The sequence below is a fragment of the Prevotella intermedia ATCC 25611 = DSM 20706 genome (assembly GCF_001953955.1).
Classification (GTDB): domain Bacteria; phylum Bacteroidota; class Bacteroidia; order Bacteroidales; family Bacteroidaceae; genus Prevotella; species Prevotella intermedia.
Map to the genome: position 1 here is coordinate 230,686 of NZ_CP019300.1, position 57,671 is coordinate 288,356.

The 57,671-nt window shown below is 43.1% G+C and carries 49 protein-coding genes, 1 tRNA gene and 1 pseudogene (2 of these 51 only partly in view); 29 read left to right on the plus strand and 22 right to left on the minus strand.

Annotated features, from left to right (window positions below):
• The 3 genes in view from BWX39_RS01020 to BWX39_RS01030 are tightly spaced (at most 16 nt apart) and all read left to right on the plus strand, a layout consistent with a single transcriptional unit that may run on beyond the window.
• Nucleotides 1-356 carry the end of a threonine/serine exporter family protein gene (locus tag BWX39_RS01020; RefSeq protein ID WP_028905514.1) on the plus strand. The gene continues 430 nt to the left of window position 1, outside the view, so only the last 356 of its 786 coding nucleotides appear in the window; its start codon lies beyond the left edge, outside the window; it ends in the stop codon at nt 354-356.
• Nucleotides 357-365: 9 nt separating this feature from the next.
• On the plus strand, nt 366-863 hold the full coding sequence (locus tag BWX39_RS01025) for a threonine/serine exporter family protein (RefSeq protein ID WP_028905515.1): 498 nt from the start codon (nt 366-368) through the stop codon (nt 861-863).
• A gap of 16 nt (nt 864-879) precedes the next feature.
• Entirely contained in the window at nt 880-1,788 is a 909-nt protein-coding gene (locus tag BWX39_RS01030; protein WP_028905516.1) for a LysR family transcriptional regulator, read from the plus strand.
• Between the two features lie 362 nt (nt 1,789-2,150).
• Here the strand turns inward: BWX39_RS01030 and BWX39_RS01040 are convergent, their stop codons facing one another.
• Nucleotides 2,151-2,765, minus strand: coding sequence for a glutathione peroxidase (locus BWX39_RS01040; protein ID WP_028905517.1), 615 nt, complete (start codon nt 2,763-2,765; stop codon nt 2,151-2,153).
• Between the two features lie 32 nt (nt 2,766-2,797).
• Entirely contained in the window at nt 2,798-3,490 is a 693-nt protein-coding gene (locus BWX39_RS01045; protein WP_028905518.1) for an SIR2 family NAD-dependent protein deacylase, read from the minus strand.
• 119 nt (nt 3,491-3,609) lie between these two features.
• On the opposite strand from BWX39_RS01045, the gene BWX39_RS01050 reads away from it, so the two are divergent.
• The 7 genes from BWX39_RS01050 to BWX39_RS01080 all read left to right on the plus strand — a co-directional run bounded on the left by BWX39_RS01050 (nt 3,610) and on the right by BWX39_RS01080 (nt 10,899).
• Nucleotides 3,610-4,215 (plus strand): FKBP-type peptidyl-prolyl cis-trans isomerase, encoded by a 606-nt coding sequence (locus tag BWX39_RS01050; protein WP_028905519.1) that lies wholly within the window; start codon nt 3,610-3,612, stop codon nt 4,213-4,215.
• 42 nt (nt 4,216-4,257) lie between these two features.
• Nucleotides 4,258-5,151 (plus strand): FKBP-type peptidyl-prolyl cis-trans isomerase, encoded by an 894-nt coding sequence (locus BWX39_RS01055; protein ID WP_028905520.1) that lies wholly within the window; start codon nt 4,258-4,260, stop codon nt 5,149-5,151.
• 142 nt (nt 5,152-5,293) lie between these two features.
• Nucleotides 5,294-6,244 (plus strand): FKBP-type peptidyl-prolyl cis-trans isomerase, encoded by a 951-nt coding sequence (locus BWX39_RS01060; RefSeq protein ID WP_028905521.1) that lies wholly within the window; start codon nt 5,294-5,296, stop codon nt 6,242-6,244.
• 148 nt (nt 6,245-6,392) lie between these two features.
• Nucleotides 6,393-6,857 (plus strand): Lrp/AsnC family transcriptional regulator, encoded by a 465-nt coding sequence (locus tag BWX39_RS01065; protein WP_028905522.1) that lies wholly within the window; start codon nt 6,393-6,395, stop codon nt 6,855-6,857.
• A gap of 47 nt (nt 6,858-6,904) precedes the next feature.
• Nucleotides 6,905-8,773: a gamma-glutamyl-gamma-aminobutyrate hydrolase family protein gene (locus tag BWX39_RS01070; RefSeq protein WP_028905523.1), complete on the plus strand. Its 1,869-nt coding sequence runs from the start codon at nt 6,905-6,907 to the stop codon at nt 8,771-8,773.
• An 11-nt stretch (nt 8,774-8,784) separates the two neighbouring features.
• A complete protein-coding gene (locus tag BWX39_RS01075; protein WP_028905524.1) occupies nt 8,785-9,807 on the plus strand; it encodes a M28 family peptidase in 1,023 nt (340 codons plus the stop codon).
• 45 nt (nt 9,808-9,852) lie between these two features.
• On the plus strand, nt 9,853-10,899 hold the full coding sequence (locus tag BWX39_RS01080; protein ID WP_028905525.1) for a C1 family peptidase: 1,047 nt from the start codon (nt 9,853-9,855) through the stop codon (nt 10,897-10,899).
• 4 nt (nt 10,900-10,903) lie between these two features.
• Here BWX39_RS01080 and BWX39_RS01085 read toward each other — a convergent pair whose 3' ends face one another.
• The 3 genes from BWX39_RS01085 to BWX39_RS01095 all read right to left on the minus strand — a co-directional run bounded on the left by BWX39_RS01085 (nt 10,904) and on the right by BWX39_RS01095 (nt 15,462).
• Complete coding sequence (locus BWX39_RS01085; RefSeq protein ID WP_028905526.1) at nt 10,904-11,608, minus strand: LytR/AlgR family response regulator transcription factor; 705 nt, start codon at nt 11,606-11,608, stop codon at nt 10,904-10,906.
• Nucleotides 11,609-11,617: 9 nt separating this feature from the next.
• Nucleotides 11,618-12,682, minus strand: a complete 1,065-nt coding sequence (locus BWX39_RS01090; RefSeq protein ID WP_028905527.1) for a sensor histidine kinase — start codon at nt 12,680-12,682, stop codon at nt 11,618-11,620.
• Nucleotides 12,683-13,368: 686 nt separating this feature from the next.
• The gene (locus BWX39_RS01095; RefSeq protein ID WP_244271486.1) at nt 13,369-15,462 is read right to left on the minus strand and encodes a leucine-rich repeat domain-containing protein; all 2,094 of its coding nucleotides are present in this window, start codon (nt 15,460-15,462) and stop codon (nt 13,369-13,371) included.
• Between the two features lie 331 nt (nt 15,463-15,793).
• Here BWX39_RS01095 and pyrE point away from each other — a divergent pair, with 331 nt between their 5' ends.
• Nucleotides 15,794-16,426: an orotate phosphoribosyltransferase gene (gene pyrE, locus BWX39_RS01100; protein ID WP_014709203.1), complete on the plus strand. Its 633-nt coding sequence runs from the start codon at nt 15,794-15,796 to the stop codon at nt 16,424-16,426.
• Nucleotides 16,427-16,840, plus strand: coding sequence for an SRPBCC family protein (locus BWX39_RS01105; RefSeq protein WP_028905529.1), 414 nt, complete (start codon nt 16,427-16,429; stop codon nt 16,838-16,840).
• A 145-nt stretch (nt 16,841-16,985) separates the two neighbouring features.
• Here BWX39_RS01105 and BWX39_RS01110 read toward each other — a convergent pair whose 3' ends face one another.
• Nucleotides 16,986-17,621, minus strand: coding sequence for a DUF4294 domain-containing protein (locus BWX39_RS01110; RefSeq protein ID WP_028905530.1), 636 nt, complete (start codon nt 17,619-17,621; stop codon nt 16,986-16,988).
• Between the two features lie 132 nt (nt 17,622-17,753).
• Here BWX39_RS01110 and BWX39_RS01115 point away from each other — a divergent pair, with 132 nt between their 5' ends.
• From BWX39_RS01115 to BWX39_RS01135, 5 genes are all read left to right on the plus strand, one after another.
• A complete protein-coding gene (locus BWX39_RS01115; RefSeq protein WP_028905531.1) occupies nt 17,754-18,344 on the plus strand; it encodes a hypothetical protein in 591 nt (196 codons plus the stop codon).
• A gap of 104 nt (nt 18,345-18,448) precedes the next feature.
• Nucleotides 18,449-18,534: transfer RNA gene (locus BWX39_RS01120), tRNA-Leu, on the plus strand.
• A 106-nt stretch (nt 18,535-18,640) separates the two neighbouring features.
• Nucleotides 18,641-19,633 carry a DUF4369 domain-containing protein gene (locus tag BWX39_RS01125; RefSeq protein WP_028905532.1) on the plus strand — a complete coding sequence of 331 codons (993 nt, stop codon included), beginning with the start codon at nt 18,641-18,643 and terminating at the stop codon, nt 19,631-19,633.
• Entirely contained in the window at nt 19,634-21,175 is a 1,542-nt protein-coding gene (locus BWX39_RS01130) for a YifB family Mg chelatase-like AAA ATPase (protein WP_028905533.1), read from the plus strand.
• 117 nt (nt 21,176-21,292) lie between these two features.
• On the plus strand, nt 21,293-22,954 hold the full coding sequence (locus BWX39_RS01135; protein WP_028905534.1) for a putative transporter: 1,662 nt from the start codon (nt 21,293-21,295) through the stop codon (nt 22,952-22,954).
• Between the two features lie 225 nt (nt 22,955-23,179).
• Here the strand turns inward: BWX39_RS01135 and BWX39_RS01140 are convergent, their stop codons facing one another.
• Together BWX39_RS01140 and BWX39_RS01145 are read right to left on the minus strand one after the other, a co-directional pair.
• Nucleotides 23,180-26,077 (minus strand): choice-of-anchor J domain-containing protein, encoded by a 2,898-nt coding sequence (locus tag BWX39_RS01140; RefSeq protein ID WP_028905535.1) that lies wholly within the window; start codon nt 26,075-26,077, stop codon nt 23,180-23,182.
• Between the two features lie 1,065 nt (nt 26,078-27,142).
• The gene (locus tag BWX39_RS01145; RefSeq protein ID WP_028905536.1) at nt 27,143-27,742 is read right to left on the minus strand and encodes a hypothetical protein; all 600 of its coding nucleotides are present in this window, start codon (nt 27,740-27,742) and stop codon (nt 27,143-27,145) included.
• Between the two features lie 214 nt (nt 27,743-27,956).
• Here BWX39_RS01145 and BWX39_RS01150 point away from each other — a divergent pair, with 214 nt between their 5' ends.
• Together BWX39_RS01150 and BWX39_RS01155 are read left to right on the plus strand one after the other, a co-directional pair.
• The gene (locus tag BWX39_RS01150) at nt 27,957-29,480 is read left to right on the plus strand and encodes a GH3 auxin-responsive promoter family protein (RefSeq protein ID WP_028905537.1); all 1,524 of its coding nucleotides are present in this window, start codon (nt 27,957-27,959) and stop codon (nt 29,478-29,480) included.
• A 75-nt stretch (nt 29,481-29,555) separates the two neighbouring features.
• Nucleotides 29,556-31,580 carry an Ig-like domain-containing protein gene (locus BWX39_RS01155; protein WP_028905538.1) on the plus strand — a complete coding sequence of 675 codons (2,025 nt, stop codon included), beginning with the start codon at nt 29,556-29,558 and terminating at the stop codon, nt 31,578-31,580.
• Nucleotides 31,581-31,731: 151 nt separating this feature from the next.
• On the opposite strand, the gene BWX39_RS01160 is transcribed toward BWX39_RS01155, so the two are convergent.
• The 3 genes from BWX39_RS01160 to BWX39_RS01170 all read right to left on the minus strand — a co-directional run bounded on the left by BWX39_RS01160 (nt 31,732) and on the right by BWX39_RS01170 (nt 35,395).
• Nucleotides 31,732-32,865: an AAA family ATPase gene (locus BWX39_RS01160; protein WP_028905539.1), complete on the minus strand. Its 1,134-nt coding sequence runs from the start codon at nt 32,863-32,865 to the stop codon at nt 31,732-31,734.
• Nucleotides 32,866-33,379: 514 nt separating this feature from the next.
• Entirely contained in the window at nt 33,380-34,354 is a 975-nt protein-coding gene (locus BWX39_RS01165; RefSeq protein WP_028905540.1) for a phosphatase PAP2 family protein, read from the minus strand.
• 30 nt (nt 34,355-34,384) lie between these two features.
• On the minus strand, nt 34,385-35,395 hold the full coding sequence (locus BWX39_RS01170; RefSeq protein ID WP_028905541.1) for an NAD-dependent epimerase/dehydratase family protein: 1,011 nt from the start codon (nt 35,393-35,395) through the stop codon (nt 34,385-34,387).
• Between the two features lie 75 nt (nt 35,396-35,470).
• Between BWX39_RS01170 and rnr the strand changes: the two are divergent.
• The 6 genes and pseudogenes from rnr (at nt 35,471) to BWX39_RS12315 (ending at nt 45,065) form a co-directional block, all read left to right on the plus strand.
• A pseudogene (gene rnr / locus BWX39_RS01175) lies at nt 35,471-37,746 on the plus strand (ribonuclease R).
• 8 nt (nt 37,747-37,754) lie between these two features.
• Nucleotides 37,755-38,567, plus strand: a complete 813-nt coding sequence (locus tag BWX39_RS01180) for a hypothetical protein (protein ID WP_028905543.1) — start codon at nt 37,755-37,757, stop codon at nt 38,565-38,567.
• A gap of 449 nt (nt 38,568-39,016) precedes the next feature.
• Nucleotides 39,017-40,714 (plus strand): RluA family pseudouridine synthase, encoded by a 1,698-nt coding sequence (locus tag BWX39_RS01185; RefSeq protein WP_028905544.1) that lies wholly within the window; start codon nt 39,017-39,019, stop codon nt 40,712-40,714.
• Nucleotides 40,715-41,202: 488 nt separating this feature from the next.
• On the plus strand, nt 41,203-42,012 hold the full coding sequence (locus tag BWX39_RS01190; RefSeq protein WP_028905545.1) for a DUF3108 domain-containing protein: 810 nt from the start codon (nt 41,203-41,205) through the stop codon (nt 42,010-42,012).
• 101 nt (nt 42,013-42,113) lie between these two features.
• The gene (locus BWX39_RS01195) at nt 42,114-44,585 is read left to right on the plus strand and encodes an outer membrane beta-barrel family protein (protein WP_028905546.1); all 2,472 of its coding nucleotides are present in this window, start codon (nt 42,114-42,116) and stop codon (nt 44,583-44,585) included.
• A gap of 279 nt (nt 44,586-44,864) precedes the next feature.
• Complete coding sequence (locus BWX39_RS12315; RefSeq protein WP_076123162.1) at nt 44,865-45,065, plus strand: hypothetical protein; 201 nt, start codon at nt 44,865-44,867, stop codon at nt 45,063-45,065.
• Between the two features lie 53 nt (nt 45,066-45,118).
• On the opposite strand, the gene BWX39_RS01210 is transcribed toward BWX39_RS12315, so the two are convergent.
• The 5 genes from BWX39_RS01210 to BWX39_RS01230 form a co-directional block, all read right to left on the minus strand.
• Nucleotides 45,119-47,020, minus strand: a complete 1,902-nt coding sequence (locus tag BWX39_RS01210) for a 4-hydroxy-3-methylbut-2-en-1-yl diphosphate synthase (protein WP_028905548.1) — start codon at nt 47,018-47,020, stop codon at nt 45,119-45,121.
• A gap of 118 nt (nt 47,021-47,138) precedes the next feature.
• Nucleotides 47,139-47,645, minus strand: a complete 507-nt coding sequence (purE, locus tag BWX39_RS01215) for a 5-(carboxyamino)imidazole ribonucleotide mutase (RefSeq protein WP_028905549.1) — start codon at nt 47,643-47,645, stop codon at nt 47,139-47,141.
• A 26-nt stretch (nt 47,646-47,671) separates the two neighbouring features.
• Nucleotides 47,672-48,289, minus strand: coding sequence for a phosphatase PAP2 family protein (locus BWX39_RS01220; protein ID WP_014709183.1), 618 nt, complete (start codon nt 48,287-48,289; stop codon nt 47,672-47,674).
• Nucleotides 48,290-48,323: 34 nt separating this feature from the next.
• Nucleotides 48,324-49,835 carry an RNA polymerase factor sigma-54 gene (gene rpoN, locus BWX39_RS01225; protein ID WP_028905550.1) on the minus strand — a complete coding sequence of 504 codons (1,512 nt, stop codon included), beginning with the start codon at nt 49,833-49,835 and terminating at the stop codon, nt 48,324-48,326.
• Between the two features lie 45 nt (nt 49,836-49,880).
• The gene (locus BWX39_RS01230; RefSeq protein WP_028905551.1) at nt 49,881-50,528 is read right to left on the minus strand and encodes a hypothetical protein; all 648 of its coding nucleotides are present in this window, start codon (nt 50,526-50,528) and stop codon (nt 49,881-49,883) included.
• 576 nt (nt 50,529-51,104) lie between these two features.
• Between BWX39_RS01230 and BWX39_RS01240 the strand changes: the two genes are divergently transcribed.
• From BWX39_RS01240 to BWX39_RS01255, 4 genes are read left to right on the plus strand one after another with little or no spacing between them, the layout of a single operon-like run.
• Complete coding sequence (locus tag BWX39_RS01240; protein ID WP_244271487.1) at nt 51,105-52,040, plus strand: GIN domain-containing protein; 936 nt, start codon at nt 51,105-51,107, stop codon at nt 52,038-52,040.
• Nucleotides 52,041-52,063: 23 nt separating this feature from the next.
• Nucleotides 52,064-52,537: an RNA polymerase sigma factor gene (locus BWX39_RS01245; RefSeq protein WP_028905553.1), complete on the plus strand. Its 474-nt coding sequence runs from the start codon at nt 52,064-52,066 to the stop codon at nt 52,535-52,537.
• Complete coding sequence (locus BWX39_RS01250; protein WP_028905554.1) at nt 52,527-53,069, plus strand: hypothetical protein; 543 nt, start codon at nt 52,527-52,529, stop codon at nt 53,067-53,069. The genes BWX39_RS01245 and BWX39_RS01250 overlap by 11 nt, the downstream gene beginning before the upstream one ends.
• A 36-nt stretch (nt 53,070-53,105) precedes the next feature.
• Nucleotides 53,106-53,489, plus strand: coding sequence for a DUF5024 domain-containing protein (locus tag BWX39_RS01255; RefSeq protein ID WP_028905555.1), 384 nt, complete (start codon nt 53,106-53,108; stop codon nt 53,487-53,489).
• Nucleotides 53,490-53,687: 198 nt separating this feature from the next.
• Here BWX39_RS01255 and BWX39_RS01260 read toward each other — a convergent pair whose 3' ends face one another.
• The 6 genes from BWX39_RS01260 to porZ all read right to left on the minus strand — a co-directional run.
• Nucleotides 53,688-54,221 (minus strand): HXXEE domain-containing protein, encoded by a 534-nt coding sequence (locus tag BWX39_RS01260; protein ID WP_028905556.1) that lies wholly within the window; start codon nt 54,219-54,221, stop codon nt 53,688-53,690.
• Nucleotides 54,222-54,236: 15 nt separating this feature from the next.
• Nucleotides 54,237-54,797, minus strand: a complete 561-nt coding sequence (locus tag BWX39_RS01265; protein WP_028905557.1) for a GNAT family N-acetyltransferase — start codon at nt 54,795-54,797, stop codon at nt 54,237-54,239.
• 60 nt (nt 54,798-54,857) lie between these two features.
• Nucleotides 54,858-55,391 carry a ClbS/DfsB family four-helix bundle protein gene (locus tag BWX39_RS01270; protein WP_004363257.1) on the minus strand — a complete coding sequence of 178 codons (534 nt, stop codon included), beginning with the start codon at nt 55,389-55,391 and terminating at the stop codon, nt 54,858-54,860.
• Nucleotides 55,392-55,399: 8 nt separating this feature from the next.
• A complete protein-coding gene (locus BWX39_RS01275; protein WP_028905558.1) occupies nt 55,400-56,200 on the minus strand; it encodes a DUF3781 domain-containing protein in 801 nt (266 codons plus the stop codon).
• 335 nt (nt 56,201-56,535) lie between these two features.
• Entirely contained in the window at nt 56,536-57,546 is a 1,011-nt protein-coding gene (locus BWX39_RS01280; protein ID WP_028905559.1) for an acyltransferase family protein, read from the minus strand.
• On the minus strand, nt 57,522-57,671 hold the 3' portion of the coding sequence (gene porZ / locus BWX39_RS01285) for a type IX secretion system anionic LPS delivery protein PorZ (protein WP_028905560.1). The gene runs 1,878 nt beyond the window's last position; only the last 150 of its 2,028 coding nucleotides appear in the window; its start codon lies beyond the right edge, outside the window; it ends in the stop codon at nt 57,522-57,524. Before porZ ends, BWX39_RS01280 begins: the two co-directional genes overlap by 25 nt.

The following is a 57,671-nucleotide window of genomic DNA, read 5'->3' on the forward strand; positions in this document are numbered from 1 at the left end:
TCATGGCTATGGCAATTGTCTTTGTTGCCACCTTTGTGGGTTTCCGACTGAAACAGGTATTGCTCGAAGACGGTGTGAACGTAAAGTTTGTTTTCCTGATTTGTGCTTTCTTCTCCTCTGTAATTGCCACCTCAGGCTATATTTTCGGCTTAGGAAACAAACCCGAAGTCGCACTTGGAACGTGTGTGTTGTACCTTATTCCAGGCATACCCTACATTAACAGCATCAGCGACCTGATGGCAGGCGAATACCTTGTGTCTTTCAGTCGCTTTATGGACGCCATTATACTCACATTCTGCTTGTCGGTAGGTTTGTCGGTAGGCATACTTCTTATGAATCTTCAATTAATATCGTAGCCCTTGATTATGGATTTTCTCTTTTCAATACTGCAAGATGCGTTTTTCGGTGGCTTGGCAGGCATCGGATTTGCCAGCATCAGCAACCCTCCGAAAAATGCCTATAAATATTGTTTCATCATATCTGCCGTAGGCCATGCCATTCGTTTCATTCTTATGAACAACGACTATCACCACTTCGGACTTATTGCTGCCAGCTTCATAGCAGCGTTAGCCATTGGTTTTATGACGGTGTTCATGGCACGGAAGGCGAAGTGTCCGCCCGAAACATTCTCGTTTCCGTCGCTTCTGCCTATGATTCCGGGAATGTATGCCTACCGCACTGTGGAAGGATTGGTTATGTGTTTGTTTACCGAAAATGAAGATTTATTCGAGCATTATTTGTATCTTTGCACATCGAACGGCTTCACTTGTGTCTTCGATATATTAGGAATGGTATTGGGTGCAACTATGCCTATCTTTATTTTAAACAAGATTTCCTATAAGGTAACAAGGTACACGAATTAACAAAAATCAAAGGATAATGGAGCTAAGACAACTACGATACTTCTTAAAGGTAGCAGAACTTTTGAACTTCTCGGAGGCTTCAAAGGCATTGTTCGTAACGCAAAGCACGCTGTCGCAACAAATAAAACAACTCGAAACAGAACTCGACACCACGCTCTTTGAACGCAACAGCCACGAAGTTACGCTTACCGAAGCTGGTCAGAAACTTGTGAGATATGCACAGAAGGTAGTCGTAGATGCTGATATATGCCAGCAAAAAATGACCGATTTGAAGAGTTTGCTGACAGGCGAACTCAACATTGGGGTTACGTTTACTTTCAGTCCGCTGCTCACCGAAACCGTGCTTGAGTTTATGGAACGCTATCCCGACGTCCGCCTTAACATCATTTACAAAACAATGGCAGAACTTATGGATATGCTGCAACGCCACGAAGTAGACTTTGTTTTGGCATTCAAACCTACTGAAAAGAACGAAAGGGTAGAAAGCTACCTATTGTTCAACAATAATCTTGTAGCCGTAATGAGTTCCACCCACCCATTTGCCAAACGCAAAAGCATATCACTCGAAGACTTGAAAGCCTGCCAGATAGCTATGCCTGCGTGCGGTTTGCAGGCTCGAAACGCATTCGACGATATGATAGAATCGTCGGCAAATAATATAAAAACACGTTTAGAGATAAACGACATCAACATTCTGCTGAAGTTGATACGCCAAAGCAAACTCGTAACAGTGCTTGCCGAAGCCACCATTCACAACGAAGAAGGGCTTGTGGGAATACCGCTCGAAATGCACAACGACGATATGGAAGGCTGCATTCACATGCTAAAGAATGCTTATATAAAAAACTCTGCACGCGAGTTCTACCGCTTGTTAAGCCAGTCGCGCACCATTATGAAATACTCTTCGCTCTCTCGTCTGCTGTAAAAAGCATACGGTTTCAGGCATACATCTATCTTATGCTATAAGTTTGACAAGCGCGAAAAAGCGCCGAAAGAGTGTAAATATTTTTCACAAGCACACCTCTCACTTAACTTGCTTATTATCAATGCTTTGCAAAACCTATTGTTTTGCATTCCAAAAGCGTAGGTTTTGCACGGTAAAAGCGGCTCTTTTGCCGTCCAAAAGAGCCGCTTTCGCAATGCCAAATCGAAATTATCGTTTTCTCAACGAATTATCTTTACAAAACAAGGGCTATGCTTTACTATTTCAAAGCAAAAATTCTACCAACCACAACGGCTGCACACCAACCGTGAAGATGTGGCTGCGGTGGCTTTTTCCCGTTCTTCTTACTGCACTTTCAGCGCAGCACGAACGCCCGCCTCAACATCTTTCATATCGGCAGTAGGCTCAAAGCGGTCTACAACGTGGCCTTCGCGGTCGATTAAGAACTTGGTGAAGTTCCACTTGATGCTCGGGTTTTTCGCATAGTTAGGGTCTTGCTTGCTGAACTTTTCGTCAAGAAACTTGCCTATCTTGGTGCTCGTATCGAACCCCTTAAAGCCTTGTTGGGCTTTCAGATAGGTGTAAAGGGGCAGTTCTTTCTTGCCATTCACCTCTATCTTGTCGAACTGTGGGAAAGTAACGCCGTAGTTTCCTGTGCAAAAAGCCTTTATCTCGTTGAGTGTTCCGGGTGCTTGCTCGCCGAATTGGTTGCACGGGAAGTCGAGAATTACGAGTCCTTGCGCCTTGTAAGTGTCGTAAAGCTTCTGCAAGGCTTCGTATTGTGGCGTGAAACCGCACTTTGTGGCTGTGTTTACAATGAGCAACACCTTGCCTTTGTAGTCTTTCAGCTTTACTGTACGCGCGTTGGCGTCCTTCACTTTAAAGTTGTACACATTCTTTTGCGCCATGGCTGGAAACGCCAAAAGCGTGCAGAAAAGGGCTAATATTATTTTCTTCATAATTTGTTTTTTAATTTATTATATAGTGTGTTTTAAATTCTTTCCATAAATTCGCGCATTCCTTCGCTCGCCCCTTTGCGAATAACTGTGATGTTGGGAGTGCGTCCCGATTCCACATCGTTGGGGTCTATCAGGTAAATGGGTACGCCTGCGCGGACGTAACGCACCAAACCTGCAGCGGGATAAACGTTGAGCGAGGTGCCGACAATAACGAAAATATCGGCATCGCCCACTGCTCTTGCAGCAGGTTCTATCATCGGAACGCTTTCGCCGAAGAACACGATGAAGGGGCGAAGCAGACTTCCGTCGGCTGCTTTCTCGCCTGGCAGCACGTCGGGAGCATCTTCTGTAAGCACCTTTATATATTCGGGGTTGTAGGCATCGTCGCTCGAGCAAGCCTTTTTCAGCTCGCCGTGCAGGTGGATAACATTGGTAGAGCCTGCCGACTCGTGCAAATCGTCCACGTTCTGCGTAATCACGGTTACATCGTATTTGTCCTCCAGCTTCTTTATGAGTTTATGCCCCTCGTTAGGCTTTGCCATAAACAGTTTTTTCCGCAATCGATTGTAGAAGTTATTCACCAACACAGGGTCGCTTTCCCACGCCTCGTGGGTGGCAACTTGCTCCACTGGATAATCCTCCCACAAGCCGTCGCTGCCACGGAAAGTTTTAAAACCACTTTCCACAGACATACCCGCACCTGTCAGGAATACTATTTTCTTCATACTGCTATTTTATTTGTTGATTTTACAAATTTAGTAATTTTAATTAGATAAATGCCAAACTATATTCTAAAAATAGTATCTTTGCACATTAATAATATTTAAACAAGAAAAGAAAATCAATGGACAAATTAAGCTACGCTTTGGGTATCGGCATCGGTACACAGCTCAGTGAAATGGGTGCAAGCAACTTGAATATCGACGACTTTGCACTAGCGATTAAGGACGTAATAGCAGGCAACAAGTTACAGGTAAGCAACGAAGAGGCACAAACACTCGTAAACAACTTCTTTGCTGAACAACAGGCAAAGCAAGAGGCTGCCGCTGCCGAAGCAGGCAAAGTGGCTAAAGCTGTAGGCGAGGACTTCTTGGCTGAGAATGCGAAAAAAGAGGGCGTTGTAGTGTTGCCTTCAGGTCTTCAATACGAAGTTATCGCAGAAGGAAACGACAAGAAACCAAGTGCAACAAGCAAGGTGAAGTGCCACTACGAAGGTACGCTCATAGACGGAACCAAGTTCGATAGCTCGTACGACCGCGGCGAACCTGCAACATTTGGCTTGAACCAAGTAATAGCAGGCTGGACAGAAGGTGTGCAACTGATGGGCGAAGGTGCGAAATACCGCTTCTTCATTCCTTACAACCTTGCTTATGGAGAGCGTGGCGCAGGAGCATCAATTCCTCCATACGCAGCTTTGGTATTCGTAGTAGAACTCATTGAGGTGCTTTAAGCGAAAGAATAATAACTTAAAAATAATAACACAATAAAGAAAATGAAGAAACTTACAGTTGTAGCCGCATTGGCTATCGCCGCAGCCAGCTTTACTGCATGTGGCAATCAGGCTCCAAAAGAAGACTTGAAATCAGACATCGATTCATTGAGCTACGCCTTTGGTATCGACCAAGGACAGGGTGTTAAGCAATACTTGCAGCAGATGAACATCGACACAGCTTACATTGACGAGTTCATTAAAGGTTTGAACGATGGTGCAACGAACATGGACGACAAGAAGAAAGCAGCTTACAACGCTGGTATCGGTGTCGGCATGAACATGAATATGGTAATTAAAAACCAAATCAACAAGAGCATCTTCGGCGAAGATTCTACTCAGTCTATCTCGTTGAGCAACTTCCTTGCAGGTTTTGCAGCAAGCGCAAAGGGCAACAACAAGAATATGACCATAGAGAAAGCTCGCCAAATTGAGCAAAAAGTACCACAAGCCATTCAGGCAAAAACTGCTGAAAAGAAGTTCGGCGACAACAAGAAAAAGAACGATGCCTATATGGCAAAGGTGGCAAAGAACCCTGAAATGAAGGCTTTGAAGCAAGGCGTTTACTACAAGGAAATAAAGGCAGGAACAGGCGCGAAGCCTACTGCGTCGCAGGTAGTAAAGATTAGCTACGAAGGAAAGACCATCGATGGCAAGGTATTCGATAAGAACGACGGCGTAACAATGCAAATCGGACAAGCTGTTCCTGGTTTCAACGAAGCACTGCTGAATATGCCTGTGGGTGCGAAGTGGGAAGTTTACATTCCTTACGCAGCTGGTTACAACGCACAGCAGCCAAGTCCTGACATCAAGCCTTTCTCTACTTTGATATTCACTATCGAAATGTTGTCTATCGAAAAGACAGAGAACGCAGGGGCAGAAATGCCAATGAACTAATCGGAAATAAATTTCATAGTATATATAATAAGGTGGGTTGGGACACGATTTAGCCCAATCCACCTTTTCATTACTACACTATTTTATGGAAAACAACAAGGGATTGCAACTTGTAAGCATTCCCGTTTAATCAAAAAGAACTATGAAGAAAATAGCATTTATAGCATTGCTCGTTATGGCAAGTGCAGGTTTCAACACTGCAAATGCACAGAGCAAGAAAGGGAAAAAACAGAAAAAGCAAGAACCAAGAGAAGCAATAGCTATCACAGCACCTGTTAGCGATGAGACCGCAATAATCACAACGAAGTTCGATTCGTTAAGTTACGCAGCAGGTATAAGTATGACACGTGGGTTGGAAGAATATCTTGCCAACCAGTTAGGAGTATTGAAAGGAGATATGCCCGACTTTATACGCGGACTGAAAGAGGGCATATCAAAACGTAAGGACACTTCTTTCTCTGCTTACACAGCAGGTTTGCAAATCGCAGCACAGGTAGAAAGAGCCATGCTTCCCAATATAAAGAAGCAGTTTAAAGGTACATCTGCAGAAATCAACGACAAGTTCTTCTTCAAAGGTCTCATTGCTGCTATGGAAAAAGACACTACCTTCTTCAAACAAGAAGAAGCGCAAGAATACATTTCTAAAAAGCAAAAAGCATTGGCAGAGCAACGCAATGCACAAACAAAAGCTATAGGAGAGAAGTTCCTTGCAGAGAATAAGAAGAAGGCTGGAGTAATTACTTTGCCAAGCGGATTGCAGTATAAGGTACTCGTTAAGGGCAATGGACCGAAGCCAACAAAGGACGACCAGGTCGCAGTTGTATATGAAGGGCGCACCATCGACGGCAAAGTGTTCGATGCGACAGCACGCCACGGAAAGCCAAACGACACTTTCGGAGTAAGCAATCTGATTAAAGGGTGGACAGAAGCCCTCACGCTTATGCCGGTAGGGTCTAAGTGGGAGATTTACATTCCGCAAGAACTGGCTTATGGTGCTCGCGGTGCTGGCGACGACATCGCACCTTATTCAACGCTTATCTTTACCCTTGAACTGCAAGATATAGTAAAGACAGCAAAAGGTTCTAATAAGTAATCATCTTTAGGAATATCTGACAAAATGTGCCTTCGGGCACATTTTTTTATTTATTTTTGTTGTCTAATCCATTTAAAATGCCTACTTTTGCTTTCAAATTGTAAACTAACTATCTTGCTTACCACAGGCAAGTAAAACCTAAAAATTTATGGATAAGATTGATAAATTAGACAGAAAGATATTGAGTATCTTGTCGCAAAACGCTCGTATCCCGTTTAAAGATGTAGCAGCAGAGTGTGGCGTATCGCGCGCTGCAATCCATCAAAGAGTCCAACACCTTATCGAAAATGGCGTAATTATAGGCAGCGGCTTCCACGTAAACCCCAAAAGTCTTGGTTATACCACATGTACTTACGTTGGCTTGAACCTCGAACGCGGTTCAATGTATCGCGATGTAGTGGAGCGTATCAGCACCATTCCTGAAGTTATAGAGTGCCATTTCACCACAGGTTCGTACACTATGCTCGTCAAACTCTTCGCAAAGGACAACGAACAACTGATGGATTTGCTCAACAACAAGATTCAAAGCATTCCTGGTGTAGTATCTACCGAAACGCTTATCTCGCTCGAACAGAGTATCAAACGCGAAATCCCAATCGCCGAGGAACTATAAATAAAGCAAACAACAGACTGCTGCTATCACCTATTTAAATAAAGATTATGACACTAAACTATAATTTGGACGCCCATTTGGCAGAACTTTACGAAAGCTATCCAGAGGGAAACAACAAGCCTATTATTGGTATTACCACCAACTTTTCGGGGCAAGATGTTACCATTCGTGAGGTTTTCCACAAACAGGTGATAGATGCTGGAGGCACACCGCTACTTATTCCGCCCACCACCGACAAGCAAATACTTGCCAATATACTCGACCGCATCGACGGACTTCTGCTTTCAGGCGGTGCCGATGTGAACCCTTTGTGGGCTGGCGAAGAGCCAACGCTCAACGTAGGCAACATAAACGATAAGCGAGACCTATCCGAACTGCTCACTACACGGTTGGCTTACAATCGCCAAATACCCATATTCGCCGTGTGCAGAGGTATGCAGGTCTTGGCCATTGCGTTAGATGGAAAGGTGCAACAGCACATTTACGACCCTTATATCGTTGAGGAAACAGGGGAAAAGAAGCTCGCACGCTTGAAAAATGCTACTACCTTGCGCCCTGCAAAGCTAAAGCACGACCAGAGTGCAGCCTTCACCGAGCCTACGCACAGCATTGCAATAGAACCCGATTCCATACTTCATTCCATCTACAAGCAAGACCAAATCTTTGTAAACTCCTTCCATCACCAAGCTGTTTCTGTGCCCGGAAAGCGGTTTAAAGCAACGGCTTACGCTCCCGACGGCGTTATAGAGTGCATGGAAAGTGCCGAATTCAAACCTATCTTAGGTGTTCAGTGGCACCCGGAATGGTTGGAAGAAGAAGGTCAGAAGCTGTTCAAATGGTTTGTAAACGAAGCCGACAACTTCCGCACAGCCAAGCAACTGCACACACGCATACTCACACTCGACACCCATTGCGACACTCCTATGTTCTTCCCACAAGGCGTAGACTTTGCCAAACGCGACCCACGCATTCTTTACGACCTGCATAAGATGACAGAAGGACACCAAGATGCCGTTACAATGGCAGCCTATTTGCCTCAACCACGCATAGGCGAAACATTCTCATCGAAGATAGACGTGGAGGGATTAAAGCGTTTTAACCCTGAACTGACCGACGTTTTAGACAACCTTACGCCCATTTCCTACGCCGATTTAATCTTCAACAAGATAGAGAAAATAGTAAAAGAAAACAGCCGCTACCTCAGTATTGCGCGCACACCGTCCGACCTTTACGAAGACAAACGAAAGGGACGCAAGAGCATTATGTTTGCTATTGAAAACGGTTTGGCGTTGGAAGGCGACCTTGCCAACGTGAAATACTTCGCACAACGTGGTGTTACGTACATCACACTGTGCCATAACGGCGACAACGACATCTGCGATTCGGCACGAGGGAGCAGCCTTCACGGCGGCGTGAGCAAGTTTGGCATTGAAGTAATCAAGGAAATGAACCGCAACGGCATTATGGTAGACCTCAGCCACGGCGGCGAAAAGAGTTTCTACGATGCACTTGAAATAAGCAGTCAGCCCATTGTGTGCAGCCATTCCAACAGCAAAGCCCTCTGCGACGTACCTCGCAACCTTACCGACGACCAGCTGAAAGCATTGGCAAAGAAAGGCGGCGTGGCACACATTACCCTCTATGGAGGCTTCTTGTGCAAAGGCGGAACGGCTTCAATTCTCGATGCCATTGCGCATTTAGAGCACGCAATAGATGTTATGGGTATCGACCACGTAGGTATCGGAACCGACTTCGATGGCGACGGAACAGTGCGTGGAATGGCAGATGCAAGCGAAATGATAAACTTCACCCGCCATTTGCTTGCTCACAAATATAGCGAACGCGACATAGAAAAGATATGGGGAGGCAACTGGCTGCGCGTAATGGCACAGGTACAGGCTGCCAAACAAAAATAAAAAGAACAACGATGAACGGAAAAATAAAGTTTTTATGCAGTGGTATGGCAGTGCTTTTACTTGCTGCCTTCGCCTTTAGTTGCAAAGGAAAATCGTCTAACAACAGCACCGAAGACGGCGACACAGTGGCAACAGCAAAGCCCGTTGGCCCTACATTCAACCCCGATTCGGCATTCGCCTATACGGCAGCGCAGTGCGATTTCGGTCCTCGCACAATGAATTCGTCGGCTCACGACAAGTGCGAACAATGGATTATCAGCAAGTTTAAGCAATACGGCTGCGAGGTTCAGACGCAGAAAGCCGACCTGAAAGCTTACGACGGCACGATATTAAAATCGACAAACATCATCGCCCGTACCAATCCCAACGCACAACGGCGCATCTTGCTCTGTGCACACTGGGACAGTAGACCGTGGGCAGACAACGACCCTGACTCTACCAACCACAAGAAACCCGTTATGGCAGCCAACGACGGAGCTTCTGGTGTTGGTGTTATGATAGAATTAGCACGCCAGTTACAAGCCGACAGCACGCTGAACGTAGGTGTCGATTTCGTTTGTTTCGACGCTGAAGACTGGGGTGTGCCGCAGTGGGAAACCAACTATCAAGAACAGTCGGGCGACAGTTGGGCTTTGGGTTCCAACTATTTTGCAAAGAACCTGCCCCTCACCGTTCGTCCCGAATTTGGCATTTTGCTCGATATGGTAGGTGGCGAAGGTGCCCAATTCTACAAGGAAGGCATTTCCCTGCAATATGCGCCAGACATCGTAAACCGAGTTTGGGAAGCTGCAAAGAGTGCTGGCTTCGAGGCATATTTCCCTACAACGAGAGGCGGAATGGTAACAGACGACCATTATCCGCTCAACAAAATAGCAGCCATTCCTACGATTGACATCATTCCGCACTATCCCGATTGCGCACAAAGCACGTTCGGTCCTACGTGGCACACCGTAAGCGACACGATGGAACACATAGACCGTGCAACACTGCAGGCGGTTGGACAAACACTCATTCAGCTTATTTACACCCTGTAAGAGCAGTGCCAATTAAGAGCGTTCCTCTATTGGTACAAGCTAAAAATGAAGAAAATAGTTTTCACAACACTTGCTTTGTTCCTTCTTGTAGGGTGTGCAAAGCAAGCCGAACAGAAGTTTCCTACTCACCGTTTTACCGATGAAGTGCGGTTGCGGACCACTCCCGTGAAAGACCAAGGACAGAGTTCGCTGTGCTGGGCGTATGCCATGCTGGCTACAATAGAGACCGAACACCTGATGCAAGGCGACTCCGTGAACCTCAGTCCCGACTATGTTGCGCGTATGTATTTGGCAGAACAGGCTACGAAAAGCCTATTGACAAGAACCCGAAATGCGGTTTTGCCCAATCAGGGTACGACTATTACCACTCGAGGAATGGCTGGAATGCTGATAGACCTTATTCAAACCTACGGCTTATACCACTTCGATGCCTACCATAAGCGAGGAGACGCAAGCTATAAGGTTATTGAACGCAAACTCAGTCAGGCAGTTTTAGCACCTAAGACAAGCAATGTAGCCGAACAGATTGGTTATATTAACACTATGTTGGACGATGAAATAGGTGCTGTTCCAAGGCAAGTGTTTCTTTATCGAGCCATTTACACACCGCAAGAGTTTGCCCACAGCGTATGTAAAAGCGACGAATACTTAGCTTTAACGAGCTTTACACACCACCCCTTCGGCACGTACTTCCCCTTGGAAGTGCCCGACAACTATTTTCACGACACCTTTTTAAATGTTCCCATCGACACTTTGATGCACCGCATAGAGCAGTCTGTGCGCTCGGGACACCCTGTTTGCTGGGAGGGCGACACGTCCGAAGATGGCTTCTCGTTCGCAGAAGGCATAGCAAAGTTAGACAACGACAACCAATTGCCTACACAAGCGCAACGCCAAAAGGCTTTTGAAACCTACCAAACTACCGACGACCATTGCATGGAGATAATGGGAATAGCCCACGACGAGGCGGGTAACAAATACTTTATTTGTAAGAATAGCTGGGGAAAACACAACCGTTTTGGTGGTTTTATGTATCTAAGCTACAACTATGTGCGGCTGAAAACCATTGCCGTATATGTTGTGAGAAACTGAAAACCTACCGCTTGCGCTCTTCCAAATATTCCTTGAAGGGTGCAAGAAAAGCATCGGTAACGTGTATTATCTCGTTGCCAATGTAGATGCAATCGTTCCTATCTACCTTTCTTATTTTATCCAATGCCACGATATACGAACGGCTTACACGCATGAAATGGGCAGAAGGGAGCAGCTCTTCCACTGCTTTCATGGTCATGTGTGTAACCAGTCGGCGGTCGGAAAGGTGGAAGATGACATAATCTTTCATTCCTTCCACATAAACGACATCGGTGAGCAGTACTTGCTGCAACTCTCCGTCAGCCTTCAGAAACACCGTCGTTCTTTGGTTGTTTATGGGTTGCGTCAGCCTTTCGAACCAGTCCCTGGCTTTTTCTGCAGCCGTTAAGAACTTGTCGTAGCGTATTGGCTTCAGCAAGAAGTCGAGTGCATTCACCTCGTAGCTGTCGAAAGCATATTCCTTGAACGCTGTTGTAAAGATGATGCGAGTGCGTGATGGCACCATACGCGAAAGCTCCATACCATTCAGGTCGGGCATTTGAATATCGAGAAACAATAGGTCTACAACATCGTTTTTGATGGTCTGCAAAGCCGAAATAGAGTCGGTGAACGATGCCTTGAGCACCAAAAAAGGTGTACGTTCCACAAAATTCTCTAATAGCCGTATGGCTAAAGGTTCGTCGTCTACGATAATACACGTTAGATTCATAGGTATATATTAACTTCTTGTTCTTATTTTTATCTGCAACTTGTAGACTCCTTGCTCTACCGTTAGGCTCATTTCGTAGCGTTTGGCATACATCAGCTCCAAGCGTTTGCGCATATTCTCTATGCCAATACCGCTGCCGCTGTGGTCGCAACCGTCTTTCGGGTGGTTGCTGTTCTGGCAAGAGAACACCAAGAAACCGTTCTCTTCGGTCAGCGAAATGTCAATGAATGATGGCTTTCCGCTGCTCACACCGTGTTTGAAAGCGTTCTCGATGGGCGACAGAAACAGCATGGGCGCAATGGTTCGTGCCGTGTCGGGAACATCGAAATGCGTTGTTATCTTCACGTTCTTGTCGCAACGCAGTGCCATCAGGGAGATATAGTTTTCCATAAAGGCAATTTCTCCGCACAGCGGCACTTCCTTTTGCTGCGTTTCGTAGAGCGCATAGCGCAGCAAGTCGGATAGTTCGCCAATGGAGTTTTGCGCCTCATCGGCATCAATCTGCGTCAAAGAAGAGATGTTGTTGAGCGTATTGAAAAGGAAATGTGGGTTTAATTGGTTCTTCAGCCAAGCCAGTTCAGCTTCCGTATTGCGCTGTTTTTCTTCTAAAAGTTGCTTCCGAAGGTCGCTCTGACGAATAAAATAACGCACGGAAATGGCTGCAATCGCCACGACATAGTTAAGAACCAGCCAGATAATAGCGAACTGATAGTAGTACAAATGTACCACCACACCATGGTCTGTATTGCTGCGTGGGAAGAACAAGTCGTAGTTCAGTAAAAATACCAAGGCAAATTCTACCAGCCAAAACAACCATCGGCGCAGCTTACTTTTATCTTCGTAGAGATACGGAACAAGAACATAGAAGTTTGCCATGAAGACCACGAGGAGCAGAAAGAACATAACAGCGTTGGTGCGCGCCGAAGCCGTTGCCACCCATGGGTCGCGTTCGGTGATATATACCACCACGCACCACGTTGCAGTAAGCATAAAGTAAATGCCTATTTGTGCAAGAAATATCACTACACTGCGTTTCTTCAACCACGCTTTTATTGTTTCCATCATCTTCCCCATTGCTGCAAAAGTGTTGCTAATGTGTACAAAGTTAGTTTTATTCTGCCATATCTACAAATTATTTTCGACGAGTAATGCCCCTTGCTTCGACGAAAATGCGAATATACAGGTAATACAACAGCAAACATAAGCATCTCTTCACCGAAATACCTGCCTTGTTTTTAAAACAGTCAGTATTCAATGTGGCAGGCAGACAGTTTCAGCTTTCTCCATTCAAAAGCACTTTTCCGATGCCTGCAATATTGCCCCTGCAAACCTTTTTATATGGCGAAAAAGGACGATAGGGATGTAAATATTTTTCACAAATACAACTATAGCATAACCACCTGTATATCAATACGTTGTAAAACCTATTGTTTTGCATTCCAAAAGCGGCTCTTTTGCACGGTAAAAGCGTAGGTTTTGCGATGCAAAACAGCCGCTTTCGCAATGCCAAATCGAAATTATCGTTTTTCAGCGAAATTATCTTTACAAAACCGAGGCGATTTTCCCACGTGTTGGCTGAAAGTTTCTAGAAATCCTAGATAAATTAGAATTACTATATAAACCCTTTCTCATTCAATACCAGGAAACGCAATAAACCACGCACCTACCTGCACTGAGCGATATAAAAACATAAAAAACGTGTAGTCCTGATAGGCACAATGCCATTCGGAACTACACGTTTTTTATGTTCTGTGCGCTGTTTACTTCACTACGAAGCTACGGTTCACACCGTTTACAACGAGAATGTAACAGCCATTTGCCACATTATCGAGTGCAATTGTGCACGCGCCTTCGGCGTTGGTGGGCGCATCTGCAATCTTTGTACCGTTGGTTGCATAAAGCAACACCTTGGCATTTGCCTTTGTACGGCTTACTGTAACCTTGCGTGTTGCAGCATTGTAGTCGATGCTGATGCCCGCTGCTTCGGTGGCTTCGATGCTTGTAGGATTCTCACAACCTGTACCGTCGCCCTCTACATCTACCTTCCAGCCCTTATCGGTAGCAATTTTTGTATAGCTGATGGTTGTTTCTGGGTTGCCGTTTATTACCAGTCTGTTGGTTGAGTGCTTAACGGTTGGTAAAGTTCTATAGAGTTTGTTCAGCTCGCAAGCGTCAAGGGAGTTGTGGCTAACATTTACTGCGTCTAATTTAGCAAAGCTTCGAGGCAGTTTGAGTGCTGTTAGTTTAGCATTGTGTGCATTCAAATTCAAGAGTTCTGACAGATATTCAACATCAAGCTTCTGCAGATTTGTTTCAGAAACATCGAGCCATTGGATAGCGTCAGACATTTCGTACTTAAGTGTACTCAAAGCCTGACAGCCAGATACGTTGAGCGTATTCAATTTAGATTGCGCAGAAAGGTCTATCGCTGCAAGCGATATGTTGTCGTTCAACTCAACTTCTTCCAAATCGGAATTGGCTGCAAATTTAACCGCTTTCAGAATATTCAATCCCGATTTAAGAACTTTCAGTTTAGCATTGGCACTTAGGTCTAATGTTTCAAGGGCACTGTGAGAAACGTCTATAACCTCCAACAATGGGTTCTTGGAAAAATCTACGGCGTTAAATCTCTTACCATTGAACTTACATTCTATTTGCGTAATATCGCCATAGAACTGGATAGTTGTTGCATCAATAGCCTTGTAGACGGGTGCATCGCCAGGTTCCAAGAGCGAATTGATGATTTTTTCTTTAAATTCGGCGTTACCTTCTTTCACCCAAATCTTTGTATTATCCCTCTTTGCTGCCAACTTTACCTTAATGTCTAAATTGCTTGCAACCGTCAAGGTTATGACAGGAGCATCGGCAGGAGGGGCTATCGGTGTTGCACAACCTGTGCCGTCGCCTTCCGCATCGGGTATCCACCTCTTGTCTTTCGCTATCTTTGTGTTGCACGTCGCAGTACCTTTATTGTCTTCAATGCCAAGATTTGGTTCGGTAGCTTTCATTGTTGGCAATGCTCTGAATATATCGTCCAATGCGCAGGCATCAAGTAAATTGCTTTGAAGAGACACCACGCTCAGGTTCTTAGCGTTTTCGGGGAACTTTGCAGCCATAAGTTTACTGCCGTATCCGCCAAATTGTTCGAGCGCAGACAAGGCACTAATATCCAACTTTTGCATACCTGTACCATTCATATACAGAAATTTAAGAGCTGGATTGTTCTTGAATACCATTGTAGTTAATGCTCGACATTCGTTTACACTCACCTTTTCCAACTTGGTTTGGTCGGAGAAATTCACTTCGGCAAGTTCCTTGTTGTTATTCAAATCTATTTCTTGCAACTCGGAATTGGGTGCTAACTTAAGCGAAGTAATGTTGTTGTAACCGCATTTCAGCTTTTTAATATTAGTATTAGCCAACAGGTCTAATGCTGCGAGGTGGCACTTCTCGGCAGTAATTTCTTCGATTAGCTTGTTCTTGGAAGCATCGATTGCAGTTATCTTTGCAAACTGTTTAGAACAGTCCATCTTCGTTACATTGCCATAAACATACATTGCACCCGAAGTAGAAGTGAAAGACAGTGCTGCGCCCATAGTAGAATTGATGGTTACTTGCTGGAAGCCATCACCGCCATTGTTCAGCCAGATAAGCGTATTATCTTTGTTGGCAGCAAACTTCACAAAGACTTTCTTGTTCTTTGCAACTGTCATTTTAATGAGTGGTGCATTTTCGGGAGGAATCTGAGTTTGTGCCATTGCATTCCCGACAAATAGCGTAAGAAGCAGAGAGAGTATGCTCCATTTCTTTAAAAAGTAGTTCTGTTTCATCTTCTGATTTAATTTAAGTTCCACAAAATAGTTGTTATTTAAATGTATTTTCTTTATAAATGAGGTATGTTTCTTTTAGTTTTATGACACGTGTTGCCATTTATCGTATCTAATTTACAAATATATGAATAAAAAAGAATAATAGCAAACAAAATGATTGTATTTTTATTAAATATATGACAAGATGTATTGATTTTATTAAAAACAAGTAAAATATGAACAAGAAACAAAGAAGCAATAACTTAAATAATTGATATTTTTGCCTAAGCATTTAAAAATACATCACTGTTCGCTTTGCACATCATCGGTAATTCGTTATCTTTGCAACAGAAAAAGAAGCATACTATTCAAATATATGGAAGATTTAAGGAAAACATTTGCAGGCAAACTGCTCGGTATTAAAGCCATTAAGTTGCAACCCAACGACCCTTTCACGTGGGCAAGCGGGTGGAAGTCGCCTTTCTATTGCGACAATCGTAAAACTTTGTCGTACCACGATGTGCGCTCGTTCGTAAAGTTAGAACTTGTTCACGCTATCTTGGCAAACTTCCCAGAGGCTACGGCAGTGGCTGGAGTCGCAACAGGTGCCATTGCACAAGGGGCATTAGTGGCTGAAGAACTTGCAATGCCATATGCCTATGTGCGCCCTAAACCAAAGGACCACGGTATGAAAAACCAAATAGAAGGCGAATTGCCAGAAGGTTCAAAGGTTGTAGTGGTGGAAGATTTGATATCTACAGGCGGCTCATCGCTTAAGGCTGTGGCTGCATTGCGCGAGGCAGGCTTTGAGGTAGTGGGCATGGTTGCTTCTTACACCTACGGTTTCCCAGTGGCAGAAGAGGCTTTCAAGGAAGCCAACGTGCAGTTGGTTACGCTCACCGACTATCAGAGCGTAGTAGAAAAAGCATTGGAAACAGGATATATTAACAAGGAAGACGTGCCAATGCTTGATGAATGGCGCAAAGACCCTGCAAATTGGAAGAAGTAAATGAGCAAATTTGAAAGTAGCATAAAGCAGATTGCTTATCCTCAGCAAAGTGTTTACAATATGCTGAGCGACCTTACAAACATAGAGCGTGTAAAGGATAAAGTGCCCGAAGATAAGTTGCAGGGATTGACTTTCGACAAAGACACCATCTCTGTGAACGTACCTCCTGTCGGAGCTGTGTCTATGCGGATTATCGAACGCGACGAACCGAAGACCATAAAGTTTGCAAGCGAAAACTCGCCGATGTCGTTCAACTTTTGGATTCAGATACTTCCTGTAGACGAAACCTCTTCAAAAATGAAGCTGACCATCGATGCCGATATTCCTTTCTTTGCAAAAAGCATGGTTTCAGGGCCACTACAAGAAGGCATAGAGAAGATTGCCAACGCCTTGGCAATGATTCCGTTTGAATAGGAAGAATACAAGACAATGATTATAAGAGCGTGATTTATCACGCTCCTTTCATTAAGTTTCCCTTTCAAAATTACTGTTATTTGGTTTGCAGGGTATTAGAATAATGTGGGTAAAAGCTGTGTAGCGTTTTGTCGGATACACGTTATTACAGCTGCCCAGCCTCTACCTGCAGTACTATTCGTTCTACAAGGCGGTCGGCACCTTTAGGGTCGTATCGCTTTTTAAGGCTTGCACCAAACACCCACGCAAAGGCTTGGTAGAAGCCTGCACGCACAGGACCGAGGAAAGCTTGTATGAGTTCGTAGCCCGTAGAGTGGGTTTCGCGGTCAATAAGTTTTATAAGTAGCTTTCCTTGCGAGTAAGTCAGCTTCTTTATGCGAGGCGTGTATTCTTCTTTCAGTCCTTTTTCGACTGCTTTCATATGCGCATCGCGTTCCTTTTTCGTAGGAATAGTTTGGAGATAAGCACCTGTTTCCAATATAATTTGGTTACATTCTTTTGCCAATGGCAGCACCTTTTTTATATTAGCTACAAGGCGATTGTAGGCTTGACGCTGCTTATCGTTCTTAAATTCCATAGGTGGAAAGATGTAAATCTTGTTCGTGCGCACATATTGTATGCTGTCGCTGCCCACCTTTGCTTTGCCAATATGCACCATCGGCACAAATGTGGGAGAGTTTAAGTCTACCACACGGTCTTCTGGATTAATATGTTCTTGCGCAAAACCGCTCACAGCGATAAGCAAGAAACAAAAGGCAAATATAATTCGACAGCATCTCATAACGAGAGCAAAAGTAGCGATAATTTCGCAATCGAGTGCTTTTTTATATTATTTTATGGTTTTCTTATCTCAATAAATGCAGTGAATTGCCGTTTATGTAAATAGAAAATTACAGCAAAAACATAAAGATTTATGAAGCTAAAATATATAATCAGCAAAGGTATAATGGCACTGTCGGTAGTGTTTGCACTAATGGCTTGTAGCGAAAACATAGACTACGAGTACAGCAACTACCATTGCAACTTGGCGATTGACAACAGTGTGCATCTTGACGCAACACTTGCCAGCTCGATGAATGCACTTTCGCCAGGTATATTCACAACGATAAAGCCACTTTATAAAGACGGAACAAGCTATTTCTATTTTAAGAACAATCAGGGAATGGAGTCGGAAAAGCGTTTCAATGCGATTGACGAAAACTTGCAAAGCCACTTGCGCATAGGTATGAACAAAGGTCTTATAGTGGGCTTTGGCAACCTTGATACACCTGCCCGCTTCTTTGCTTACGACTTGCAATGCCCCAATTGTTTCGACTTCAATGCCCTACCGATTCGCTCTTACGAACTAACGGTAAACGGAACAGGCATTGCTACTTGCAAAACATGCAGACGAAGCTACAACCTTAACACAGGTGGCAACATCGTAAATGGCGAAAAGGGCAAAACAATGACACGTTACAGAGCAAGCACAGCAGGGGCATACGGAATGCTACGTGTACTTTAAGCACTGTATCAAGTATAAAATAACGAAGATTAAAGCGAGAAATACAAAAAAATATCAATTATCTTGTGAAATTCGATATTTAGCATTATCTTTGCACACGGTTTGCCGCAATGGTGGAATTGGTAGACACGAGGGACTTAAAATCCCTTGGCCAGTAATGGCTGTGCGGGTTCAAGTCCCGCTCGCGGCACTTTTAAAGACAGCGTATTAATGCGCTTACAAAATGAAAAGCATAGACGAGCACATTGCTCCCGATTAGCTTTTTGCTTTTATACATTCAATTAAACATTGTCCAAATGAAGCGAATAGTTTATTTTTTCTTACTATCCTTACTATTGGTTTCTTGTGGCGGACGCAGCGGATACTTTAAAATTGATGGCAGATTGCTACACGTCAATCAAGGACAACTATTTGTTTATAGTCCTGAAGGCGTGATTGACGGACTCGATACCATACAAATAAAAGGTGGACGCTTCACTTACGAAATACCTTGCCAGTTCAATGGCACACTTATAATTGTATTCCCGAACTATTCTACACACGCTATTTTCGCCGAACCAGGCGAAGCTGTGGAAATAAAAGCCGATGCTTCGCACTTGAAAGAGATGGAAGTAAAAGGCACAGACGATAACGAACTGATGGGAAAATTCCGCAAACAGATTGCATCAGCATCGCCTCCAGAGGTTGTAAAATACGCTGTCCAGTTCGTAGAATCCCACCCAGAATCTCCCGTTAGCGTGTATTTGACAGAACGTTACCTTATTAATAATAAGAGAACAGACTACAAACAGACAGCCGAACTTATAAAACTAATGGAGAAAGAGCAACCGAAGAATGGCTCTTTGGCACGTTTGAAACAGCATTTACAAAGCTTACAGAACGGAAATGTTGGGCAACTGTTACCGAAATTCACGGTAAAAGACTTGAATGGAAATGTTATCACCAGTTCAAAGCTAAAAGACAAGAACACAATTATTTGCACGTGGGCATCGTGGAGCGAAGAAAGTAAAGACATTCTCTTAACGCTTAACAGTATGGCGAAGAAGGGTGCAGCTACCGTAATAGGCGTTTGCGTAGACCCATCGGCAAAAGAAGCAAGACAATATATCAAGGAAAACGACATAACAGTTCCCAATATCTGCGACGGAGAGATGTTGGAGAGCAGACTAATAAGAACTCTTGGGCTGACATCTGTACCCGACAACATCGTTCTAAACAACGGAAAGATAACCGAACGTAGGGTAGATGCCAACACGCTCAGAGAAAGAATGATAAAGTTAGATATCTAAATGCTTGTAAAAACTTATTGTGCTGCTGTAAACGGTATGGAAGTTACAACGGTTACAGTGGAAATAAGCATAACACGGGGTGTAATGTATCACCTCACAGGATTGGCTGACGTGGCTGTAAAAGAAAGCCACGACCGTATTGCTGCAGCACTATTAAACAATGGCTATCAGTTTCCAGTAGCCGATATAACCGCCAATCTTGCCCCTGCCGATTTACGCAAGGAAGGTTCAAGTTTCGACCTACCGCTTGCCATTGCTATTCTTGGCGCAACCGAAAAGATTGCTTCCGACCACCTTGGCGAATATATGCTTGTGGGAGAATTAAGCCTTGACGGAACTTTGCAACCCATTAAAGGTGCATTGCCGATAGCCATTAAGGCACGGGCTGAAAAGTTTAAGGGACTGATTGTGCCGAAAGCGAACGAACACGAAGCAGCCGTGGTAGACACACTCGAAGTCTACGGTATGAACAACATAGGCGAAGTCATCAGTTTCCTTAACGATGCCTATACACAAGAGCCGTGCAAGGTAGACACACGCAAAGAATTCTACGAGAATCAATATACCAGCGATTTGGATTTTTCCGACGTTCGCGGACAGGAAAATGTAAAACGAGCATTAGAAGTAGCCGCCGCTGGTTCGCACAACGTCATTATGATAGGTCCTCCGGGTAGCGGAAAGAGTATGATGGCGAAGCGTTTGCCTTCCATACTGCCACCATTGGCACTTACCGAGAGCTTGGAAACAACGCAAATCCATTCTATTGCGGGGAAACTAAAGAAAGATACAGGACTCATAACGCAACGCCCATTCCGCAGCCCCCACCATACCATTTCAGAAGTAGCCTTGGTAGGCGGTGGAGCAAACCCGATACCAGGCGAAATAACCTTAGCCCACAACGGGGTTTTATTCTGCGATGAGCTACCCGAGTTCAATAAACACACGCTCGAAGTATTGCGCCAACCATTAGAAGACCGCGCGATTACCATTTCAAGAGCCAAATATACCGTTACTTACCCTTGCAGTTTTATGTTTGTAGCGAGTATGAACCCTTGCCCTTGTGGCTATTATGGCGATATTACGCACCACTGTGTCTGCACGCCAGGGCAGATACAGCGTTACCTTTCAAAGATTTCGGGCCCGCTACTCGACCGTATCGACATACAGTGCGAAATATCTCCGCTTCCATTTAAAGACCTTTCGAAAGCCGAGCAAGGCGAAACGAGTGCCAATATTCGCGAACGTGTATTGAAAGCACGCAGCATTCAGACCGAAAGATTTAAGAATTACCCCAACATTCATTGCAATGCGCAGATGTCGGAACGTATGATTCACGAGTTTGCCGAACCCGATGAGCAATCGCTCGAAATACTTCGCAAAGCTATGGAAAGCCTTAAACTGTCGGCGCGTGCCTACAACCGTATTCTAAAAGTGGCACGTACCATAGCCGACCTCGACGCATCGACCAAGGTACAAGCCCACCATATTGCCGAAGCCATTGGTTACAGAAGTCTTGACCGAGGCGATTGGGGCGAAAGATAATATAGTTTTTATTTTGCTATTTTCTTAGTTTACAGTACCTTTGCACTTGAAATATCAATAGAATGCGTAAGAAACAAATCGTATTAAACTACTAAAAATAGCTTAAAAAGTTAGAAGATGGAATGGATAAACGGACTTTTCAGCATTTACTCGGCACTTCAAGGTGTAATCATTGTTTCGCTTGTATGTGCTGTCGGACTTGCTTTGGGTAAGATAAAGTTCGGCGGAGTATCTTTGGGTGTTGCCTTCGTGTTCTTCGTAGGCATTGCCGTAGGAAACTTCGGACTCAGTATGGACACACAGATGATGAAATATTGCGAGACCTTTGGGCTTGTATTATTTGTCTACACGTTAGGATTGCACGTCGGTCCTAACTTTTTTAGTTCCCTGCTCCACGAGGGCAAGGCATTGAATATGTGGTCTTTGGCTGTTATTCTGCTCGGAACAGTTATGGCTGTCGGACTAACATACGCCCTTAACGTACCAATGAGCGATATGGTAGGTATCCTTAGTGGAGCAACAACCAACACGCCAGCCCTCGGTGCGGCACAACAGGCGTTGGAACACGTTGGCATCAGTGGCGGCCGTGCAGCCCTTGCAACGGCTGTAACCTATCCGCTCGGTGTTGTAGGCGTTATCTTCGCAATGATTGTTTTGCGCAAGCTCTTTGTAAAGCCCGAAGATTTAGAACTGAAAAACACCGACGAGGAAAACCATACCTATGTTGGACAATACGTTGTTGTAAATCCTGCCATCATTGGCAAAACTATTGCAGAAGTATCGCAAGGTTCTCACACTAAGTTTATTATATCCCGCATTTGGCGCGACGAAGCAGTAATACTTCCAAAAGGCACTACGGTATTGGAAAACCACGACAATTTGCTCGTCATTGCCAACAAAGACGATGTGTCGAGTATAGAAATACTGTTTGGTCAAACCGTTCGACGCGACTGGAACAAGGAGCAAATAGACTGGAACAATATCGATTCGAATGTTGAAAGCCGCACCATTGTGCTCACAAAAGACGAGTTGAACGGCAAACGACTTGGACAACTCCAACTCCGCGATACATGCGGTGTAAACGTTAGTCGCGTGTTGCGTGGCGACATCAAGCTGCTTGCCACCGAAGACCTGCGTTTGCGATATGGCGACCACCTGACGATTGTCGGAACTCCTAAAGCCGTAGACCACGCCGAAAACTTCCTTGGCAATTCCATAAAGACACTGAACGAGCCTAACCTCGGCAATATATTCCTCGGAATGATACTTGGCCTCGCCCTCGGAACCATTCCAATCACTTTGCCCGGTATGGATTCTCCTATCCGCTTAGGCATCGCGGGCGGTCCCATTATTATGGGAATCTTGGTCGGAACGTTTGCCCCACGCTTTCATATGGTATCTTATACCACCCGAAGCGCATCGCTTATGTTGCGCAAATTAGGGCTTTCGCTCTATCTGGCGTGCATCGGATTAGAAGCAGGTAAAGACTTCTTAGACACCGTAATCCGCCCCGAAGGCTTAATGTGGGTGGGCTTGGGCTTCCTGCTTACGGTGTTGCCCATCATCATTATTGCCATTATTGCTTTGCGAACGAAGAAATACGACTTCGGCACTATCTGCGGAATACTTTGCGGTGCAATGGCAAACCCAATGGCGTTGGTTTATGCAAACGACACCACTAAGGGCGAAACATCTAACATCAGTTACGCTACGGTCTATCCGTTAGGAATGTTTATCCGAGTGATAATTGCTCAAGTGCTGGTAATGTTCTTTGTTTAGCAAAGGAGGACTGATAATTTTAAAATTGTACTTTCACATTTTTGCACTCATTATACATCGCTATACTAGAAACTATAAAGATGTATCAAAAGTGCTGCATCTTTTTATATTATTCTAATAAGGCTTATTGGGAGTTCCCAATAAGCCTTATTGAATTTACAGGGGTAATATATGTGTTTGAAAAATACACATCAACCCATTAACAACAATCTTATATATTGATAATTATTTCTTTATAATGGTCTTGCCATTAACTATATACATACCCTTTCTTATTCCTTTCAAAGAATGTATGTCCTTTGCAACGAGTTTTCCATCTATTGTGTAAAGATTAAAAGTTTTGTTAGAATCGGTTTCAATACTCTTAACATCTGTAACCAGAGTAGCTCTTGTTGCTTCAGACTCACCACCTGCATAGACTGCAGAAACAGCATAATCGCCAGTACTGTTCGATGCCTCTGTATCGGTAAACTTACTTGGAATATCAGAATTAATACGTTTTATCAACTTGCTTCCACGATATATATTGTAAGCAACGACCTTTCCGCAACCTGCAGTATAGGTTATGTCGTCCAGCATTAGCATATAAGTATCAGCCGTATTGTTATGAATGGCAAAATAAGTGGCACCTTCTGGCAAAGTTGCAGAATACTGTTTCCATACACCACCGTCCACTATTACCTTTGTATTTGTTGGAATAAAATCGGCAATTGTTGTTCCTCCTTTTGAATAAAGCAATTCAATATTCTCAGGATAATTAAGTTCTGATGACTTAAAGTTGTTCGCCCAGAATGTAATGACTTGTTCCTTACCAGGAAGCGATGGTGAAATAAGCCAATTATCTGCTACGATAAATTGTGAATTTTCTACGCTATAAAAAGATGACAGATAGCGTTCGCCACTATGTGGACGCAGACACGGATAATCGCCAAGTACTTTGTCTGTTAACCACGAAGCTGGTTCTACCAAAGTAAAAGCAAATCGTTTACCTTCGTTAGGGTGCGGATAGGAGCGACTAAACGGACCACGTGCGACACCTTTCTCCCCATATACCGATGTCCAATTACCAAAATCGTCAGTAGCCCAAGGTGTATAACTCTCAAAATCGTCGGTAACAACTTCAGAAGTTTCTACTATTTTCTGCCACTCTACAACTACCTTACCATCACTTTGCATCGTTGCTGTTACGTTAGTAGGAGCTGTTTTTGTAGAAGAAAGCAACTCTACATTGGCTGTTGCTACATTATCATCAGGTGTAGCATCTTCTTCCTCTGTTACAACTTCTGCTTTCAACAACAGTGGCGAAACATCTACAACCGTAGTAGGACACTTTAATGACACCGTGTTCTGTGCATGTGGAGCCAACGAGGCAGCTATAACTTTACTGTCTATTAAATCGTTTCCAGCATAAATCCGAACAGTATAGTTTGCTCTTTCAACACTTCCCATATTTCTGACATCTACCTTTGCAGTGATGGTCTCACCCTTACGCACCTTTGAAGGCGCATCAAGCAATATGCGCAAATCTTTCTCTACCACATCACGAACATAGATATTATCGAAGTATATCGTTTCTCCAGTTGGTGCCTGTGCAGTGAATGTAAATGTTATATAAGGCAGCACACTATATTCAGCGTCTATTTTTATAGAGGTAGTATGCCATTCTTGTTTTGAATTATCTATGTTAGCATAGTCTACAATACACAGCTGTTTGGTTTCTTTGCCCGGCGCATCTATCTTCACAATAACCTTACCTTTTCCGTTTGGATCTGTCGAACGATTGGAGAAGACTAATGTAGGGCTGACAGCAGCTTTAATAGAAATCTTTCCAGAGCCCATCGTAGCACTATCTGTATCAGAAACTGAAACGTATCCAGTACACCCACCATCGCCATCAGACGACATTCCTTGCATCAATTGGAAGGTTGATTTATCTGTTTCCGATACCCACCACATATTATTATCCAAGCGACCATTCTTGAAATGTTCCTCGAATGGCAAAGTATAAGGTTCTCCGACAAGGATATTAGGCGACATAACGCGTGGTCCCTCTCCCATTTCGTTCTCAGATGAGAGTGCGTAGTTAATAATATCCTGCTGTCCTACGTTGGTTTTATACGGAATACTAATAGAAGTTTCCTTTACTTTCTTCACAAGTGTCAGTTTAGCTCCTGTGTTAGTTTCTTCTATTTCATAAACATTATAGAGAATGTCGGTTGGTTTAACATATCCACCGTGCGACCCTGTTGTTACAGCATTCCAAGTGAGCGTAATAGAATTCTCGGTCTGACTTGTTTGAATATTTGTTGGCGCAACGGGCGTATCCAAACCTACGTACACTTCTATTTTCTTGCTTTCCTTTCCTTCTCCCATCAAGTTCTTTGCAATAACAGAATAGGTATTAACTCCCTGCTCTGCCTCATTGTCTACATACTGATAAGAGCCATTCGGTTCTATATTCTCCATTTCTCCTATCTTCGACCCATTACGCATAATGTCTATGGTGAGCGGTGTTTCAAGCTTTGCACCATCAATAGCTGTCTCTGGAGCTACAAAGTCTATTGTAGCCTTCAAACTACCATCGCTGGCTGCTTTAACCGATACTATGTCGGCTTCGTTAGGAGCTTTCGTTGAGTTGCCCTCAACTGATATATCATCAATTATCAGTTGCCAAAACCATTCGACATCACTTGTGCAATGAAATCCGAAATAATACACTCCATCAGCTGTTGGAGTAAATGTTTTCTTAATGGTTTGGTACTCAGTATTGGTTAACTTCTGTTGTTCAACGAGTACATTGGTCATTGCGGCAACGGTGGCATCGCTTCCGTATTTCACTTCCAATAACTCAGGATAAGATATTCCTTTCGTTGCTACACGATAAGAAATATTGTACATCATATTTGCCTTCAAACTCAGTGGTGGGCTTATAAGCCAGTCATCGTGGCTATAGTCGCCATACTGCATCTGAACTGCTGATTGTCCTGTTTCGTTGTCGTGAAAATAACTCCACGTATTGCCGTCTTTATTATTATCAATAATGGTAAATGAAGTTAGCGCATTTTCATTATCAAACCCTTCTCTAAATGGCAATTCTACTACACCGCTTGGCGATTTTTTCATAAAGGATTCAGCATTAATACGCTTTTGAGTACGCTTATTAGAACTAAATAGCAGATTTCTACTTGATGGTAAATTTAAATTTTGTCTTTTAAATCCAGTCATAGACCCTTGCACATTAGTAGAAGAAGACTTACTTTCAGCAGTAACCAATTGCCGTGTGGGCTGTTCCATAGAGGTTTTTTCATACTGCTGTGCCCTAACAGTTATTGTAAAAAGTCCTATTAAGGCTGTAGTTGTTACAAGAAACAGTTTCGATAAATATCTATCCATACTTTAATACTTTGCAACACTTTAGATTAATAATAGGTCAAAATAAATTAATAAATTCGTCTTAGATTTAAATATTCCATCAGAGCATACACTTACCAAGTGTTGCAATAAAGTAAACTACACCCTAATAGATTTTACAAAGATACATATTTTTACTTTTATTTAGTAATTAAAATACTAATATTTATCAGAGAAATATATATTAAAACAGAATTATAAGCTACTTTTTTGTAATATTCGGTGTGCCAAATTAATAAATATAAAAAAGGCTTACCCTTTTATAACAAAAGAATTTAGGATTTACCAATATGTTATAAAACATTAATAACATGTGGATAAAAACCTGCATTTGTTAAAAAACAAGCGTGAAACAATGGCAGGAAGGCGGCTTTTTTGCGTGAAAGAATAATTATTTGTAAATAATCGCAGCATTTATGTGCAGCAATAATATTCTGTGTGTCAATATATTGTATTCTAATATGGTAATTTTGTGCAACGAAATGCAAGGAAAGTATTCGTAAAACGAACAATAAATGTAACGTATAAAACTAAATTGCCTTATAAAAGCTATTGTCTTGCAACACCAAACCTACGTTTTTACTCGACAAAAGCTATTGTTTTACATTCTCAAAGCGTAGGTTTGACAAAATAAAAATATTTTTATCGCAGAACAATCGCTTTTTTCTTTGTTCCACAAATCTATTTCATCAATTCAGCTTAGCTTTTTTCGAGAAACACTTTTATACATTTTTTAATAATAGAGAGCGTACAGTAAAAGTTATTTTTAAACACTCTTTATGGGAAGATTTTATTCATAAGTGGCTTCAATATATCTTCATACAAGGCTTTCCTGTTAATTACAGGACACACTTCATTGCCTGTGATTTGGAATGATGGTATCATACAGATTACATAAACACTGCCGTCTATAAAGTATGGAACTGCATACAAAGGTGCTTTGCATTCGTCTATCATAAAATATTCCCTGTCAAATGTACCGATGCTCCACCCTGTTTCCGCCGACTTCAAGGCAATAATAGTCATCGCATCTTTCTGTACGCTGTCTTTAAGCAGCCCTATCTCTTTTGTCGAAATAGAAAGAGAATGGGTCAGCCATTGAGCATTCAAACCCTTCAATATTGCACTTATAAGCTTAGTATCAACTTTATTTTTGTTTATACCTGTAAAGGTTTTACCTGTCCATTGCAAGGTATAAGTTTCTTTTTCCGATATAATTCGATAGCTTGGTGCACTCAGATTTTCTATCGAATCTACCTTCTGTGCTTTGCAATTATATAGTTGTGTCTTATCGTTTGTAAACGCAAATGCAGTTAGTTTGGTGCAGCTAACGAGCATACAAATTAGATATACGATACGCAATTCTAATCTTTTCATACAGTTTTACCCTTTTATTCTATACTTAGACCGTTCTCAATAATTTGTTGTAAAAGTAGTATTTTTTTCTGATTGTCGTTTCCTTTGCTGCTTTAATAATTCTTAATGGGCTGCGTTTTCAGAAATCTGGCAAAGTATAATAAAAATAACTAAAAAACCATCTCTATTCCGTAATTTTGCAGTACTTTTGTAATTTAAAATAATTGGATAAGAAATGAATCTTACAAGCATAGTAAATAAGTTGTACTTCCATCCTCGTCGTCGCGATTTGGAACGTTATATCAACGAGGGCGAAGCTATCCAACGCGAAATATTACAATACTTGGTAAAGCGCGGAAAAGATACGGAATATGGAAGAAACCATTTGTTTTCTACTATCAAGTCGTACGAAGACTTTGCGCAAAACATACCTGTAAACACCTACGAAGAACTGAAAGACGACATCGACCGTATGCGACACGGCGAGAAAGACATATTGTGGCCCGGACAAGTGAAGTGGTATGCAAAGTCGTCGGGCACGACAAACGATAAGAGTAAGTTCATTCCAATCACGCACGAGGGCTTGCAGACACTGCATTATCAAGGTGGCAAAGACGTTGTGGCTTATTACTTAAGCAACAATCCTGACAGCAGGCTTTTCAGCGGTAAGGGTCTTATACTCGGCGGAAGCCATTCGCCAAACTATAACCTGCCCAATTCGCTCGTTGGAGATTTGAGTGCCATTCTCATAGAGAACATCAATCCGTTGGCAAACCTTGTGCGTGTGCCTTCAAAAGAGGTGGCACTGCTGAGCGACTTCGAGGTAAAGCGCGACCGTATCGCCCGCGAAACGCTCTCGCAGAACGTTACCAACATTTCGGGAGTGCCGTCGTGGATGCTGTCGGTGTTGGTTCGAGTGATGGAACTGACAGGAAAGCAACATCTGCAAGAGGTTTGGCCAAACTTGGAAGTATTCTTCCACGGTGGTATAGCATTTACGCCGTATCGTAAGCAATACGAGCAGCTCATCACAAAGTCGGATATGAAGTATATGGAAACATACAATGCGTCAGAAGGATTCTTCGGTATTCAAGACGACCCGAACGATGAAAGTATGTCGTTGATGCTCGATTACGGTGTGTTCTACGAGTTCTTACCTATGGACGAGTACGAAAACGAAAAGCCAAACATCGTTCCGTTAGAAGGCGTAGAGGTTGGGCGCAACTATGCAATGCTCATCAGCACAGCCTGCGGATTGTGGCGTTACGAAATCGGCGATACGGTTCGGTTCACTTCCACCCGTCCTTACAAGTTCGTTATTACAGGTCGCACCAAGTATTTCATCAATGCTTTCGGCGAAGAACTTATCATGGACAATGCCGAAAAAGGCTTGGAAACAGCTTGTAAAGCTACTGGCGCACAGATTTCAGAGTATACGGCAGCACCCATTTTTATGGACGCCAATGCCAAGTGTCGCCACCAATGGCTCATCGAATTTACGAAAGAGCCCAATGATATTCACGAATTTGAACGCATCTTAGACAGTAAACTGCAAGAAATAAACTCCGATTACGAGGCCAAACGCTTCCACGATATAACGTTGCAGCAGTTAGAAGTGGTGGTGGCAAGAAAGGATTTGTTCAACGATTGGCTGAAGTCGAAAGGCAAACTTGGCGGACAACACAAGGTGCCACGACTGTCGAACAACCGTAAAAACATCGAAGAGATGTTGTCGATGAATAAGGAAAAGGAAGAATAAAGCTACTTCATAGAAACACATAGGATTGTATTCAAGCTGCAAAGCGATATAAAACGAACAATATTTTAAAGGGTTATGAACAAACAGAGCATAAAGAATATGGGTTGGAAAGCAGGAAGTGTAACAACTTTCTGCCTGCTTCTGCTTACTGTTTTCGCATGTGCAAAGATGGGAGAACCTGATGGCGGTTGGTACGACGAAACACCACCGCACATTCTCGGCACATCGCCTGCCGACGGTTCGAACGATGTAAACAGCAAGAAAGTTACCATTCTTTTCGATGAGTTCATAACGCTCAGCAACCCAACCGAGAAAGTTGTAGTGTCTCCGCCGCAGTTGGAAACGCCTGAAATAAAGGTAAGTGGCAGGAAAATTACTGTGGAACTGCAAGATAAACTAAAGGAAAATACCACTTACACGATTGACTTCTCGGACGCTATCGCCGATAACAACGAGGGAAACCCAATGGGCAACTATACCTATTCGTTCTCTACGGGCAATCAAATAGACACAATGGAAGTGGCAGGGTATGTGCTTGAAGCCCAAAACTTAGAGCCTGTAAAAGGCATTTTGGTAGGACTTTACAGCAATCAGAGCGACACTGCCTTCCAACACGAACCGATGTTGCGTGTTGCGCGAACCGACGGAAGCGGGCGTTTCGTTATAAAAGGTGTTGCAAAAGGCGATTATCGCATTTATGCGCTGCAAGATATGGACGGCAATTATAGGTTCAATCAGCAAAGCGAAAAGTTGGCTTTCACCCCCGAAATCATTATGCCTTCGTGGAAACCAGACGTGCGTCAGGATACAATCTGGAGCGATTCGCTGCGTATTGCTGATATTAAGCGAGTGCCTTACACGCACTTTCTACCCGACGATGTTGTGCTTACGGCTTTCACAGAAATACAAACCAATCGCCATTTCTTGAAGTCGGAGCGCAAAAGTGCCGACCATTTCACGCTGTTTTATAGCTATGGACACGCCGAATTGCCCGAAATTAAGGGCTTGAACTTTAATGAAAAGAATGCTTTCATTACCGAACCGAGTCTGAATCAAGACACAATTACCTACTGGCTTCGCGATACGATGCTCGTCAATCAGGACACGCTGCGTATGCAACTTTCCTATATGGCAACCGATTCATTAGGTTCATTGGTGAAACAGACCGACACTTTGGAAGTATTGGCGAAGATTCCGTATGAGAAACGGTTGAAACGACAACAAGAGGATTACGATAAATGGAAGAAACAGCAAAGCAAAAACAAGGAAAAAGGAAAGCCGTATCAGACCGAATATCCTAAAACTCCATTAGAGGTAAAGATAAAAGTCGCTTCGCAAATGGCACCCGACGAAAACCCTATGTTTATTTTGCCGTCGCCGATAGCTCTCTGCGACACATCGAAGATACATCTTTACGAAAAAGTAGATACGGTTTGGCAAAACGCCAAGTATCAGTTTGGCAGCCTACCAGGCGTTCCTCGTCAATACAAACTTGTGGGTGAATGGAACTTCGGCAGCGAATACAGCCTCGAACTCGACTCTGCCGCCTTCATAGACATATACGGCAAGGTGTCGATGAAGACGAAACAGAGCATAAAAGTAAGCTCGCCAGAAGAATACAGCACGCTTATCGTGTCGTTACAAGGTATGGACGGCAAGAACTGTCTGCTGCAATTGCTGAACGAATCGGACAAACCGATAAAGGAAATAACAGCAAAAGGAAACGAAGCAACATTCTATTACGTGAAGCCGGGCACATTCTACCTGCGCTTAATCGTAGACGACAACGACAACGGACGTTGGGATACAGGACTTTACAGCAAGCAACAGCAACCCGAAGCTGTGTACTACTACACAAAAGAAATAGAATGTAAAGCCAAACGCGACGTCAGAATAACGTGGAATCCGCGCCAAACGCCGCTTTATCAGCAGAAACCAGCAAAGATAACCAAGCAAAAGGCAGAGGAAAAACAAAAGATAAGAAGGCGCAACTACGACCGTGCAAAGAAGTTGGGATTAGATTATAATCCACGAAACGGATTGGTAGAGAAAGCCAAAAAGAAAGTAAAAAACGACGTAACCAAAACTCCTTCGAAATAAAAGGTTATAGGAAATAAGAAAAACGTAATTACATTTATACTTTGTAATTACGTTTTTCTTATTTTATAATTGAGTTTCCGCAAAGCCATAGTTATGTTTTTAAAAGCTCGAACCTTCCAAACAGCAAGTTAAAGGCTTAGCGGAAAGAAGATTATAGCATTACTTTTCTTTGTATCCATTTGGCAAAAACGGGGTCGGTCATTACCGTTTCTTCTCCTCGTTTCTCTATTAAATCGCGCTCCAACAGAGCCGTTTTCAGTCGGTTGATATTAGAATAACTGCCTAATTTATACTCTTCGCGCACTTCAGAGAGTCCAAAATCCTTCGTAACTCCAGACGCTATGGCACGTAGGAAATTCAACTGATACTCCGAAAGTGGTTCTATCATCTGCATAAAAAGAATTTCGTTCGTTGCCAAAAGGTCGTTCATCGCCTGCTTCACATCTTCTTCGGTTACAGTTTCTCCCTCTTCCTTCTGTGTGAACACAAGCCAAGAAAGCTGCTGAACGTATGCCGAGTAGTTCTCCGTGAACTTGCAAATGTCTTTCGCCAACGCACGACTAATCGTTCTTTTGCCGTCTGCAAAGTGGCTGACAATATATTCCACCCAATCGGCTGTTGCTATTTTATCCAATGAAATAATATCGCCAAACTGGTAGAAAGGCATACTGCGGTGCAGGAATATAGCACTCATAAGGTGATGTTTGCTTCCGAAAAGACAATACGACACCTGCTTTTGGTGCTGCCATACAGTTCTCAAGCGGGCTTGTATTTGCTTGCTGTTCGCCATTTCTCCTATCTGTTGAAACTCGTCTATGCAGATAACAATGCGTTTCCCTTTCTTTATGGCAATCTTTTCAGCCATTCCCAACACTTCTTCTGGTGTATGCGTCTTGGGCGTAATGCCTAAAGAAATGGCAAAATCGGCGTTAGGTTCCGGGCTGAAAGAGATTTTAGGAGTAAGCCGATAAATAAATTCCTTAGCCTCTTCGAGCCACAATTCGTACTTCGAAGCAGTCTGTTTCAACACCTCTGCAGCCAATTTATTGTAGAAATCGTATTCGCTTTTACAGCCAAATATGTCCAAATAAACCGTAATAATATCTTCCTCGTCAAGCTTATTGCAGACATGCTTCACCAACGAGGTCTTTCCCAATCGCCTCGGCGACATCAATATAACGTTGATACCACCTCTGAAATTATCCAACAGACGCTTTGTTTCCTGCTCTCTTCCGATGAAATTATAATCGGAAACAGCGACTCCATAAACAAATCTCTTGCACATAATATGATGTTTTTAGTTCATCTGACGTTTGCAAATATAGCAAAAAAAAAGCAATCACACAAGTTTGTGTGATACAAACTTGTGTGATACCAACTTGTAGAGCCAATAATCAAAGCGTAAATTCGATGCAAGAATTACGCTAATATACTATTTATAAGATACTTAAAGAAAGAATTGATTACGATTCGATATGCTTATAATGAGAAAGAAGTGAAGTTTCTTCGGCAAGTTCTTACACCAAATTCACGCTATTCCATGAATAAAAAGAAGCTAATAAAAGTGTAAATATTTTTCACAAGCTTATCTATTACGTAACTATCTAACCGTCAGTGTATTACAAAACCTATTGTTTTGCGTTCCAAAAGCGGCTGTTTTGCACGGTAAAAGTGTAGGTTTTGCATCGCAAAAGAGCCGCTTTCGCAACGTCAAAGCGCAGTTATCACTTTTTAACAGAATTATCTTTACAAAACTGATGCACTTCAACAGCGATGTATGGCAAAAATAAAAAGGAGCTTTACCGCTCCTTTTTCACCATTCCCCTTGTAAAATAGAACAACGGGAGATATACCAAGACTGCCGAAACAACACCTGCTACGGCGTCTACAAGATAGTGCGCTTGAATGTAAACCGTAGCGCAGCAAAGGAAAAAATAGAGCGGAGCGAGCACGGCAAGCAACTTGTAATTGCGTGCATGTCCTATCAAGAACATACAAATGGTGCTGATTCCAACGTGCGAACTTGGGAAAGCTGCCGTTGGACGCTCGCCTGCTGCCTTGGCATCTTCTACTAACTGGTAGAAAAAACCGTCGGTATAACCGGGGCTTGGCAAACAGTCTTGATGCAGATTGAAGTAGTCGTGCACGTTAGGAAATACGCCTGCTACTATATTCTCCATTCCTACTGCCTTATAATAGAACGTAGGACCTGCCACAGGAACAAAGATAAAGACCACATAATAGATGAAAAACGAAGCCAACATGATAAAGGCTACACGTTCGAATTCCTTGTAACGCCATATAAAAAAGTAAAATACCGTCAGCGCAATCATAGGATAATAAGCCGCATAACCCATATCGAAAAGCTCGCTGAAGACAGCATCGGGCAACTCTTTAGAGAACAGCAATGCTGGCTGATAGCCAAAAATATTCTGTTCCCACTGTGCAAACACGTGGTCGAGATTAGGCAAAAGCCTGTTGAATTCGTAAGTATCGGGATACCACCACGCAAGCAAGCCGAGCTGTGCAGCCACTCTTGCAAGGCGAGTGAAGCGACAGGGGAAGATACGGTACACCAACCACAGTGCAGCCGTTATGGCAACGATGCGCAATCGCCCATAAATCATAGCTTCGGGCGTCTCCATTTTGGTGTAAAAAAACAGAATCAGCACGAACGTGAACACCATATAAGCTGCCGCTGCCCACTCTATTGCCATCAATCCCTTTAGCGGTTTCTTCTCTATTCGGAAGAGGTCGAGTATGAATTTTACCATTTTTATCCTTAATATCAGTTATCCTTCTTTTTAAATCCAACCATTCTCTTTATACCAATCCATCGTTTCTTTCACGCCTCGCGCTAAGTCGTACTGTGGATTATAGCCGAGGTCGTCGATGGTTGGCTGTATGTTGCAACGCCAATTCCGCTGCTTCAGTATTTGATACTTATCGTTGTTCAGCGGCGAAAGCTTGCCCGTTATACGGCCTAATATATCGCCAAAGAAAGTAACGATGCGCAAAAAGGCGATAGGAGCCTTTATTCTAATCCGCCAAGGCTTGCCCAATTCAGCGTGAATAAGATTGCTGAAAGTGGTGCTTTGATATACTTTTCCGTCGGTAAGGAAGTACGCACGCCCTGTTTTCCCCCTATCAAGTGCGAGGAAAACAGCTTGCACAAGGTCTTTTACATAAACAAACGTAATGTCCTGACGCTGAAAACCCACCGAGAAATCAGTATGTCCCTTTATCGATTTCGCCATTAGGAAGTAGTCTTTCTCCCTCGGTCCGTACACACCCGTAGGACGAAGCGTTATGTAAGGCAACGTTTTTCCGTTGCAGGAAACGCTTGCCAATACTTTCTCTGCCTGCAATTTACTCTCGCCGTAAGCCGTATTGGGGCGTGGAATATCGGTTTCGTCAATGTCCTTGTAGGGCAATTGCTCGTGAATGGCACCGTAAACGCTGAGGCTTGAAACGAAAACGAAACGCTCAAGCGGCATGTTCAGCGATAAAAGCGCATTTGCAAAATGCTGCGTTCCTTGTGTATTGATGCGGAAGAAATCGTCCCTCTTCACGCATTTCGTAGCTCCTGCCGCATGCACAACGTAGTCGAAGCAGTACGGCCGTAGCTGTTCGATAAGCCGTTCTTCCGACGAAAAGTCAAGCTCAATAAAGTTTATGCGCTCGTCTTGCAAGTATTTGCGCGACGAAGTAGCACGCATTGCTGCCCACACTTCCATGTCGTGGCGCAATGCTTCCTCAACGATGAACGAGCCAATAAAGCCCGAAGCTCCTGTTATTAATATTCTTTTTTTCATTAAAATAATGTGAAACGCTTGCAAAGATACGAACTTTTTTGTTACTTTGTAAATATAATTAAAGCGCAATTGACAATGGGAAAGGAAAAAAAGAGTAAAAGACGATTGACGAAAGCAGAACTTGCTGAACAGATAAAAGGTTTTTTCCAAACGCAACCAGACGAGACTTTTAGTTTAAAACATATATTCAAAGCCTTAAAACTAACTACGCACCCCCTTAAAATGCTTGCCATTGACGTGATGGAGGAAATGGCGTGGGACGACTATCTTGCGAAAGTCGGCGAGAATGCTTACACGCTTAACACCAAAGGACAAGTGCAAGAGGGTGTCTTTCTTAGGAAATCGAACGGTAAAAACTCTTTCCTTCCCGACGATGGTGGTACTCCTGTTTTCATTTCAGAGCGCAATTCCATGTCGGCACTCAATGGCGACAGGGTAAAAGTGCAGTTCTTTGCGCGCCGTCGCAACCATATAAAGGAGGCAATGGTTATCGAAATCTTGCAAAGAAAGAAGGAAACCTTTGTCGGACGACTGCAAGTAGAACCCGAAATAGCTTTCCTCATAACGCAGGAAAATCTCTTTGTGCACGACATTCTTATCCCAAAGAAAGCCTTGAATGGCGGAAAGACCGACGACAGAGCCGTTGTTAGAATTACGAAATGGCCCGATGCAAACCATAAGAACCTTGTGGGCGAAGTGGTAGACATACTCGGACAGGCAGGCGACAATGATGTAGAGATGAACACAATCCTTGCGCAATACGGCTTGCCTTACAAGTATCCGAAGGCAGTGGAGGAAGCAGCAGAAAAGATTAGTGCTGAGATAACGCTGCAAGACATTGCCGAACGCGAGGATTTCCGCAATATTTGGACTTGCACCATCGACCCTGAAGATGCGAAAGACTTCGACGATGCGCTTTCCATTCGTAAGTTAGAGAGTGGCTTATGGGAGGTTGGCGTCCACATAGCCGATGTTTCTCACTATGTAAAAGAGGGCGATATAATCGACAGGGAAGCACAAAAGCGTGCCACATCTATCTATCTTGTAGACCGCACCATACCGATGTTGCCCGAACGTCTTTGCAATTTAATATGTTCGCTCCGCCCCAACGAGGATAAATTGGCATACAGTGCCATCTTCCAATTAGACGATAATGCGGAAGTAAAGCACTTCCACTTGGCACACACCATTATAAAAAGCGACCGCCGTTATGCTTACGAAGAAGTGCAACAGCTGTTGGAAGACAATGGCGTTGCAGACGGAACAGGCGAACCAGCACCCACTCCAGGCAAGGAAGGGTATAAGGGAGAGTATGCCGAAAAACTCATTATGCTCGACTGTCTGGCAAAGAAGCTGCGTGCAGAACGCATCAAGAAAGGTAGCGTGAAGTTCGATTCAGAAGAACTCCACTTCGATATAGACGAACACGGAAAGCCTACCCGTTGTTATTTTAAGCGTTCGAAAGACGCCAATAAGCTCATCGAAGAGTTTATGTTGCTTGCCAATAAATACGTTGCACAGCACGTAGGAAAGGTTGTACGTGGCAAGAAGGCAAAGACATTGCCCTACCGTGTGCACGACAATCCCGACCCACAGAAGTTCGAAAACCTTCGCCAGTTCTCTGCAAAGTTCGGCTACAAGCTGAAATCGTCGGGCACTAAGGGCGCAACAGCGCGTGCATTGAACGCATTGATGGACGAAGTGGCGGGCAAAAGCGAACAGAAGGTAATTCAAACTGTTGCCCTGCGCTCTATGATGAAAGCAAAATATACCACACACAACATAGGGCACTTCGGACTTGCATTCGACTATTACACCCACTTTACATCTCCCATACGCCGTTATCCCGACACAATGGTGCACCGCTTGCTCACTCGCTACGAGCAGGGGGGCACTCTGCCAACCAAGACTACATTGAAGAGCTTTGCGAACACAGCTCGGATATGGAGCAAGTGGCACAGAATGCCGAACGCGATTCCATTAAATACAAGATGGTAGAGTTTATGGGCGACCACCTCGGCGAATGCTACGATGCCCACATCAGCGGCATTCAAAGCTATGGTATCTATGCTGAAATAGACGAAAACCACTGCGAAGGTATGATACCGATGCGCGATTTGGACGACGATTACTACGAATTCGACGAGAAAAACTATTGTCTTGTCGGGCGTCGCCGCCACCACAAGTACCAATTGGGCGACCCTATACGCATTCAGGTGGCAAATGCGAACTTAGAACGAAAGCAGCTCGACTTTACCTTAGCTGACGACCAAGAGGACAAGATGCCCACAAGAGCACCTCTGAACACTAAATCGGGCAGACCGACAAAGGTACGAAGAAGACGCAGATAAACACGTAAATGATGATGAAACGACTCGAAATAGCAATCGTTTGCCTGCTCATAGCACTTGCTGCACAGGCACAAGAACAGCAATATCTTCGACTGAAGGGCTACTACCGTGTTTATCAGTCTACCGACTTTATGCTTAGCTATTTCATCGACGGTATGGTTGAAATGTATGTACCGCTCGATACAACCGCCAAGAAAGCGACCTTCGTAGACCGCAAGTTTCTTGGCGAACGCCGACGAAAAGCCAAACAAGCCAATGGAGACGAAACGTTTGTCCGCATAAACATGCCAGCTTTAGAGTCGGTACCACTCATCGAAAGCATTAAAAGCGAGGAATATTCCACCCGAAACAATGGCGACATTTACCGCTGGGCTGACAAATGCGGTACGATAACCCTGCACAAGTTTCCCGACCAAAAGATTGCAACCACCGGAATAACCATTAAAATGGATAATCTGACGGGGCAACGCAACCACGAAATAGAGATGAACCAACTGAAGATGTATGGCATCATTGCACGTATGACGCAGTTCGACGAGCAGGAAACCTATGCAGAACACGCAGGAACATACACCTTAAACGATTTGTTCTCGGCGCACAAGCACCAAACCTTTATGGCGCGCTACCGTGGCGAGGACGTAGACGAACAGATAGATGTATGGTCTGATTTTTACGTAATCGACCGAACCACAATATCTGAAAAGGAAATGAAGCGCATTAAGAAAGCCAAAAACAACACACTAACTTTCAATATCCCCCCTTCTGTCCCACAGTTAGACGATAATATCTTACAGGCGTGGACACAAATGGTGGAATATTAATTTCTAAACGAAACGATTTGCAGCTGCCTATATTCAGCATTTGCAAATCGTTTTTTTTATAACGTTTTGTAAAGATAATTCTGTTAAAAAGTGATAACTGCGCTTTGACATTGCGAAAGCGGCTGTTTTACGATGCAAAACCTACGCTTTTACCGTGCAAAACAGCCGCTTTTGGAACGCAAAACAATAGGTTTTGCAATACGTTGATATACAGATAGTTATATAATAGTTATACTTGTGAAAAATATTTACACTTTTATTGTTTGTTTTCCGATTATAAAACAAGAAATTCAGGCGTATTTTATACTCGTATAAGTAGATTGTCTTGCATTGAATAATCTAAATAAAAAATGTTCGTAAACATAATATTTGCAGTGTGGGAGCAGTATTGCGAACGAAAAGCAGTATATTTGCAAGGCTATTCTTTAATAGGATAAAAACAGCGGAAAATGGAAGATAAGTGTTTTCATAGATTGCCAAATGGCAATGAGGTGGCAGCTTTGGGCAAGGCGAAAGTCTTTCCCAATCCTTTCTTTTACGAACCTTCTCCGCTTGCACGCATTGCTGCCACTTTGTTGCAACAGTCGCTCCCTGTGCTGAAAGAGGGCAAAATGTTTGGCGTTCTAATAGTGGAAAACAAGGGCGAGTTAGGTTATCTGCAAGCTTATTCGGGACAATTGGAAGGTGTTAGCGACGATGGTTTCGTGCCGCTTGTATTCGATTACTTGCAGTCCGATGGATATTTTAAGACGCACGAAGCTGAAATAACGGCATTAAACTGCGAAATTGAAACGTTGAAGCAGTCGGACGATTATGCAAAAGCAGTAAAAAAACTTGCCGACCTTAAAGTTGAAGCGCAGAAAGTTGTGGCAGAGGCACAGCAGGCAATGGCAGTAGCGAAGCAGTTGCGCGACGAACGGCGGAAGAAAACCTTTGTTTCGGAGGACGAACAAAAGGAAATGATTCGCGAAAGTCAGTATATGAAGGCAGAATTGCATCGAACCAAGAAGCGGTATGCAGCGTTGTTGGAAACGGCAGAAGCAGAAACGGAGGAGTATAACAAGAAAATAGCGCAGCTGAAGAATATTCGTAAACGCAAGTCTGATGAACTTCAACGTTGGCTTTTCTCGCAATTCACTTTCTTGAATGCAAAGGGCGAGCGTAGCGACTTGCTGTCTATCTTCCGCAATTACTATTTGCAACATAGTCCGCAGTCGGTACTCGCCACGCATTTTGCCACTATGGGCGAACAGGCGACGCTGTTTCCACCATCTGGAACGGGCGAGTGTTGCGAACCAAAACTGCTTCAATACGCTTTTTCGCACGGTATGCGCCCTGTGGAAATGGCAATGTTCTGGTGGGGAGAGCCGCCGAAAACCGAGATACGGCAGCACGGACAGTTCTATCCAGCGTGCAATGGGAAGTGTAAACCCTTGCTGACGTGGATATTAAAAGGTATGAATGTGGCTGCCAATGCGTTGGAAACGGAAAGCGAACAAAGTATAGATATTGTTTACGAAGACCCCGATTTGGCAATTATAGTGAAGCCAAGCGGTATGCTCACCATGCTTGGGCGCAGCAACCGACCATCTGTTGAAACCATCTTGCGCCAACGATGGAACAACAACGATACGCCCATCATCGTGCATCGCCTCGATATGGCAACCAGCGGACTACTTGTGGTGGCACGAAACAAACAAGCACACAAGCATCTGCAGGCACAATTCAAGGCAAAAACAGTTAAGAAACGCTATGTAGCCTTGCTATCTACCAAGTTGTTAGATAGGGTTGAATTGCCCAAAAAAGGCACTATTTCGCTACCATTGTGTGCCGATGTACTCGACAGACCGCGCCAGATTGTAGATAGAAACAAAGGAAAATCAGCCATTACACATTATAGAATAATAGGAAAAACGCCTTTGTCAGACAGTCGTTATAGCGAGGCAGTAAAGGTGGAACTAAGTCCTATAACAGGGCGCACACACCAATTGCGAGTTCATTGTGCACACCCTGAAGGTTTGGCGTGCCCCATTCTTGGCGATACGCTATACGGAAAACGTGCAGACAGACTCTACCTGCACGCCGAATATCTTGAATTTACGCACCCAACTACGGGAAAACGCATTCGTTTCGAGAAGAAAATATAAGGTAATGGTTCGTATTCAATAGAAACTTATTGGTAGAAACAACTTTTCGTTTTGTTGTTGAAAAGTAGGCATTGAGAATTTTCAAATGTGGATAACTTTATGGATAACTCGGTTAATAACTTTAAAATAATCTCTGACTTATCCACAACAAACAAGACGGAACAAAGTTATAGAGAATAAACACAGAGTTATTAATGTGCTTTTATAGAAGTTTTACACAGCTTTTGTAAGATAAAAGATATAAACTTATTATCTTTGCAGGATAGAGTGGAAATGTGGATAACTGCAAATATTGGTTGAATATCAATAAGAAAGCAAAGCATAGGAGTGTGGATAACTTTTATTCACGGGTTGATAACCAAATATGCAAGGAATTGATAAAAAACTTATAAACGATATCCACAACCTATCATACTACTATTTTCTTTTTTCTTTTGAAAAGAATAAATAAGAATATAATGTAACGAACAAGAAAAATGGGGAATAAGATGAAAAAGTTAAAGTTTTATATAGCGTCTGTTTTATTGTTGCTTTCTGTATCAGCTTCGGCACAATGCTCGTTTCGCAACACGGCTTTCAATGATGGTGAATACTTGAATTATAACCTTTACTTTAACTGGAAATTTGTTTGGGTAAAGGTAGGAACAGCCTCATGGTACACCGTTTCATCTATTTACGAAGGCACACCTGCCTATCGTGCCTCGCTTACAACACGTGGAAACGGAAAGTTGGACAACTATTTCGTAATGCGCGATACACTGCTTTGTTACAATACAAAGGACTTGGCACCGCTTTATTATCGCAAAGGTGCAAAGGAAGGAAAGCGATATACGGTAGACGAAGTGTTCTATTCTTATCCGAATGGGAAAGTTCAGACAAAGCAACACCGAATAGACAACGATGGAGAACAACATTGGAAAACCAGTTCGCAAAAGGAATGTGTTTACGATATGATGAGTATTTTCCTGCGTGCACGAAGCTTTAATCCTGCAAGTTGGAAGAAAGGATATGTTGTAGACTTCCCATTGATAAGTGGAAAAACTCTGTTGCCAGCACGAATAATATATAATGGTAAGAAAACAATAAAGGCTGACAACGATAAAAAATATCGTTGTTTGGAGCTTGCTTACTATGAAAAGGAAGACGGAAAGTGGCGCAACCTTGCCAATTTCTTTATTACCGACGACGACAACCATATTCCTGTTCGTTTGGATATGAATTTAAAGTTTGGTTCTGCCAAGGCTTTTCTTATATCAATGAAGGGAATACGCCACAAAATAGCATCGCAAGTGAATTGAAAACGCTTTTTCGTCGAAAAGAATAAGCGAAGTGGTCGAAAATTGTTTTCGACCTTTTTATATTATAGTTATCTTTGCAGCAAAATAAAAAACAACGAACAATGAGGATAAAGAAAACATTACTGACATTGGCATTGGTGTGGATAGCCACAGCTATGAATGCCCAAACGACAACAATTACAGGCGAATTGCTTGATTCGCTTACGCGTGAAAGCGAACCGTTTGCTACAATTCGTGTGTTCAAAGGTGGAAAAATGGACAAGCCTGTTGCAATGTCTGTTACCGACGACGGTGGTAAAATATTGCAGAAGGTGGACGGAACGGGCAACTTTACTGTTACAATCAGTTCTATGGGACGTAAGATGATAACACGAAAAGTGCACCTTAGCGCTGCAAATCCTACTTTAAGCCTTGGTACTATCTTGGTGCAAGACGATGAAAAGATGATGAAGGGTGTGGAAGTAGTAGCACAAAAGCCACTCGTAAAGATGGAAACCGACAAGATGAGCTACGATATAGAGAATGATGTGGACAGCAAATCGAAGACAGTGCTCGATATGTTGCGCAAGGTTCCGATGGTAACGGTAGATGGACAAGACAACATTACCGTGAACGGACAAGGTTCTTTCAAAGTCTATGTAGACGGAAAGCCGAACGTAATGTTCTCTGCCAATCCTTCGCAGATATTCAAATCGATGCCGGCCTCATCTGTCAAGTCGATTGAAGTTGTTACCAACCCAGGTGCAAAGTACGATGCCGAAGGTGTCGGCGGCGTGCTGAACATCGTTATGAACAAAACTACTGGAACTCAACAGAGAATGAATGGTTACAACGGAAATGCGAGTGCGATGGTAAGCAACTTTGGTTGGCGTGGCTCTATGTTTGTCAGCGGACAGCAAGGAAAACTCACTTACAGTATCAATGCGATGCACAACCATATGGAAACCAATGATGCAGAAATTACAAACGAACGTACTTCTACCGACGGAACAAAGATGTATTCGTTCCAAAAGAGTAGGACAAAGGTGCCTTTCAATATGGCTAACATCAGTTTAGGCTACGAATTGGATTCTATGAGCAACATTGGTGCTTCTATTGGATTAATGGATTACAGTATAAAAACTATGGGACACCCTATTACAACCTTCTCAGGTGGAAAGTTTGGCAGCGGTTTCTCGTATGGCAACGACATGATGTCGCTCAATAAAAGTACTTCTTTCAATGGAAACGTAGACTATCAATGCTTCCTGAACAGTGAACGAACAAGCAATATAACCTTGAGTTATTTGTTCACGACAGCTCCTGCAGCAACCGAAAGTCGCAACATTTATGACCCATTGCCAACAGGAATACCCCTCAAACTGAACAATCTCTACTCTGATGCAGATACACGTGGCACAGAACACACGTTCCAAACCGACTATACAACACCGTTGTCGAAGAACCAAACACTTAATGCTGGTGCCAAATTCATTGGTCGCAGAAACATTTCTGATTCTAAATTCTATAATATTATAGACGGTAAGGAAGTCTTCGATACCAACAACAGCGTGAATTACAAGAACAAACAGAGTATCTTAGCTTCGTACATAGAGTATAAACTCACGTTGGGAAAATTTAGTGCAAAGGCTGGTACACGCTACGAACATACATGGGAGAATGTCGAATTCATACTTGGAAAGGGCGATAATTTCAAGAAGAACTATGGTAATTTGGTTCCTTCAGCAAGTTTCACTTATAATATCGGTGCTGCTATCAATATCGGTGTGAACTACAGTATGCGCATATTGCGCCCTGGAATTTCGTTCCTCAACCCTTACATCGACCGTTCTACACCGACTGTACTCAGCTATGGCAATCCAAACCTCGATGTGGAAGAAAGCCACAACGTTAGTCTTGTGTTCAATGCCTTTACTCCGAAGTTTATGATAAACCTTACTTTGGGCGAAGCATTTGCGAACAACCAGATAGAACAGTATTCGTTTATGGACGCCAACGGCATATTGAACACTACCTACGGCAACATTGTACGCAGTCGTTGGACCAACTTCAGCACGTTTATAAACTATTCCATAACGCCAAACACGCGTATCTACCTTAACGGTGGCTTCGATTATGGCGATATGCGTTCCGATAAACTCAACCAAAAGAAGCATGCTTGGCAGGCAATGGCATTCATCGGACTGCAACAAACCTTGCCTTGGAACGTGAAGATGAGCATCAATACGGGTGGTATGACGAAGCGACACACCTTGCAAGGACACGGAAGCAGTTTCAATATGATAAACATTGCCTTGGCAAAAGACTTCTTCAAGGAAAAGCTGAATGTAAGTGTGAACTACTTTACACCATTCTCTGGCAAGATGGAATACACTCAACACAACGAAGGTACCGACTTTACACAAAAGATGAATATGGTTATACATGTTCAGCAAATAGGTTTAACCCTTACATGGAACTTCGGTAACACCAAGAAACAATTCCAAACAAATAAGAGCAACATATCTAACGACTTCCAAGAAAAGAAAAACGACAATCAAGTTGGTGGAGTTGGCACTGGAATAGGTATGTAATTTTCCAATTGAATTTGACTTTTAAGTCGATATAATAACTGATACAAATAAATATGGCGTCATATCCCAAAGGGTATGACGCCATATTTGTTTTCAATAGAATTAAACCAATAAGATGCTTAAAGAAAGAACTGATTATAATTCAATATGCTTATAATCAAAAAGAAGTGAAGTTTATTCGTTTAGTTCTTACACCAAATTCACGTTATGCAATGACCGAAAAGAAGGTAATAAAGGTGTAAATATTTTTCGTAAAGATAACTATCGCTTAACTCTCTAATCATCAACGCATTACAAAACCTATTGTTTTGCGTTCCAAAAGCGGCTCTTTTGCACGGTAAAAGCGTAGGTTTTGCAATGCAAAACAGCCGCTTTCGCAACGCCAAAGCGCAGTTATCACTTTTTAACAGAATTATCTTTACAAAATTAAACAGAAAATCTCTCACAGTTTCAGTAGGAAGTTTCCTAAAGAATACTTGAGAGATTTTCTGTTTAACCTATTTTCTTATACCGAACTAACGTATGTTATAGCTTTATTTTTGGTCGTTTTTAATCAGTGCAAGCAAATGTTCTACGGCATCTTCTTCGGGTATGTTCTTCTCTACGCATACCTTTTTGCGGTACAGACTCACTTTTTTCAGACCTGCACCGACGTATCCATAATCGGCATCAGCCATTTCGCCGGGACCGTTTACAATGCAACCCATAATGCCAATCTTTAAGCCTGTCATACCTTTTGTGGCTTCTTTTATGCGTGCAATGGTGGTGCGGAGGTCGTAAAGCGTGCGACCGCAACCAGGGCAAGATATGTATTCGGTCTTCACCATGCGTAATCTGCCTGCCTGAAGAATGCCAAAAGCAGTTTGCTCCACATCGTCTTGCGAAATGTTACCATTGTTCATAAGCCACAAACCGTCGGTCAGTCCGTCAATCATCAATGCGCCCATATCGGCGGCAGCAGATAGTTGGAATTGTTCTTTTGCGCTTGGTTCGTTGGCGTTTTCATTGCTTTCGTCAGCCGAGAATTGGTACATCTGTGCAAAAACGACAGGGTTTTCCACGCCTGCAATTATCATTTGGTGAACCAACGCACGCTGTTCGGCGAGCTTGTTCTGATGAGAACTTACGCAAACTACCACTACTTCGGGGTGGTATTTCAAGCAAGCGAGAAACTCTTCCGACGGTGTTCCATACTTCAGAACCAAGAATTTCATCTTCGACTTCACGGTTCCGATGAACGGAATGGCAGGAGTTGGGAAGATTGGGAAAACGTTTTCGGAAGGCAATTCGCCCTTTGCTGCCAATTCAATATAGGCATTGTAGTCGATAATATATTTCTGTCCGCTCTTCAGCTCTGCTGGTAACGCATCGTTTACGTAGATGTAATCGGGCGTTGGAAGCGTAGAAGCGACGTCGGCATTTTGTTCTTTTGTGTTGCGGGTAGCTATTACAACAGGAACGTTTTCGCCACCGATGTTTTCCACTGCCTTGGTTTTTCTGCGTTCAGGGCGCAGATAATCGAAGTCTTTGGAGGTTTCGGCAGGAACAATAATATGTCCTTTCTTCTGACGAATATAGCGTGCCAAGTATTTTGCAACAGGTATTTCGCATTCGGGTTCTTCGCTTAGCGACACGCGGATAGTGTCGCCAATGCCGTCGTTCAGCAGCGCACCAATGCCCACAGCACTCTTTATGCGTCCGTCTTCGCCCTCGCCAGCTTCCGTAACGCCAAGATGGAGCGGATAGTTCATACCCTCTTTCCCCATTTCAGCCACAAGAAGGCGCACCGAACGCACCATTACCACCGTGTTGGAAGCCTTGATGGAAATAACAATATCGTTGAAATCGTGCTTTTTAAAGATACGCAGAAACTCCATACAGCTCTCTACAATGCCTTCGGGCGTATCGCCATAACGCGACATAATACGGTCGGAAAGGCTGCCGTGGTTTACACCTATGCGCACCGCCGTATGATTTTCTTTGCATATCTGAATAAAAGGTGTTAGGCGGTCTTCTATTCTTTTGAGTTCTTTGGCATATTCCTCGTCGGTATATTCCAATATCTTGAATGTACGTCCGGGGTCTACATAGTTGCCAGGATTAATGCGAACCTTCTCTGCATACAGTGCTGCCACGTCGGCAACATTCGCATTGAAGTGAACATCGGCGCAGAGAGGTGTCGTAATACCTTCTGCACGCAGTTGCGCATTAATATTCTTGAGGTTTTCTGCCTCGCGTTTTCCTTGTGTAGTAAGTCTTACAAGCTCACCGCCCGCAGCGATAATGCGCTTTGCCTGCGCCACACTCGCCTCGGTGTCGTTGGTGTTTGTGGTTGTCATTGATTGGATTCTGACAGGATTATCGCCTCCCATATCCAACGCACCAACGTGTGTAACAGAACTTTTCCTACGTTCGTAATTGAATAAATCTATCATTTTTACCTTTCGAGCGTTAAGTTTTAGGGTGTTGAGCAATACGAATAAAGACGTACGGTTGAAGCATTTCAGCAATGCTTACGCTTGTCTTAACCTTCGATGCTTGGGTTCCTTTCTCTTAACACTTAAATTTATAGTCCTTTATTTCAGCCAATTCTTGGTTGGCTTTTTCTATTTTCTGCCCTAAAGTAGCCTTCCATTGTTCTACTTTCTTAGCAATTTCTTCATCTCCGAGTGCCATCATTTCAGCTGCTAATATCGCTGCATTCTGTGCACCGTTTACGCCTACGGTGGCAACAGGTATGCCTGGAGGCATCTGAATGATGGAAAGCATGGCGTCTAAGCCGTCTAACATACCTTTGATAGGCACACCGATTACGGGCAAAGAGGTTGAGGCTGCAATAACACCAGGCAATGCTGCCGCCATACCTGCACCGGCAATAATCACCTTAATGCCACGTTCTTTCGCCTCTTTGGCAAACTTTTCTACTGCCGTAGGGGTGCGATGAGCCGAAAGTGCATTCACTTCAAACGGTATTTCGTATTGTTCCAACCACTTGCAAGCTTTCTCCATGACTGGAAGGTCGCTTGTAGAACCCATAATAATGCTGACCAATGGTTTCATAATATCTTTGTTTTTATTTTTTGTTTTTATATTAATATGATTGTAAAAAATGCGCTGATGATGCCTAAAAAGAATCCTGCCGTAACCTGTGTAAGCGTGTGTTGTCGCAATATAATGCGGCTCGAACCCACTATTCCCGATGCTATGATGACCAAACAGAGCCACCACACGGGATTGAAACTAAGCATAAAAGAGAATGCCAGCAACGCTCCCAGCACGCCACCAATCGCTGCGGTGTGGGTAGATATCTTCCACCACACGTTGATAATGGCACAAAGTATTTGTATAACCAATGCCACAATCAGGATAGACGTTATCAAATGCGGCAAATGCAGCAGGTTCATGACGTAGAAACAAGTGAAATAGCAGAGTATGGAAATAACGTAGGGCACCATTCTGCGTTCCTTTTGTCCCAACTGTAAAGGCGTCCAGCCGTGGTATTGTCTGTAAAGATGAATGAGCAAACTCGGTATGAGCACGGTGAAAAGATAAACCATCAGTATCAACGACAACTTAACCTGCCACGGAAACATACTCAGGTAGGAGAAAATGAATATCGCCAAGATACCCACAACGGGCAGATAGAATGGCGTGAGTAGCATACTCGCTATTCGTGCAGTCAATATGATGTTCTTTTCGTTCATATTTTTATGTGTCGTACCAATTTTCTTGGTTTGCTTATTCCTTGCGCAGACGGGCTACGGGTAGGTTCAGTTGCTCACGATACTTTGCCACTGTGCGCCTTGCAATGGGGAAACCTTTCTCTTTCATCACCTTTGCCAGAGCGTCGTCGCTAAGCGGTTTCTGTTTGTTTTCATTATCGATGATTTCCCGTAAAACCACTTTTATCTTTCTTGTAGACATTTCTTCTCCGTCTTCCGTAGTATAACTGTCAGTAAAGAAGAAACGAAGAGGGAATGTTCCCCACCTTGTTTGTGCGTATTTAATGTTGCTTACACGCGAAATAGTAGATATATCGAGACCTGTTTTCTCGGCAATATCTTTCAATATCATAGGCTTCAAGTCGGCTTCGTTGCCTTCTTGGAAGAATTTCTTCTGTATTTCGATGATGGCTTTCATCGTTGTGTAAAGCGTGTTTCGGCGTTGCTTAATGGCTTCTATAAAGCCTTGAGCCTTTTCCACCTTGCCTTTTGCATAGAGCAACGCCTCTTTTTCCTGTCGGTTCATACCCTGCTTGTTGTCTTTGTAGGCTGCCAACATATCGTTGAAGCTCTGCGAAACGTGCAGTTCGGGTAGGTTTCCGTAGTTCAAAGTGAAGCTGATGTTTCCGTTATCGTCGGTGTCGATGATGAAGTCGGGCGTTATTTGCTGCACGTTTCTGCCCATTGTTTCGCCCATCGATGCTCCAGGCTTTGGGTTCAGCTTGCGTATCTCGGCTTGCAGTGCCTTTATTTGGAGGTCGGAAAGCGATAGAGCAGCTTGTATCTTGTTCCAATGCTTCTTCGTGAAAGCATCGAAGTGTTCGGTAAAAATGGTTTTCAGATAGCCATACACGTTGCCGTTGCGTTCCCATTCTCCATCTGTTACCTTGCGTTTTATTTGCAGGAGCAGGCATTCTTGCAGCGAGCGTGCGCCAATACCGGCAGGGTCGAAGTCTTGCAACAGCTTCAGCGTGTCGGCTATTTCCTGTTCTTCGCAGTCTATACCGTGGTAAATGGCAAGTTCGTCAGCTATTACATCAAGCTCCTTGCGTAGCAATCCATCGTCGTCGAGGCTGCCAATGAGGTATTCCAGTATGGCTTTCTGCCTTTCGGTAAGCACCCTTTCGCCCACTTGTTCGTTGAGTTTGTCGATGAACGATGTAGTGTCGCCATACACAATTTCCTCGTAGTCGGCATTGTCTTGGCGTTGCCGTCCGTCGTAGACAGGCAGTTCGTCGTCGCCTCCCATACGTTCGAGTGCCTTGTCGAGTGCGTCTTGTCGCTCTTGCTGTTCCTGTTGTGCGTCGAAATCGTCGTTGCCAACCTCCGTGTTGTCTGTTCCTTCAGAGAGTTCGCCCTCTTCCCGTCCTTTTTCCAATGCAGGATTATCGTCTAATTCGGCATTTACACTTTCCTCCAATTCGGTCAATGGCATTTCAAGCAACTTCACTTGCAGCATCTGTTGCTGCGAAAGTCGCTGCACTTGCAGTTGTCGTTGCTCTTGTATCTGTATTTGTTCTTGTGCCATAATAACCTGAATTATGTTTGCAAAATTACGAAAAAAGAAACATAATCATTTGAAATAATGGTGCAATTCTTCTACCAATACAGAAAGTTTCTTTGTATCGGCGTTGCCATATCTATCCCAAATGTTCTGACAAGGCAGCAAAAGGGGCGAAATCATAAGGTCGTCGTGGTTCAGATAAGGGTCGCAAAACCGATATACGTCCATAATTTCCACCACTCGGCGGGCGGTTATGCCCAACAGTTGTGCCACTTCTTTCACTTCGGGAGTTTCTTCTGCCATTGTGATAGGGGTGAGATGGAAATACAAATCGAGCACAACGATGAGTGCAGCAGGCGTCAGGTCGGTGGCTTTCTCTATAGGCAGGAAGTCTTTTTCAAAGGTTTCCTCTGCTTCCACACCTTCGTAGAACTTCTCAGGCTTTCCAAATCCTTTCATTCCCCTTATGCGTTTCACTTCTTTTCGCAGCTTGTTGGGGTTGTTGGCGTATGTTTCCCAAAGTGTTTGCAGGCTTGGAATGTCTTTTCTTGCAAGTTGTTCCATCTTTTCCGATAGCATACGTGGCGGAATGTGCAGTTCCAAACTAAGCTCAACCATCGAACGAGCGTAAGTTGGTTTAATGCCTATGGGTTTCTTCAGATATATTTGCAAGAGCAGAAGCCAATATTCTTCCGTCCATAATGGGTGTGTTGCCATAAGTCAAATGCAGTTAATGATTATGGCAAAGTTACTTATTTTAAGTTTAATAACCAAATTTTTCATTATATCATTGTGTTGGAATATGAAACAAGATGAATACCTTATTTTTGTAAAGATAATTCTGTTAAAAAGTGATAACTGCGCTTTGACATTGCGAAAGCGGCTCTTTTGCGATGCAAAACATACGCTTTTACCGTGCAAAACAGCCGCTTTTGGAACGCAAAACAATAGGTTTTATAATACTCTGATAACGAGTTAGTTATACAATATATATGTTTATAAAAAATATTTACATTCTTATCATCTTCTTTTCGTTTATGAAATAAGTTATATTACTAAAATAGACTATTCGAGAAAATGTGTATCTTTGCCTACAACTATACTTTGGCTTATTGCGAAGACAAAGGCAATGGAAAGGAACAAGTACTGGTATTGGAAAGTCTGCCTTAATCTTATGCAATATAAAAAGTTGTAGTGGGCAGCATTTATTATATAATAAAAATATTTATCGGATTGATGTCACAAAGCCACGCTTACTACGTACTAAGGGTAAACAATCAAAACAAAATGCTTATGAAACGACTATTTTTTTGCTGTGCCATACTTCTTGGAGTGATGAACAGCTGTGCAACAAAGCCAAAAGAGAAACGTAATGCCATTACCGTTACTACTTCGACAGCCATTATTACCCAAAGCTACAATGTGAAAGGCTTTAGCGGGATTGACATTGGTATGATTGGAAATGTGGAATACGTGCAGGGCGACACATACAGTGTCAGTATTACAGCACCCAGAAACATCATTGCAAACACGGAGGTGAGCAATAAAAACGGACTTCTCAGAATACATTGGAAGGAAGGCACAAAGCATAAAGACAAGGACGAATGCAAGAAGACACCCATCATAAGAATAACATCGCCTCGTATGGACATTATCGATATGTACGGTGTGAACGATTTTAAGGCGAAGAACATGAAAGGTGGAGACATGAAAATCGACCTTAGTGGTGTAAATTCGTTGCATATAGACAACCTTTCAAGCGAATCGCTGACACTGAACATGAGCGGTGTGGTAGATGGAAAGATAAACATAAATGCGAAGAAAGTTAAGTTTGATGGAACTGGTGTCATCGATATAACATCGTCTGTAAGCTCTGATGACTTCAAGATAATAAACAGCGGGGCGGGCGAATATAAGGTTACGTTCAGCGGAAAGAAAGGCAGAATAGACAATGCTGGCAATGGAGAAATCAGACTGAAAGCTACAAAAACCGATTTATTGGACATTGTAAATTCGGGTTACGGCGAGTTTAATCTTAACTTTAAAGGAGGTGAAGGCAGGATTAATAATACTGGAAACGGGGAAGTAAAAGCCGATTTGGAATGCCAACGCATCGTGGTAACAAATGCAGGCTTCGGCGAAGTAACGCTTGCAGGTACTGCCGATGATGTTCAGATAGACAATCAAGGTGTTTCACACGTAGATAGCTCCAAGTTGAATAAATATTAAAAGCGTGTATTAACTGCCTGTGAATGACAGAAACAGAGTTTAAACAAGAAGCCGCCACCGCGCGACCGAAACTCATTAGCATCGCCCTGCGCTATCTGAAAAACAGCGATGAGGCGGAAGACATTGTGCAAGATGCAATGTTACGACTATGGCAGATACATACCGAACTCAATTTGCCGCTCATGCCCATCGCTTCTGTCATTACTAGGAATATTGCTATCGACCGCCTGCGCTATGCTATGCCACACACGGCAATAAGCAGTTTGCAAGCCATACAGGCGGAAGAACGTACAGAAACCGATGAACGCATCGACAGAATGTTGCGCATTATGAACGCTTTGCCTACATTCCAGCAAACCATTCTGCGTTTGCGACACATCGACGGAATGGAATATGCCGACATTGCACAGATTACGGGCAGTACCGAAGCAGCCATACGGCAGGCTGTCAGTCGTGCCAGACGAGCAGTTTTAAAGCAATATAAAAATGGAAAATAAAGAAATAAAACTACTGATTGACAAGTTCTTGGACGGCGAAACCACACTCGGCGAGGAGCAAAGCCTTTACGCTTACTTTCGCTCGGAGCATGTATTGCCCGAATACTTGCACTATCGGGAAATGTTTCTCGACTTTGCTGCCGTTCAGCAACTGTCCGAACATATTGAAGAAACACCAAAACAGCTGACACGAACAAACACTGTTACGCTTCGTCGCATCATCGCCATTGCTGCTTCTCTACTGTTTTTGCTTGGCATTTATATCTTTTACGGGCAGTATCAAGACCACCAATTGGCAAGGAAATATGCAGGAAGCTACACTATTGTCAATGGAGTTAGGAACGACAATCTGCACGAAATAAAAGGAAAACTGAAGGAAACGTTTGCCGAAGCCGACCGAATAGCACAGAAAGTACAGAGTCAAGCCGTGATAGAAAATGCCGAAACGGAAGTGCTTGAAAGCATTGACGACCCTAAACAGCGCAAAGCATTGGAACAACTGTTGAATACTGACGGCGAAACAACGCTGTAACAACGATACAAAACCATAAATATAAGGAAGGAAAAAATGAAGAAATACATAATAACATTCATTGTTTGCTTGCTGACAACGCTTGCCGCAAAGGCGCAAAACAGCATCGACAATCTTGTGGAACGTTATTCTTCGTCGGGTGGTTCTTCCTTCACAACAGCTGTAAAACGCAATCCGCAAACCCAAAAAGTGGTGAAAGTTGTGAAGACACTCGAAACCGATAATGGCGAAGGAAATACCTTTTACCGCGCATTTAAACGCGAAGCACGTACGGGAAGCTGGACCGACAAGGTGGCAAATAACGAACATACTACCCTACTTGTGGTGGAAAAGCCCCAGCAAACTCGCATCTATATGCTGAAACGCAATAGTGGCAACTACGGACAAGTAAAGGTAACGATTATCATACAGCCGAAATAAAATCTTTCTCATAGCAATGCGGAAAGGGTATATCGCTATTTAAAAGTTAATACTTTAGCTCTCATAGATTGATTTCTCAATGCTTAATTAGACGTATAGCATATTCTTATCAGCACAAACAAACCGCTATCAAACAGTTTTTGCTTCGTTTGGTAGCGGTTTTTATTATCTTCAAATCTATGCTGACAAGGGTAGTTGCTATTTATTACCTTTTTCCCAACGTTGAAACCTATCCATAAAGAAGAATGCAGAAAACAAGCTTAGTATGGTAAGAACAATGCCAATGGCCGCCCATAAAAGCATTTGCGAGAAGGATAGAACTGTTGTTTTTGAGAATTCAGCAAAAGAATAGATGCAGTAAGGCAATGTCAGGAGGCTTGTAATGATAACGGGCACATATTTTCGATATACAATCCACTGCGCAATATGCATTAAAAGGTGAACGGAATACCCTGTCAATGCAGCAAACCACCATTGATATTCACCTGTCCAAACGGAGCAAAACGAAACAACAGAAATAAGTATGAACTCGTGAGCAGTACCAACGGCAAAGGTGGAAGTAGAATAATCGAAAACTCCTCGTCGGGTAAAGAACGATTCGATTTTAGGGAATCGTTTTCTCAATTCTTCCCTATTCCTGTCTATCCAACGTCTAAACATAATAATTTCCTCGTATTCGTGAATCATAAACACGAAAGGAAGAAGCATCATTATTAAGTTTATTCTTGCCATAACCTCCCTTGTTATTTACTTCAAATTACCGATGTTGTTTTTCCAATCCTCTAAAGTGATTTTGGTAAAATGCTCTGTGCGAACTTCGTTCAGCAATGGAACAGGTTTGTTGTCTTCTGTATGGCTGTAAACGAATCCGCATTTCTCTTGTGCTCGTTTCGATTTCTCGTTGCCATCGTAGTATCCACACCAAACCGTAGTTTGCCGTAAGTTCTCAAAAGCATACCGAAGCAATTTGTTTACGGCTTCAGGAATCAAGCCTTGTCCCCAATAGGGCTCACCAATCCAATAACCTATTTCACACTCATTGTCTGCCATTTTTGCACTGTGGATTTCACTTCTTGCGGTCATTATCCCAATGCTGCCGACAGCTTCGCCCGTTTCTTTCAACACAACCGCATAGGTTTCAGGAGCAGAGAGTACTGCCTTTATAATTTCACGACTGTTCTCTACACTTGTATGCGGTGGCCAACCAGCAATAGGACCAACATTCGGATTCCGTGCATACTTGTATAATGCTTCAGCATCGCTTTCTTTCCATGCTCTCAATAGCAGGCGTTTTGTTTGTAGTTCCATACTTTTTTCTTATCTTCCACGTTTCTTTATTAGCCTTATTATAAGATTTCTATTGTTTGTTTATTGTGTTTTAATATGTACTTTTATTTTCTTTATCGCCCAATCATAATGGCTTGAAGTTGCTGAAACACTATAAGAACCAAGCGTAGAGGTGCCCGTCCAATCGAATATGCCCTTGTTAAAGAGTTCGTTGTCAGAGAAAGTTGCAATCAATTCCATTACTTGTTGATGGCTTTCTTTTAACATTGCCTTTGCATCTGATAGCGATGTGTTTTGATGTTTCTTCCAAAACTCCACGTTCATTACTGGATATGTTTTCCAATTATAAGGCTCAGGAAGAAAAGATTTGCATTCTCCCTCACGATTGGAGTTTATCCAATTCAGTAACAACTGATGCCATTCATACAGATGAACAAGTACATCGCGCAGATTTTTGTCCCTGCTCCAATGTGCTTCTTTGCCCATTGCAGCCATTTTTTCTGCAAAGGTTGCTGTCTGTAGCTCTTCGCTCATACTGTCTATGAGCTTCCACATCTTCTCAAATTGTCCATTAGCAGATGTTATTAAATCCACTTTTGTTGTTGCTCGTGCCATTGTTTTTTTTATATTTTATCAGTTGAAATAACTCTGAATGTACAAGAGTTAACGGTGATACGGATATGTTCTGTATCATTAGTTATATAATAGTTCTTTCCTTTTTTCAGGAAATGATTCGTGTCTGTATGCATGATAATGTCTGAAATAAAACTTTCTATTTCTTGTGGCGATAGATAAAGTCCGAGCTTTCGGTTTATTCTGTCATACACAAATTTTGTATAACAGAGCTTTTCTATGATGGTTGCTTTCAGCGAATCGTCTATGCTTTCATATTCTTGACCATCTCCTTTTTGCGAAAGACTATCGGCAACCTTTTCTTTTAGTTCGGTTTGGCATTGTTTAATGGTCTTTCCTGCTGTGTCAATGATGATGCGGTTTTTGTGCCACTCGTGATATTCTCGGTTTTCTATGTCGTTCCACACAGGCAGTTTCATATTTGCTACTTCTGCATTTCTCTGTTTTGCACGCTTCTTGTGTTCTGTCTTATCCGAACAAACAACCTCAATGTTTACGAAACGGCAGTTGTTATTGACAGCAACATCTTCCCATTCTCGCCTTGTCAGTTCAATAGGGTTGCAGCAATCAGCCACTACATTGTTGCCCAATTGCAGATTGTCGGCTGCCATACGATATGCCAACCGATAGCCTTCCCCCTCAACATCGATATGGCATAAGTCTTTCAAACCTTGTTCAATGGTATCAATGCGTAGGTAAACCGCTTCGAAATACTTTACAACAGACTTTGCAAGCGTGGATTTTCCTACTGCTGGCAGTCCAGAGAATATAAAGAGGATAGCTTTATTCATAGTGCGCCTACATATAAAAAACTTTCTTTACATTATATAATGATTGCTATTTAAATCTGCAAACTATTAAAAGAATGCTTTTGGATAATTCTTTTACTCTTCAGCAAGAATTGATTTTGGACAAAATTAGTAGTTAATACTGGCATTATAAAAAATGATAGGTTAAAAAAATAAAACGTGGATAATCATTTAGAATTGCTTGTTAGGTGAATTACTTACACGTAAAGAAATATTTACTTACACGTAGAAAAATATTTCTTTACGTGTAGATAAATTATTATTTACACGTAAGTAATTTGGGAAAGAAGAATTTTGTGGGATATTTTTGCAGTGGTTTACGCTTTGTCTGCTGCTTTTGGAGGCTGTTGAACAATAAAGCCTAAGTAGCGGTAGACTGCCCACGCAATAATGGAAGTAAGGGCGTAGACGAGCAGGAAGGCGAGGAGAACACGGTGGTAGTGCCCCGAATAGCCCATATCGGTGCGTTGGAGCAGGGCGGAAACAATGAGGGGTATGCCGCCAGAAAAAAAGTAGTAGACGAGGCTGCGGCGTCCTGTCCATTCCAACCAAGCAACGCTTTTCAGCTGTTTGGCTAAACTTACGAGGAACAGGGTGCACACAAAGGCATCGAAAACAAATACGTACCAATTGTTGATGCGTATGGGTTCGACAAGCAGAGTTATGCCCTGTGTATGTTCATATACTTTTATGATAACTAAAAGTACGAATAGAAAGAATGATGATGATAGGTTGTGGAAACGGTGGAAAACGCTTTCCCACTTGTGGTAGAAGTAGCCGAAACAGAGAATGGGCAATGCCATACAGGCGTTTTCTATTTGCCAATAAAGGTCGGAACAATGTGTGGAAAGAAGATAACAAGCTGCTGAGGCTGCAAGGGCGAGTATTGACAATCCCCAAGTTTTGCCTTTGCACGCCCATAATGCTGTGGAAAACACGATTTCTGCAACGATGAGGGCAGCTACAAACCACGATGCTTGCCCTGCGAGGACGGAGAACAGGGTGTCAGTAACATCGAAACCGTGTGCGAAAGCTTTCGGAATGGCTATGAAAGTGGTGAACAGGAAGTAGGGCAACAGCAAGTAGCGTGCGATGTAGGTGAGCTTATGGCGCAGCGAAAACGGTTTTTCCTTGTAGAAAAGATAGCCTGAGAGAAAGAAAAAGGCGACCAACACATTGGCTACATAGTAGTTGTAGCCGATGATGTTGTCGCCTGTGTAGTATATTTCGGTATGGTCGAGCAATATAGCTACCATACAGAAGCCCCGCAAAAGGTCTATCCAGTGTTTGCGCTTGGGTTTCGTTAGTTCACGATTGCTATCTTGCATACTGTTCCGTTATTGCCTTCTTGGTCAGCCGTCTGCACCATATAAATTCCCGATGCCACACGTTTTCCGTTTAAGTCGTTGCCGTCCCACGTGAATGTACCGCCGTTGCTCGTGCCCTTTGCCAC

Excerpts from the sequence above, each read along its gene's own strand:
- BWX39_RS01025 (WP_028905515.1), top strand. The coding sequence starts at position 366 with ATGGATTTTCTCTTTTCAATACTGCAAGATGCGTTTTTCGGTGGCTTG.
- BWX39_RS01030 (WP_028905516.1), top strand. The coding sequence starts at position 880 with ATGGAGCTAAGACAACTACGATACTTCTTAAAGGTAGCAGAACTTTTG.
- BWX39_RS01040 (WP_028905517.1), bottom strand. The coding sequence starts at position 2,765 with ATGAAGAAAATAATATTAGCCCTTTTCTGCACGCTTTTGGCGTTTCCA.
- BWX39_RS01045 (WP_028905518.1), bottom strand. The coding sequence starts at position 3,490 with ATGAAGAAAATAGTATTCCTGACAGGTGCGGGTATGTCTGTGGAAAGT.
- BWX39_RS01050 (WP_028905519.1), top strand. The coding sequence starts at position 3,610 with ATGGACAAATTAAGCTACGCTTTGGGTATCGGCATCGGTACACAGCTC.
- BWX39_RS01055 (WP_028905520.1), top strand. The coding sequence starts at position 4,258 with ATGAAGAAACTTACAGTTGTAGCCGCATTGGCTATCGCCGCAGCCAGC.
- BWX39_RS01060 (WP_028905521.1), top strand. The coding sequence starts at position 5,294 with ATGAAGAAAATAGCATTTATAGCATTGCTCGTTATGGCAAGTGCAGGT.
- BWX39_RS01065 (WP_028905522.1), top strand. The coding sequence starts at position 6,393 with ATGGATAAGATTGATAAATTAGACAGAAAGATATTGAGTATCTTGTCG.
- BWX39_RS01070 (WP_028905523.1), top strand. The coding sequence starts at position 6,905 with ATGACACTAAACTATAATTTGGACGCCCATTTGGCAGAACTTTACGAA.
- BWX39_RS01075 (WP_028905524.1), top strand. The coding sequence starts at position 8,785 with ATGAACGGAAAAATAAAGTTTTTATGCAGTGGTATGGCAGTGCTTTTA.
- BWX39_RS01080 (WP_028905525.1), top strand. The coding sequence starts at position 9,853 with ATGAAGAAAATAGTTTTCACAACACTTGCTTTGTTCCTTCTTGTAGGG.
- BWX39_RS01085 (WP_028905526.1), bottom strand. The coding sequence starts at position 11,608 with ATGAATCTAACGTGTATTATCGTAGACGACGAACCTTTAGCCATACGG.
- BWX39_RS01090 (WP_028905527.1), bottom strand. The coding sequence starts at position 12,682 with ATGGGGAAGATGATGGAAACAATAAAAGCGTGGTTGAAGAAACGCAGT.
- pyrE (WP_014709203.1), top strand. The coding sequence starts at position 15,794 with ATGGAAGATTTAAGGAAAACATTTGCAGGCAAACTGCTCGGTATTAAA.
- BWX39_RS01105 (WP_028905529.1), top strand. The coding sequence starts at position 16,427 with ATGAGCAAATTTGAAAGTAGCATAAAGCAGATTGCTTATCCTCAGCAA.
- BWX39_RS01110 (WP_028905530.1), bottom strand. The coding sequence starts at position 17,621 with ATGAGATGCTGTCGAATTATATTTGCCTTTTGTTTCTTGCTTATCGCT.
- BWX39_RS01115 (WP_028905531.1), top strand. The coding sequence starts at position 17,754 with ATGAAGCTAAAATATATAATCAGCAAAGGTATAATGGCACTGTCGGTA.
- BWX39_RS01125 (WP_028905532.1), top strand. The coding sequence starts at position 18,641 with ATGAAGCGAATAGTTTATTTTTTCTTACTATCCTTACTATTGGTTTCT.
- BWX39_RS01130 (WP_028905533.1), top strand. The coding sequence starts at position 19,634 with ATGCTTGTAAAAACTTATTGTGCTGCTGTAAACGGTATGGAAGTTACA.
- BWX39_RS01135 (WP_028905534.1), top strand. The coding sequence starts at position 21,293 with ATGGAATGGATAAACGGACTTTTCAGCATTTACTCGGCACTTCAAGGT.
- BWX39_RS01140 (WP_028905535.1), bottom strand. The coding sequence starts at position 26,077 with ATGAAAAAATCGCCAAGCGGTGTAGTAGAATTGCCATTTAGAGAAGGG.
- BWX39_RS01145 (WP_028905536.1), bottom strand. The coding sequence starts at position 27,742 with ATGAAAAGATTAGAATTGCGTATCGTATATCTAATTTGTATGCTCGTT.
- BWX39_RS01150 (WP_028905537.1), top strand. The coding sequence starts at position 27,957 with ATGAATCTTACAAGCATAGTAAATAAGTTGTACTTCCATCCTCGTCGT.
- BWX39_RS01155 (WP_028905538.1), top strand. The coding sequence starts at position 29,556 with ATGAACAAACAGAGCATAAAGAATATGGGTTGGAAAGCAGGAAGTGTA.
- BWX39_RS01160 (WP_028905539.1), bottom strand. The coding sequence starts at position 32,865 with ATGTGCAAGAGATTTGTTTATGGAGTCGCTGTTTCCGATTATAATTTC.
- BWX39_RS01165 (WP_028905540.1), bottom strand. The coding sequence starts at position 34,354 with ATGGTAAAATTCATACTCGACCTCTTCCGAATAGAGAAGAAACCGCTA.
- BWX39_RS01170 (WP_028905541.1), bottom strand. The coding sequence starts at position 35,395 with ATGAAAAAAAGAATATTAATAACAGGAGCTTCGGGCTTTATTGGCTCG.
- BWX39_RS01180 (WP_028905543.1), top strand. The coding sequence starts at position 37,755 with ATGATGATGAAACGACTCGAAATAGCAATCGTTTGCCTGCTCATAGCA.
- BWX39_RS01185 (WP_028905544.1), top strand. The coding sequence starts at position 39,017 with ATGGAAGATAAGTGTTTTCATAGATTGCCAAATGGCAATGAGGTGGCA.
- BWX39_RS01190 (WP_028905545.1), top strand. The coding sequence starts at position 41,203 with ATGAAAAAGTTAAAGTTTTATATAGCGTCTGTTTTATTGTTGCTTTCT.
- BWX39_RS01195 (WP_028905546.1), top strand. The coding sequence starts at position 42,114 with ATGAGGATAAAGAAAACATTACTGACATTGGCATTGGTGTGGATAGCC.
- BWX39_RS01210 (WP_028905548.1), bottom strand. The coding sequence starts at position 47,020 with ATGATAGATTTATTCAATTACGAACGTAGGAAAAGTTCTGTTACACAC.
- purE (WP_028905549.1), bottom strand. The coding sequence starts at position 47,645 with ATGAAACCATTGGTCAGCATTATTATGGGTTCTACAAGCGACCTTCCA.
- BWX39_RS01220 (WP_014709183.1), bottom strand. The coding sequence starts at position 48,289 with ATGAACGAAAAGAACATCATATTGACTGCACGAATAGCGAGTATGCTA.
- rpoN (WP_028905550.1), bottom strand. The coding sequence starts at position 49,835 with ATGGCACAAGAACAAATACAGATACAAGAGCAACGACAACTGCAAGTG.
- BWX39_RS01230 (WP_028905551.1), bottom strand. The coding sequence starts at position 50,528 with ATGGCAACACACCCATTATGGACGGAAGAATATTGGCTTCTGCTCTTG.
- BWX39_RS01240 (WP_244271487.1), top strand. The coding sequence starts at position 51,105 with ATGAAACGACTATTTTTTTGCTGTGCCATACTTCTTGGAGTGATGAAC.
- BWX39_RS01245 (WP_028905553.1), top strand. The coding sequence starts at position 52,064 with ATGACAGAAACAGAGTTTAAACAAGAAGCCGCCACCGCGCGACCGAAA.
- BWX39_RS01250 (WP_028905554.1), top strand. The coding sequence starts at position 52,527 with ATGGAAAATAAAGAAATAAAACTACTGATTGACAAGTTCTTGGACGGC.
- BWX39_RS01255 (WP_028905555.1), top strand. The coding sequence starts at position 53,106 with ATGAAGAAATACATAATAACATTCATTGTTTGCTTGCTGACAACGCTT.
- BWX39_RS01260 (WP_028905556.1), bottom strand. The coding sequence starts at position 54,221 with ATGGCAAGAATAAACTTAATAATGATGCTTCTTCCTTTCGTGTTTATG.
- BWX39_RS01265 (WP_028905557.1), bottom strand. The coding sequence starts at position 54,797 with ATGGAACTACAAACAAAACGCCTGCTATTGAGAGCATGGAAAGAAAGC.
- BWX39_RS01270 (WP_004363257.1), bottom strand. The coding sequence starts at position 55,391 with ATGGCACGAGCAACAACAAAAGTGGATTTAATAACATCTGCTAATGGA.
- BWX39_RS01275 (WP_028905558.1), bottom strand. The coding sequence starts at position 56,200 with ATGAATAAAGCTATCCTCTTTATATTCTCTGGACTGCCAGCAGTAGGA.
- BWX39_RS01280 (WP_028905559.1), bottom strand. The coding sequence starts at position 57,546 with ATGCAAGATAGCAATCGTGAACTAACGAAACCCAAGCGCAAACACTGG.